This window comes from Achromobacter sp. ACRQX (assembly GCF_022346505.1).
Classification (GTDB): Bacteria; Pseudomonadota; Gammaproteobacteria; order Burkholderiales; family Burkholderiaceae_B; genus Achromobacter; species Achromobacter animicus.
Genome location: NZ_JAKRML010000035.1, coordinates 1 through 57671, shown reverse-complemented (window position 1 = coordinate 57671; position 57671 = coordinate 1). Strand labels below are relative to the sequence as shown.

Annotated in this window: 44 protein-coding genes and 1 pseudogene (1 of these 45 running past the window's edge); 32 read left to right on the top strand and 13 right to left on the bottom strand. The window is 66.5% G+C overall.

The window, feature by feature from the left end:
- Positions 1 to 596: the 3' end of a D-mannonate dehydratase ManD gene (manD, locus tag MHZ91_RS24410; protein WP_239216108.1), read on the top strand. It extends 616 nt beyond the left edge of the window; 596 of the gene's 1212 nt are visible here — the last part of the coding sequence; its start codon lies off the left edge, out of view; the stop codon is at positions 594 to 596.
- Positions 584 to 2134, top strand: a complete 1551-nt coding sequence (locus MHZ91_RS24405) for a mannitol dehydrogenase family protein (RefSeq protein ID WP_239216106.1) — start codon at positions 584 to 586, stop codon at positions 2132 to 2134. The genes manD and MHZ91_RS24405 overlap by 13 nt, the downstream gene beginning before the upstream one ends.
- A 1-nt stretch (position 2135) precedes the next feature.
- On the opposite strand, the gene MHZ91_RS24400 is transcribed toward MHZ91_RS24405, so the two are convergent.
- Positions 2136 to 2906 (bottom strand): class I SAM-dependent methyltransferase, encoded by a 771-nt coding sequence (locus MHZ91_RS24400; RefSeq protein WP_239216104.1) that lies wholly within the window; start codon positions 2904 to 2906, stop codon positions 2136 to 2138.
- Between the two features lie 166 nt (positions 2907 to 3072).
- On the opposite strand from MHZ91_RS24400, the gene MHZ91_RS24395 reads away from it, so the two are divergent.
- A complete protein-coding gene (locus tag MHZ91_RS24395; protein ID WP_239216102.1) occupies positions 3073 to 3897 on the top strand; it encodes a helix-turn-helix transcriptional regulator in 825 nt (274 codons plus the stop codon).
- A gap of 77 nt (positions 3898 to 3974) precedes the next feature.
- On the opposite strand, the gene mutY is transcribed toward MHZ91_RS24395, so the two are convergent.
- The gene (gene mutY, locus MHZ91_RS24390; RefSeq protein ID WP_239216100.1) at positions 3975 to 5057 is read right to left on the bottom strand and encodes an A/G-specific adenine glycosylase; all 1083 of its coding nucleotides are present in this window, start codon (positions 5055 to 5057) and stop codon (positions 3975 to 3977) included.
- Positions 5058 to 5286: 229 nt separating this feature from the next.
- Here mutY and MHZ91_RS24385 point away from each other — a divergent pair, with 229 nt between their 5' ends.
- A complete protein-coding gene (locus MHZ91_RS24385) occupies positions 5287 to 8901 on the top strand; it encodes an indolepyruvate ferredoxin oxidoreductase family protein (protein ID WP_239216099.1) in 3615 nt (1204 codons plus the stop codon).
- 1091 nt (positions 8902 to 9992) lie between these two features.
- Here MHZ91_RS24385 and glpK read toward each other — a convergent pair.
- Positions 9993 to 11519: a glycerol kinase GlpK gene (glpK, locus tag MHZ91_RS24380; RefSeq protein WP_175139037.1), complete on the bottom strand. Its 1527-nt coding sequence runs from the start codon at positions 11517 to 11519 to the stop codon at positions 9993 to 9995.
- Positions 11506 to 12960, bottom strand: coding sequence for a DHA2 family efflux MFS transporter permease subunit (locus MHZ91_RS24375; protein WP_239216098.1), 1455 nt, complete (start codon positions 12958 to 12960; stop codon positions 11506 to 11508). The genes glpK and MHZ91_RS24375 overlap by 14 nt, the downstream gene beginning before the upstream one ends.
- Before the next feature lie 99 nt (positions 12961 to 13059).
- Here MHZ91_RS24375 and MHZ91_RS24370 point away from each other — a divergent pair, with 99 nt between their 5' ends.
- The 4 genes from MHZ91_RS24370 to MHZ91_RS28330 all read left to right on the top strand — a co-directional run bounded on the left by MHZ91_RS24370 (position 13060) and on the right by MHZ91_RS28330 (position 15595).
- Positions 13060 to 13248, top strand: coding sequence for a DUF3460 family protein (locus tag MHZ91_RS24370; RefSeq protein WP_056564661.1), 189 nt, complete (start codon positions 13060 to 13062; stop codon positions 13246 to 13248).
- 17 nt (positions 13249 to 13265) lie between these two features.
- Positions 13266 to 14156 carry a ScpA family protein gene (locus MHZ91_RS24365; RefSeq protein WP_105237199.1) on the top strand — a complete coding sequence of 297 codons (891 nt, stop codon included), beginning with the start codon at positions 13266 to 13268 and terminating at the stop codon, positions 14154 to 14156.
- 35 nt (positions 14157 to 14191) lie between these two features.
- The gene (gene panC, locus MHZ91_RS24360) at positions 14192 to 15046 is read left to right on the top strand and encodes a pantoate--beta-alanine ligase (RefSeq protein WP_175186027.1); all 855 of its coding nucleotides are present in this window, start codon (positions 14192 to 14194) and stop codon (positions 15044 to 15046) included.
- A gap of 183 nt (positions 15047 to 15229) precedes the next feature.
- Positions 15230 to 15595, top strand: a complete 366-nt coding sequence (locus MHZ91_RS28330) for a response regulator transcription factor (RefSeq protein ID WP_304505276.1) — start codon at positions 15230 to 15232, stop codon at positions 15593 to 15595.
- Between the two features lie 246 nt (positions 15596 to 15841).
- Here the strand turns inward: MHZ91_RS28330 and MHZ91_RS24350 are convergent, their stop codons facing one another.
- Positions 15842 to 16630, bottom strand: a complete 789-nt coding sequence (locus MHZ91_RS24350) for a copper resistance protein NlpE N-terminal domain-containing protein (protein WP_175139033.1) — start codon at positions 16628 to 16630, stop codon at positions 15842 to 15844.
- A gap of 202 nt (positions 16631 to 16832) precedes the next feature.
- On the opposite strand from MHZ91_RS24350, the gene MHZ91_RS24345 reads away from it, so the two are divergent.
- From MHZ91_RS24345 to MHZ91_RS24315, 7 genes and pseudogenes are all read left to right on the top strand, one after another.
- Positions 16833 to 17681 carry an A24 family peptidase gene (locus MHZ91_RS24345; protein ID WP_239216097.1) on the top strand — a complete coding sequence of 283 codons (849 nt, stop codon included), beginning with the start codon at positions 16833 to 16835 and terminating at the stop codon, positions 17679 to 17681.
- A gap of 116 nt (positions 17682 to 17797) precedes the next feature.
- A pseudogene (coaE, locus tag MHZ91_RS24340) lies at positions 17798 to 18491 on the top strand (dephospho-CoA kinase).
- Positions 18488 to 19240, top strand: a complete 753-nt coding sequence (gene zapD, locus MHZ91_RS24335) for a cell division protein ZapD (RefSeq protein ID WP_175125956.1) — start codon at positions 18488 to 18490, stop codon at positions 19238 to 19240. Before coaE ends, zapD begins: the two are co-directional and overlap by 4 nt.
- A 133-nt stretch (positions 19241 to 19373) precedes the next feature.
- Positions 19374 to 20639, top strand: coding sequence for an MdtA/MuxA family multidrug efflux RND transporter periplasmic adaptor subunit (locus MHZ91_RS24330; protein ID WP_239216095.1), 1266 nt, complete (start codon positions 19374 to 19376; stop codon positions 20637 to 20639).
- A gap of 12 nt (positions 20640 to 20651) precedes the next feature.
- Entirely contained in the window at positions 20652 to 23750 is a 3099-nt protein-coding gene (locus tag MHZ91_RS24325) for an MdtB/MuxB family multidrug efflux RND transporter permease subunit (RefSeq protein WP_239216094.1), read from the top strand.
- Positions 23747 to 26860 (top strand): multidrug efflux RND transporter permease subunit, encoded by a 3114-nt coding sequence (locus MHZ91_RS24320; protein WP_239216093.1) that lies wholly within the window; start codon positions 23747 to 23749, stop codon positions 26858 to 26860. The genes MHZ91_RS24325 and MHZ91_RS24320 overlap by 4 nt, the downstream gene beginning before the upstream one ends.
- Entirely contained in the window at positions 26857 to 28395 is a 1539-nt protein-coding gene (locus tag MHZ91_RS24315) for an efflux transporter outer membrane subunit (RefSeq protein ID WP_239216092.1), read from the top strand. Before MHZ91_RS24320 ends, MHZ91_RS24315 begins: the two co-directional genes overlap by 4 nt.
- A gap of 39 nt (positions 28396 to 28434) precedes the next feature.
- Here MHZ91_RS24315 and MHZ91_RS24310 read toward each other — a convergent pair whose 3' ends face one another.
- From MHZ91_RS24310 to MHZ91_RS24280, 7 genes are all read right to left on the bottom strand, one after another.
- On the bottom strand, positions 28435 to 29853 hold the full coding sequence (locus MHZ91_RS24310) for an amidase (RefSeq protein ID WP_218342216.1): 1419 nt from the start codon (positions 29851 to 29853) through the stop codon (positions 28435 to 28437).
- Positions 29854 to 30049: 196 nt separating this feature from the next.
- Positions 30050 to 31012, bottom strand: a complete 963-nt coding sequence (locus MHZ91_RS24305) for a Nudix family hydrolase (RefSeq protein ID WP_239216090.1) — start codon at positions 31010 to 31012, stop codon at positions 30050 to 30052.
- Complete coding sequence (locus tag MHZ91_RS24300; RefSeq protein WP_175186021.1) at positions 31005 to 31871, bottom strand: ATP-binding protein; 867 nt, start codon at positions 31869 to 31871, stop codon at positions 31005 to 31007. The genes MHZ91_RS24305 and MHZ91_RS24300 overlap by 8 nt, the downstream gene beginning before the upstream one ends.
- A gap of 6 nt (positions 31872 to 31877) precedes the next feature.
- Entirely contained in the window at positions 31878 to 33104 is a 1227-nt protein-coding gene (gene argJ / locus MHZ91_RS24295; protein ID WP_239216088.1) for a bifunctional glutamate N-acetyltransferase/amino-acid acetyltransferase ArgJ, read from the bottom strand.
- 142 nt (positions 33105 to 33246) lie between these two features.
- Positions 33247 to 34287: a hypothetical protein gene (locus tag MHZ91_RS24290; RefSeq protein ID WP_175125948.1), complete on the bottom strand. Its 1041-nt coding sequence runs from the start codon at positions 34285 to 34287 to the stop codon at positions 33247 to 33249.
- 60 nt (positions 34288 to 34347) lie between these two features.
- Positions 34348 to 34842, bottom strand: a complete 495-nt coding sequence (locus tag MHZ91_RS24285) for a MarR family winged helix-turn-helix transcriptional regulator (protein ID WP_056564603.1) — start codon at positions 34840 to 34842, stop codon at positions 34348 to 34350.
- 11 nt (positions 34843 to 34853) lie between these two features.
- Positions 34854 to 35747, bottom strand: a complete 894-nt coding sequence (locus MHZ91_RS24280) for an alpha/beta hydrolase (protein ID WP_175125946.1) — start codon at positions 35745 to 35747, stop codon at positions 34854 to 34856.
- A gap of 238 nt (positions 35748 to 35985) precedes the next feature.
- On the opposite strand from MHZ91_RS24280, the gene MHZ91_RS24275 reads away from it, so the two are divergent.
- The 17 genes from MHZ91_RS24275 (at position 35986) to MHZ91_RS24195 (ending at position 56456) form a co-directional block, all read left to right on the top strand.
- Positions 35986 to 37149 (top strand): ABC transporter substrate-binding protein, encoded by a 1164-nt coding sequence (locus MHZ91_RS24275; protein WP_175125945.1) that lies wholly within the window; start codon positions 35986 to 35988, stop codon positions 37147 to 37149.
- A 185-nt stretch (positions 37150 to 37334) separates the two neighbouring features.
- Positions 37335 to 38255 carry a branched-chain amino acid ABC transporter permease gene (locus tag MHZ91_RS24270; protein WP_063953921.1) on the top strand — a complete coding sequence of 307 codons (921 nt, stop codon included), beginning with the start codon at positions 37335 to 37337 and terminating at the stop codon, positions 38253 to 38255.
- Between the two features lie 2 nt (positions 38256 to 38257).
- A complete protein-coding gene (locus tag MHZ91_RS24265) occupies positions 38258 to 39220 on the top strand; it encodes a branched-chain amino acid ABC transporter permease (RefSeq protein ID WP_175125944.1) in 963 nt (320 codons plus the stop codon).
- Positions 39221 to 39228: 8 nt separating this feature from the next.
- Entirely contained in the window at positions 39229 to 40059 is an 831-nt protein-coding gene (locus MHZ91_RS24260) for an ABC transporter ATP-binding protein (RefSeq protein ID WP_239216086.1), read from the top strand.
- Positions 40059 to 40763, top strand: coding sequence for an ABC transporter ATP-binding protein (locus MHZ91_RS24255; RefSeq protein ID WP_175139050.1), 705 nt, complete (start codon positions 40059 to 40061; stop codon positions 40761 to 40763). Before MHZ91_RS24260 ends, MHZ91_RS24255 begins: the two co-directional genes overlap by 1 nt.
- 320 nt (positions 40764 to 41083) lie before the next feature.
- Complete coding sequence (gene siaA / locus MHZ91_RS24250) at positions 41084 to 43069, top strand: biofilm regulation protein phosphatase SiaA (RefSeq protein ID WP_239216084.1); 1986 nt, start codon at positions 41084 to 41086, stop codon at positions 43067 to 43069.
- 23 nt (positions 43070 to 43092) lie between these two features.
- Complete coding sequence (gene siaB / locus MHZ91_RS24245) at positions 43093 to 43632, top strand: biofilm regulation protein kinase SiaB (RefSeq protein WP_056564586.1); 540 nt, start codon at positions 43093 to 43095, stop codon at positions 43630 to 43632.
- 37 nt (positions 43633 to 43669) lie between these two features.
- Positions 43670 to 44047 carry a biofilm regulation phosphoprotein SiaC gene (gene siaC / locus MHZ91_RS24240; protein ID WP_175139020.1) on the top strand — a complete coding sequence of 126 codons (378 nt, stop codon included), beginning with the start codon at positions 43670 to 43672 and terminating at the stop codon, positions 44045 to 44047.
- Positions 44044 to 44841 carry a biofilm regulation diguanylate cyclase SiaD gene (siaD, locus tag MHZ91_RS24235; RefSeq protein WP_175125940.1) on the top strand — a complete coding sequence of 266 codons (798 nt, stop codon included), beginning with the start codon at positions 44044 to 44046 and terminating at the stop codon, positions 44839 to 44841. Before siaC ends, siaD begins: the two co-directional genes overlap by 4 nt.
- 39 nt (positions 44842 to 44880) lie before the next feature.
- The gene (locus MHZ91_RS24230) at positions 44881 to 47457 is read left to right on the top strand and encodes an EAL domain-containing protein (protein WP_239216081.1); all 2577 of its coding nucleotides are present in this window, start codon (positions 44881 to 44883) and stop codon (positions 47455 to 47457) included.
- A 1161-nt stretch (positions 47458 to 48618) separates the two neighbouring features.
- Positions 48619 to 50970, top strand: a complete 2352-nt coding sequence (locus tag MHZ91_RS24225; protein ID WP_239216079.1) for a bifunctional salicylyl-CoA 5-hydroxylase/oxidoreductase — start codon at positions 48619 to 48621, stop codon at positions 50968 to 50970.
- Complete coding sequence (locus MHZ91_RS24220; RefSeq protein WP_239216078.1) at positions 50967 to 51758, top strand: SDR family NAD(P)-dependent oxidoreductase; 792 nt, start codon at positions 50967 to 50969, stop codon at positions 51756 to 51758. Before MHZ91_RS24225 ends, MHZ91_RS24220 begins: the two co-directional genes overlap by 4 nt.
- Before the next feature lie 42 nt (positions 51759 to 51800).
- Positions 51801 to 52658, top strand: a complete 858-nt coding sequence (locus tag MHZ91_RS24215) for an enoyl-CoA hydratase family protein (protein ID WP_239216077.1) — start codon at positions 51801 to 51803, stop codon at positions 52656 to 52658.
- A 2-nt stretch (positions 52659 to 52660) separates the two neighbouring features.
- Complete coding sequence (locus tag MHZ91_RS24210) at positions 52661 to 53830, top strand: acyl-CoA dehydrogenase family protein (RefSeq protein ID WP_191578247.1); 1170 nt, start codon at positions 52661 to 52663, stop codon at positions 53828 to 53830.
- 62 nt (positions 53831 to 53892) lie between these two features.
- Positions 53893 to 55533 (top strand): AMP-binding protein, encoded by a 1641-nt coding sequence (locus tag MHZ91_RS24205; protein WP_239216076.1) that lies wholly within the window; start codon positions 53893 to 53895, stop codon positions 55531 to 55533.
- Positions 55534 to 55558: 25 nt separating this feature from the next.
- On the top strand, positions 55559 to 55999 hold the full coding sequence (locus MHZ91_RS24200) for a thioesterase family protein (RefSeq protein WP_191578240.1): 441 nt from the start codon (positions 55559 to 55561) through the stop codon (positions 55997 to 55999).
- 49 nt (positions 56000 to 56048) lie between these two features.
- Positions 56049 to 56456, top strand: coding sequence for a RidA family protein (locus MHZ91_RS24195; RefSeq protein WP_175125933.1), 408 nt, complete (start codon positions 56049 to 56051; stop codon positions 56454 to 56456).
- 674 nt (positions 56457 to 57130) lie between these two features.
- Here the strand turns inward: MHZ91_RS24195 and MHZ91_RS24190 are convergent.
- A partial coding sequence (locus MHZ91_RS24190) for a helix-turn-helix transcriptional regulator (protein WP_239216075.1) occupies positions 57131 to 57671 on the bottom strand: 541 nt, incomplete at its 5' end.

The following is a 57671-nucleotide window of genomic DNA, read 5'->3' as shown; positions in this document are numbered from 1 at the left end:
ATCTGCTGCACGACGTGCATCACCGCCTGACGCCCATCGAGGCCGCGCGGCTGGGCAAGTCGCTGGAGCCGTACAGCCTCTTTTGGATGGAGGACGCCACGCCCGCCGAGAACCAGGAGGCCTTCCGGCTGATCCGCCAGCACACCACCACGCCGCTGGCGGTGGGCGAAATCTTCAACACGATCTGGGACTGCAAGGACCTGGTGCAGAACCAGCTCATCGACTACATCCGCACCACGGTCGTTCACGCGGGCGGCATCACGCATCTGCGGCGCATTGCCGACATGGCGTCGCTCTATCAGGTGCGCACCGGCTGCCATGGCGCCACGGATCTGTCGCCGGTCTGCATGGGGGCGGCGCTGCACTTCGACCTGTGGGTGCCCAATTTCGGCATTCAGGAATACATGCGGCATACCGACGAGACCGATGCCGTGTTTCCCCACTCGTATACGTTCGAACAGGGCATGCTGTATCCGGGCGAGGCGCCGGGCCACGGCGTGGATATCGACGAGAAGCTGGCGGCGCGATATCCGTATCAGCGCGCGTATCTGCCCGTGAACCGGCTGCAGCACGACGGCACGCTATGGAACTGGTAGGCAAAGGCGGCCGGCTGAATGCGGGGGCGCTGGATGGCCTGCCCGCGCATGTCGCGCGGCCGGGATATGACCGGGACGCGCTCGGCATCGGCATCGTGCATCTGGGCCTGGGCGCATTCGCGCGTGCGCATCTGGCAGCGGTCAACGATGCGGCGCTGCGCGCCGGAGCTGGGCCGGACTGGGGCATTTGCGGCGTCTCGCTGCGCCACGCCGACACGCGCGACGCGCTGGCGCCGCAGGACGGCCTGTATGCGCTGGCGTTGCGCGATGCCGACGGCAGCGGCGCGTCGCGGCAGCGTGTGGGTGTCATCGGCTGCCTGCTTGAAACGCTGGTGGCGCCCGAGGACCCGCAGGTCGTGCTGGCGCGCATCGCGGCCGCCGGCACGCGCATCGTCAGCATCACGGTCACCGAGAAGGGCTATTGCCATGATCCCGCCAGCGGCAGGCTGAATCTGGATCATCCCGACGTCGTGCATGACCTCGCGAATCCCGAGTCGCCGTGTGGCGTCATCGGTTTTGTGGTGCACGGCCTGCAACGCCGCCGCGCGATGGGCCTGCCGCCGATCACGGTCATGTCGCTGGACAACCTGCCCGCCAACGGCCACTTGCTGCGGGCGCTGGTGCTGACGTTCGCGGCGCGCGTCGACCCGGCGTTGGCGGACTGGATTGCATCGGCGTGCGCGTTTCCCTGCTCGATGGTCGACCGCATCGTGCCGCGCACGACGGACGCGGATCGGCACGAGATCGCCGCGGCATTGGGCGTGCGCGATGCGTGGCCTGTGGTGGCCGAGCCCTATCTGGAATGGGTTGTCGAAGACCGCTTCGCGGCGGGCCGGCCGGACTGGACCGCGGGCGGTGCGCGTTTCGTGATGGACGCCGCGCCGTTCGAGACGCTGAAACTGCGCATGGTCAACGGCGCGCATTCCGCGCTGGCGTATCTGTCGGTGATGGCGGGGTGGGCCACCGTGGACGAGGCGATGGCGCGGCCCGGCATGCGGCGGTTCCTGGGCGCGCTGATGGGCCAGGAGATCGAACCGACGCTGCCGCCGTTGCCGGGGCTGGATATCGAGAAGTACCGGCAAGGCCTGTTGCAGCGATTCGCCAATCCGGCGCTCAGGCATCAGACGCGGCAGATTGCGATGGACGGCTCACAGAAGTTGCCGCAGCGGCTGCTGGGGACGGTGCGCGACCGGCTGGCGGCGGATGCGCCAATGCCGGGTCTTGCGTTGGCCGTGGCCGGGTGGCTGCTTTTCCTGCGCGGACAGGATGAGGCCGGGCGTGTCTATGAGGTCCAGGACCCGTTGGCCGAAGCGCTGGCGCATCGGTATGAGCAGGCCGAACGGGCGGCGGAGCAGGCGGGCGAGGGGCCCGCGGCGATGCTGGCGTGGGCGGGCGTCATGACGGGGTTTGAGCCGGTGTTCGGTGACCTCGGCCAGGAGCCGCGGTTTGTGCGGGCGGTGGGCGCGGCTGCGCAGTTGCTGCGCAGCCTGGGCGTGGTGGGGGCGCTGGCCGCGATGGAGCCGTCGAGAGTGGACTGATTCAGCCCGGCTTTCTCACCACAATCGTCGCCGTGTCGCTCGTAAAAGACCCGTCCTCGCGCACGTCGAAATGCGCGCGCACGACGTCCGGCGCGATGCCGAACATGTGGCGCAGCGCAGCCACCAGCGTGTCGGGCGTGCGCATGCGCGTGACCCACGACTGAAACTCCAGCGGCAGGCGGCGCGGCGCCAGTTCCTGCAGCGTGAAGCCCGCTTCGGTCAGCATGCGGGTCCATTCGGCCACCGAGTAATCGCGCACGTGCGAGGTGTCGCGCAGCACTTCGATGGTCTGCAGCCAGGTGTCCAGCAGCGGTTCGCCCGGCGACACCACGTCGGCAAAGACGGCAATGCCGCCCGGCTTGAGCACGCGGAAAGCCTCGCGCAGGCCGCGGCCGGCGTCTTGCCAATGGTGCGTGGAATAGCGCGACATCACCAGGTCGAACTCGGCGTCGCCGAACGGCAGGTACTCGGCCTTGCCCTGACAGGTCACCAGATTGGCGAGCCCGCGCTTGGCGGCTTCGGCGGCGACGACGTCCAGCATCTGCTGCGACAGGTCGTAGGCGGTCACATGCGCCACTTTCGGCGCCACGTGAAAACTCACGTGCCCGCCGCCACAGCCCAGGTCCAGCACGCGCGCGTCCGGGTGCTGGCCGGCGACCGCGGCCATTTGCAGCAGGTCTTCGCCCTGGGCGTGGACGGCGCTGGTCAGGTAGGCGGCGGCGCGGGGGCTGAATTGGCGGTCGACGGCGGCGTCGTGCGAGCTGGCGGTCATGAGGGGTCCTCGTGTCGGAAAGGCTGTTGGGGGCGGATTCCTGGCCGGAATGTTGCCCGGAATGCTGTCGAGATCGTTGTCGGAATTTCTTTCGGGATTGCGAAAGGATGCAGGCGCTAAGATAGGCGGGCCCGTATACACGTACAAGCCCATTACTCATCCTGGTATGAACACTTCCCCCCAGCCCGTCACCCCCGGCCACGAAGGCTCGCATCTGCGCCGTCACGCGCTGGGCGAATTTGTGCGCAGCGCGCGGTCGCGCATCACGCCGCAGATGGCGGGTCTGCCCGAGGGGTCGCGCCGCCGCACGCCCGGCCTGCGGCGTGAGGAAGTGGCGCAGCTGTGTGGAATCAGCGTCACCTGGTACACATGGATCGAGCAGGGACGCGAGGTGTCGGTCTCGCCCTCGGTGTGGTCGCGCATCGCGGGCGTGCTGCAGTTGGCGCGGGCCGAGCGTGCGTACCTCTTCGATCTTGCCGATTGCGCCGACCCGCAGCACGCCCGCGACGACGCCGGCGGCGCGCCGGGCCCGCTGCAGGAATGCGTCAACGCGATCAACGCGCCCGCCTATGTGCTGGACCGCGCCTGGAACGTGCTGGCCTGCAACGCGCCGCTGGTCGACCTGTTCGACCACTGGCCCGAGCGCGATCCCGAGCCCAACCTCCTGCGCTACATCTTCCTGGATCCCGCGGCGCGTGAACTGGTGGTCGACTGGGACCAACGCGCCCGCCGCGTGGTGGCTGAATTTCGCGCCGACGCGGGCGCGCATCTGGACGAACCGGCGGTGCTGGCGCTGCTGGACAGCCTGAGCCGGCAAAGCGTGGTTTTCTCGCATTGGTGGACGCGGCACGCCGTGGTGGAACGCGAAGGCGGCCTGCGCGAATTCCAGCATCCGCAGCGCGGCAAGCTGGCGTACCAGCAGATCACGTTCCGGCTGGCGACGCATCCGGATTTGAAGCTGGTGATGCTGCTGAGCGGGGCGGGTGTCTGAAACCTCAATGAGGCGGCGTCGTAGTTTGACCGGTGTCTGACACCGCTCAAGCTCACACCGGTTAACCCGCCGAATCGCTACGCCGCGTTTTCCTCGCCGAACAGGCTGTCCTGCATCCCGGCATCAACCAGCCCCTGCAGCAGTTTCTTGACGGGCGCCGGCAGCGCCATCATCCCCAGCTTGTCTGCAGGCACCCAGCGTTCCGGCAACGCCGGTTCGCGCAGGGCAACCGCGCGCACCGGCACAAGCCAGGGCCGGATGTGCAGGCGGTAATGCGTGAACGTGTGGGCGAAGGCAGCCAGCTCGAAGCGCTGTTCCGGCTCCAGCCCCAGCGCGCGCGACGCGGTGTCGGGATCACCCGCCGCATCAAACTCCGGCAGGCTCCACAGCCCGCCCCAGATGCCGGGTTCGGGACGCTGTTGCAGCAGGAACGCGCCCTGGTGCCGCAGCACCAACATACAGGTCTCGCGTTCGGGGATCGCCTTGCGCACCTTGGGCGTGGGCAGTTCGGCCTGTCGACCTTCGCGGCGGGCAACACAGGTCTCCGCCACCGGACATCTGTCGCAGGCGGGTTTGCCGCGCGTGCAGAGCGTGGCGCCCAGATCCATCAGCCCCTGCGTGTAGGCCGCCATGTCCAGCCCGGGCGCCGCGTCCACCTGCGCATGCGCCAGCGCCCAGAGACGCTGCTCGACTTCGCGCTTGGCCGGGTCGCCCGCGATGCCGAAGTGGCGAGTGAATACGCGCTTGACGTTGCCGTCCAGAATCGGCGAGCGCTCGCCGTTCGAAAACGCCGCAATGGCCGCGGCGGTAGACCGGCCTATGCCCGGCAGCGTAGCGATGGCCTCGGCGGTGGGCGGAAAGCGGCCGTTCCAGTCGCGCACGATCTCCTGCGCGCAGCGATGCAGGTTGCGGGCGCGGGCGTAGTAGCCCAGGCCGGCCCAATAGGGCATCACGTCTTCCTGCGAGGCGGCGGCCAGCGCCGCGACGTCCGGAAAGCGTTGCAGAAAGCGCTCGTAATAGGGAATGACGGTGGCCACCTGCGTCTGCTGCAGCATGATTTCGGAAAGCCAGATCCGGTAGGGATCCCGGGTGTTCTGCCAGGGGAGATCGTGGCGGCCATGCTGGCGCTGCCAGGCGACGATGCGAGGGGCGAAGTCCATGCCGGCAATTATCGCATCGCCCTATTGCCCGCCCGAGGGCCAGGGGTTACAACCGAAAGGACTAACGCCAGCCGGCCCCGTTTTTTCGGAGCGGCGGGTGCGGCAAGCGCGATTCCGCCCGCAGAGGCGCGAACGCATCAGGACTTCACTTTCACGGCCCTTGTTGGCCCGCGTGCGTTCTGGCAAGAGGCGCGCGACGCTGGTGGGGGCATCCGATGTTGGAGTAGACATGAATGCCCCCCTTACGCCCGCCGTCCGCGCGGCGCTTGAATCCGTCCAGCTCGACGACAAATACACCCTGCAATCCGGCCGCGCGTGGATGAGCGGCATCCATGCGCTGGTGCGGCTGCCCATGATGCAGCGCGTGCGCGACGCGCAGGCAGGGCTGAACACGGCGGGCTTCGTATCGGGCTATCGGGGTTCACCGCTGGGCGGCGTCGACCAGAACATGTGGAAGGCCGCCGCCCATCTGAAGGCGCACCACGTCGAGTTCCAACCCGGCATCAACGAAGACCTGGCGGCCACGGCGGTGTGGGGCACGCAGCAGGTGAACCTTTTTCCCGGCGCAAAGTACGACGGCGTATTCGGCATGTGGTACGGCAAGGGTCCCGGCGTGGACCGCTGCGGCGACGTCTTCAAGCATGCGAATGCAGCCGGCACCGCGCGCCACGGCGGGGTGCTGGTGGTGGCGGGCGACGACCACCCCGCCAAGTCCTCGACGCTGCCGCACCAGAGCGATCACATCCTGAAGGCCTGCATGATTCCGGTGCTGTTCCCGTCCAGCGTGCAGGAAGTGCTGGATTACGGCCTGCACGGCTTGGCGATGAGCCGCTACGCGGGCGTGTGGGTGGGCATGAAGTGCATCACCGACATCGTGGAGGTGTCGGCATCGGTCGACGTGGACCCTCACCGCGTGCGCATCGTGCTGCCCGAGGACTTCCAGCTGCCGCCGGACGGCCTGAACATCCGGCTGCCCGACACGCCGTTGCAGCAGGAAGCGCGGCTGCTGGACTACAAGCTGTACGCCGCGCTGGCCTATGCGCGCGCCAACGGGCTGAACCGCGAACTTTGGGAGGTGCCGCAGCGCGATGCGCGGTTCGGCATCATGACGTCCGGCAAGGCCTACCTGGACACGCGCCAGGCGCTCTCGGACCTGGGCCTGTCCGAAGACGTGTGCCGGCGCATCGGCCTGCGCCTTTTCAAGGTGGGCATGGTGTGGCCGCTGGAATCCGCCGGCACGCAGCGGTTCGCCGAAGGGCTGGACGAGATCCTGGTCGTGGAGGAAAAGCGCCAGGTGCTGGAATATCAGCTGAAAGAGGAGCTGTTCAGCTGGATCGGCAGCGGCAAGAAGATTCCGCGAGTGGTGGGCAAGTTCGACGACAAGGATGGCGGCGAGTGGTCCGTGCCGCAGGGCAACTGGCTGCTGCCGGCGCATTACGAATTCTCGCCTGCGATGGTCGCCAAGGCCATCGCGGCGCGCCTGTTGCGGTTCGCGTTGCCGGACGATGTGCGCGCGGGCATCGAGGCTCGCGTGGAGTTCATCCGTGCCCGCGAAGCGGCGCTGGCGCGACCGCGTGTGGTTGAAGAGCGCAAGCCCTGGTTCTGTTCAGGCTGTCCGCACAATACGTCGACACGCCTGCCGGAAGGTTCGCGCGGCATGGCGGGCATCGGCTGCCACTACATGGTGCGATGGATGGACCGCAGCACCGACGTCTTCACGCAGATGGGCGGCGAGGGCGTGCCGTGGCTGGGGCAGGCGCCGTTCACCGAGGAAAAGCACGTGTTCGCGAACCTGGGCGACGGCACCTACTTTCATTCGGGGCTGCTGGCGATTCGGGCAGCGGTGGCGGCCAAGGCGCCGATCACGTACAAGATTCTGTTCAACGACGCGGTGGCGATGACGGGCGGGCAGCCGGTGGACGGCCCGATCAGCGTGCCGATGATCACGCGCCAGGTGGCGGCCGAGGGCATCGAGAAGATCGTGGTGGTGACGGACGATCCCGGCAAGTATGTGGACGTGACCGACCTGGCGCGGGACGTGCCCGTGCGCCATCGCGACGAACTGGACGCGGTGATGCGCGAGCTGCGCGAGCATCCCGGCGTGTCGGTGCTGATCTACGACCAGACCTGCGCAACCGAAAAGCGCCGCCGCCGCAAACGCAACGCCTATCCGGACCCGGCGCGCCGCGTGGTCATCAATGAACGGGTGTGCGAGGGCTGCGGGGATTGCTCGTCGAAGTCGAACTGTCTGTCGGTGGAGCCGCTGGAGACCGAGTTCGGGCGCAAGCGCAAGATCAACCAGTCGAGCTGCAACAAGGATTTCTCCTGTCTGAAGGGCTTTTGCCCGAGCCTGGTGACGGTGGAAGGCGGCAAGCTGAAGAAGCCGCCCGCGTTGGCGCAATCGGGCGACGCGCCGGACGAGGATGTGCCTGCGCCCCGGGTGCGTAGTCTGGACGTGCCTTATGGCGTCTTCATCGCGGGGGTGGGCGGCACGGGCGTGGTGACGATCGGGCAGCTGCTGGGCATGGCGGCGCACCTGGAGGGCAAGGGCTGTTCGGTGCTGGACATGGCGGGACTGGCGCAGAAGGGCGGCGCGGTGTTTTCGCACGTGGTGTTGGCGGGCTCGCCGGACCATCTGCTGAACACGCGCGTGGCGATGGGCGAGGCGGATCTGCTGCTGGCCGGCGACTTGGTGGTGGCGACGAGCGCGGAGGCGATGGCGCGCGTGAGTCCGGGACGCACGCATGTGCTGCTGAACAGCGATACGGCGCCGACGGCGGCATTCGTGTCGAATCCGGGCTGGACAGTGCCGGGGGCGAATCTGACGGCAGATCTGCAGAGCGCCTGCGGCAAGGAGAATCTTGACGCGGTGGATGCCGCAGCCATGGCGGTGGTGCTGCTGGGCGATGCGATCTATTCGAATCCGCTGATGATGGGCTACGCATTCCAGAAGGGCTGGATTCCGCTGTCGCGCGAGGCGCTGCTGCGGGCGATCGAGCTGAACGGCCAACAGGTGGCAAACAATCTTGCGGCCTTTGCGTGGGGACGGCGGGCAGCGCACGAGCCGGCGGCGGTGGCGCGCTTGATGGCCAATGGCGGAGTGCCGGCCGCGCAGCCGGAAGACATCATCGAAATCACGCGGCCGCGGGTGGCGAGTCCGGTGGTGGATCTGAAGAAGCCCGCCGGTGAATTGGCGCAGATGGTGGCGGTGCGCAAGGCGTTCCTGACGCAGTATCAGGACGCGGACTATGCCAAGCAGTACACGGATCTGGTGGACAAGGTGGTGCATGCGGAGCGGGAGGCGACGGGCACGAACCGGCTGGCGGTGGCGGTGGCGCGGTATTACTTCAAGCTGATGGCCTACAAGGACGAATACGAGGTGGCTCGGTTGTATTCGGATGGGGAGTTCTTGAAGCGGGTGGGCGAGCAGTTCGAGGGAGATTGGAAACTGCGCTTTCATCTGGCGCCGCCTTTGTTTGCACGGCGGGACAAGGATGGGCATCTGGTGAAGCGGTCTTATGGGCCGGGGATGCTGAAGGTGTTTCGGGTGCTGGCAAGGATGCGGGTTTTGCGGGGGTCTCGGCTTGATCCGTTCGGGTATACGAAGGAGCGGCGGGCTGAGCGGGAATTGATCAAGGAGTATCGGGAGACTGTGACGGCGATTCTGGGGAAGTTGAATCGCGGGAATCTGGATAAGGCGGTGGCGTTGGCTAGCGTGCCGGAGGAGATCCGCGGGTACGGGCACGTGAAGGAGGCGTCGATGGTGCGGGCCGAGGCGATGCGGGAGGAGTTGTTGAAGGGGTTTACCGCGAGGGTGGTGGCGATTGGGGTTCGGGCGGCTTGATGGTGCTTTATTGGTGTTGCCGGGCAGTGAGTGCTTGGGACGCCTCTCGGTGCCGTGTTATTGCCGGGGTTGAGTTCTTGGGACGCCTCGCGGTGCCGCGTTGTTGCCGAGGGTGGAGTTCTTGAGACGCCTCCCCGGAGCCGTGGTAATGCCGAGGGTGGAGTTCTTGAGACGCCCGGCGCGTCGTCGGCCTGGGGCGCGCGGGGCTACGATTGCGGTCCGGAGCCTTCGCTCCGGACTTCCCCGTCGTCATCGTCGTTGTCGCCTGCGGCGACTGCCTTCCGATTCCCTCGGGCGCATCTACACGCCCCGCGCGCCCCAGGCCGACGCCGCACCGGGCTTTACTGTGGAAGCTTTACGGGCGCTGGGGCGGATTGGGTTCTTGAGGTTCTTGCACGCATTCGTGTGAGATAGAAGCAGCTTGCGGCGCCCGTCACCGTTCGGCCGCGCGGGCGGCCTCCGGTGACTTACGCGGCGTCTTGCGTCGTAGCGATGACGCTTCGCGTGTGGCTGCTTCAGCCCCAGGTGTCTGACACCCAAGTGAGATTAGCGTCATACCAAGAACGTCTCCCGAGGGTGTCAGACACCGGCAGCGGCAGGCGCTCTGGCCGGGTGCAGGCGGAGATGGCAATCACCGTCAGTTGAACCTCCGTGTCCGACGCGCGCCGCCCATCACGGCTCCACCTACCGTGACGGCGGCCATTAGCAAACCAGCCGTCACCAGCGCGCAAGCGAATACCGCCACGACGACCCACCGACCCGATGCCGGGGTGCCGCCGCCCGGGCGGCAGCACTCCGGCGGCCCCGCAGATCTCCTGCCCTGACCACAGGTCTTGTAGCGCCTCATACCAAAGACCCTCGTAGCACGGCGTCGTGGTCACCGGGGAGGCGAGCGCCGTCGATGCGCCCGAGGGAATCTGAAGGGAGCCGAAGGCGGACGAAGATGACGACGGGGCAGTCCGGAGCGAAGGCTCCGGACCGCAATCGTGGGCGATCGCCTCCCCGGTGACCGCGGCGTCGGGCGACCTACGGAGAACCGGCTCCCCGCACAACGATGTTTGACACCAAAGCCAAACCAACGACCGATTGCCTTACTTAACCGCCCCTACCGACCACCCCTTAGACAACTCCACTGCCTGCCGCCACCGCTTCATCCGCGCATCTCTCACGGACTGAGGCCACGCAGGCGTGAACGTGCGTTCAGCCTGCCACTTCGATGCAAATTCATCCGGACCCGACCAGAAGCCTACAGCAAGGCCGGCGAGGCCCGCCGCGCCGAGTGCAGTCGATTCGGGAACCCGGGGGCGGACAACCGGAACGCCCAGAATGTCAGCCTGCATCTGCATCAGCAAGTCATTGCGTGCAGCGCCGCCGTCGACGCGCAATTCCGTCAAAGCGATGCCGCTGTCCGCATTCATGCACGTCAGCAGTTCAGCGCTTTGCAGGGCGATGGATTCCAGCGTGGCACGTGCGATATGGGCGCGTGTGGTGCCGCGAGTCAGGCCAACAAGGGTGCCGCGCGCATAGGGATCCCAGTGCGGAGCGCCCAGACCAGCAAACGCCGGGACCATGAAAACGTCGTCCGTGTCCGAGACGCTGGCGGCCAGGGATTCGATTTCTTCGGAGCGCTGGATGATGCCCAACCCGTCGCGCAGCCATTGAACCGCAGCGCCGGCCACGAAGACGCCGCCTTCCAGCATGTATGCCGGCTTCCATTTGTCCTGCCCCGCTTGAGGCAGGCCCCAGCCGACCGTGGACAGCAGGTTGTTGCGCGATTCGACGGGCTTGTCGCCCACGTTCATCAGCATGAAGCAGCCGGTGCCGTAGGTGTTCTTGGCCATGCCCGGCGTAAAGCAGGCCTGACCGAAGGTCGCGGCCTGCTGGTCACCCGCCACGCCCGCGATGGGCACGGAGCCGCCCAGCCATTCCGGCAGCGCCTCGCCGACGATGGCGCTGCTGGGTGCGATCTGCGGCAGGACGCTGCGCGGGATGTTGAGCAGCGCCAGGATGTCGTCGTTCCAGTCCTGCGTGTGCAGGTCGAACAGCATCGTGCGCGAGGCATTGCTGGGGTCGGTGCTGTGGACCGCGCCGCCCGTCAGTTGCCAGATCAGCCAGGTGTCGATGGTGCCGAAGGCCAGTTCGCCGCGTTCGGCCAGGCGGCGGGCGCCGGGCACGTGGTCCAGCAGCCAGGCCAGTTTGGTGCCGGAAAAGTAGGCGTCGACGACCAGGCCCGTGCGCGCCTGCAGGAAGTCGCCGTGGCCGTCCTGGCGGAGCTGGTCGCACATCGGGGCCGTGCGGCGGTCCTGCCAGACGATGGCGCGGGCCAGCGGGCGGCCGGTGGAGCGTTCCCAGATGAGCGTGGTCTCGCGCTGGTTCGTGATGCCGATGGCGGCGATGTCTGCCGCCGCCGCGCCCGCGTTGCGCAAGGCTTCGCGGGCGACGTCGAGCTGGCTGTGCCAGATCTCGTTGGCGTCGTGCTCGACCCAGCCCGGACGCGGATAGTGCTGGCGGAATTCACGTTGGCCCACGCCGCGGACCACGCCGTCGCGGTCGAACACGATGGCCCGGGAGCTGGTCGTGCCCTGGTCCAGGGCTAGGACAAATTCATTCGTCGTCACTGTTTTTCGCGCCGTTCAGGTGTGCCCCGGCCAGCGGGTCGAGGCGTCTAAAGGAGAAAGTCGATGCCATGCACAGCAGGCCGATGACGATGAAGCCGGCAACCACGTCGCTGATGGCCAGCGTTTCGGCGCCGCGCAGCGACATGCTGATGTTCAACGTGACCGCGGCCACCCCGACGCCCAGCGTGATGCCCAGTTGCTGGGCCATGGCCGAAAAGCTGCTGGCGCGGCTCATCTTGGCGGGCGGGATGTCGGCATAGGTTAGCGTATTTACCCCCGTGAACTGCAACGACCGGAAGAAGCCGCCCACCAGCAGGATGGCGATCATCAGCCATACGGGCGTGGCCGGGTTGAAGGCGCCGCAGACGATGATGAAACCGCCCGTCAGTAGCGCATTCAAGGTCAGCACGCGGCGAAAGCCGAAGCGTTGCACGATGGGCGTGGCCACGAACTTCATCAGCAGCGCGCCGGCGGCGCTGGCGAAAGTGATGAGGCCGGCCGAGAACGGCGAAAGGCCAAAGCCCACCTGCAGCAGCATGGCCAGGAGGAACGGCGTGGCGCCGACCGCGAAGCGGCACAGGTTGCCGCCCAGCGTGGAGATGGCGAACGTGGGAATCCGCATCAGGGACAGATCGATGATGGGATGTTCGGTGCGCCGTGCGTGCACGCCGTACAGCAGTCCGCACACGATGCCCACGGCGATGAGGCCGAGCAGCATGGGCAGCGGCATCACGTCGCGGCCGATGGCCTCGAAGCCGGTGACCAGGGTGGCCAGGCAGCCGGCGCTCAGCAGAAAGCCGATCCAATCGAGCCGCGGCGTGCCGGTTTCGCGGATTTCGGTGACGTACCGCAGCACCAGGAAGATGCCCAGGAACCCGATCGGGATGTTGATCAGGAAGATCCAGTGCCACGACATATACGTGACAATGAAACCGCCCAGCGGCGGTCCGATCACCGGTCCCAGCAGTGCCGGGATCGACAGAAAGGACATGGCCTTGAGCAGATCCTGCTTGGGGACGGTGCGCAGGAGGATGATGCGGCCCACCGGCACCATCATGGCGCCGGCCATGCCCTGGACGATCCGGGCCAATACGAGTTGGGGGAGGTCCTGCGAGATAGCGCAGGCGACGGAACTGAGGGTGAACAGGCCGATCGCGGTAATGAATACGCGCCGGGCGCCGTAGCGGTCCGCCGCCCACCCGCTGATGGGCACGAAGACAGCGACGGCCAACAGGTACGAGGTGATGGCCACATTGAGCCGCACCGGGGTGGATCCCAGGGCCCGTGCCATGGCGGGCAGGGCGGTCGCCACGACCGTCGCGTCCAGCATCTGCATGAACAGCGCGCAGCCGACGATGAAGGGGATCATGCGCGCCGCGCGCACCGCATCCGGGGTTGACGGTGGAGCGGGATTGGCTGCGGCGGCGGATTCTGCGGACATGTCGGGCGGGCTGCGGTGGAAGCCTGACGATTGTAACGCCGGGGATATGGCCGCCGTGAAGTAAACTCGAGACATCTGCAACCTAATGAAATTGGCGTCATGGCGACCAACTACGAATCCGAGATCACCCAGTTCCTCAAGGACTTCAAGAAGTCCCACCCTGGCACCGAAGAGCGCCAGCGCGAGGGACGCGCCCGCCTCTGGGACAAACCGCAGGATCAAGAGCTGCTCGAAGGCTTCCGCGCGGCACGCGTGGCGCAAAGGCCGTACGTGTATCAGGCCGACTGATACCGTTCTCGGCAAACATGGTCCAGAACCCCTCGGTGCCAGGCGATGCCCTGGCCAAGCTAGTGGCACCGTCCGTCGACAGCACGCCCGACACCATCGATAGCGTGGCGTTTGCGCGTCTGTACGGCGAGCCGCTGTTCCAGATGCCGACGGACCTGTACATCCCGCCCGATGCGCTGGAAGTCTTCCTCGAGGCGTTCGAAGGGCCGCTGGACCTGCTGCTTTACCTGATCCGCAAGCAGAACTTCAACGTTCTGGACATCCCCATGGCGGATGTCACGCGGCAGTATCTGTCGTATGTGGATCAGATCCGCATCACCAATCTCGAACTGGCCGCCGAATACCTCCTGATGGCGGCCATGCTCATCGAGATCAAGTCGCGCATGCTGCTGCCGGTCAAGAAGACCGACACCGGCGAAGAGCCCGAAGATCCCCGCGCCGAACTGGTCCGCCGCCTGCTCGAGTACGAGCAGATGAAGCTGGCCGCCCAGAAGCTCGACAAGATGCCGCAACTGGGGCGCGATTTCGTCAGCAGCCAGGCCGTGGCCGACCTCAGCGTCGAGCGCGCGCTGCCCGACGTCAGCGTGGACGACCTGCGCGCGGCCTGGGCCGACATCATGAAGCGGGCCAAGCTCAACCAGCATCACCACATCACGCGCGAGCAGCTGTCCGTGCGCGATCACATGACGCACATCCTGCGCCGCCTGAACGACGTGCGTTTCATGGAATTCGGCGACCTCTTCATGGAGCGCGTCCGCGAGGGCGCACCCGCCGCGGTCGTCGTCGTGCATTTCATCGCCATGCTCGAACTGGCGCGCGAATCGCTGCTGGAAATCACGCAGGCCGAGCCCTATGCGCCCATCTACGTCCGCCTGGCGTACACCAGCGTGGCAGCCGTCGCGGCCTGATCCTGACCGGGCTCCTGCCCACCCCGGAGATTCCCTTGAAAGTCGTACACACCATCCAGGAATTGCGCGATCACCTGCGCGGACAGAACCGCGTTTCGTTCGTGCCCACCATGGGCAACCTGCATGAAGGCCACCTGTCGCTGATGAAGCTGGCGCGCCAGCACGGCGACCCCGTCGTGGCCAGCATCTTCGTGAACCGCCTGCAGTTCGGCCCGAACGAGGACTTCGACCAGTATCCGCGCACCCTGGCCGCTGACATCGAAAAGCTTGAAGCGGCGCGCGACGTCTACGTGCTGTTCGCGCCGAACGAGCGCGAGATGTATCCCGAGCCGCAGAATTTCCGCATCCAGCCGCCCGATGACCTGGGCGACATCCTGGAAGGCGAGTTCCGTCCCGGGTTTTTTGCCGGTGTCAGCACCGTCGTGCTGAAACTGTTTTCCTGCGTGCAGCCGCGCGTGGCGGTGTTCGGGAAGAAGGACTACCAACAGCTCATGGTGGTGCGCAACATGTGCCGCCAGTTCCAGTTGCCCGTCGAGGTGCTGGCGCATGAAACCGTGCGGGCGGACGATGGCCTGGCGCTGTCGTCGCGCAACCGCTACCTGACTGACGGCGAGCGCGCCGAGGCGCCGGCGTTGTACGCCGAGCTTCAGGAGATCGGCCGCCGCCTGGCCCAGGGCGAGCGCGATGCTGCTGCGTTGGAGAACGACGCGGCCCAGCGGCTGACGCAGCGCGGCTGGAAGGTCGACTACGTGGCCCTGCGCCGCCAGCGCGATTTGAAGCGCCCCGAGGCCGCCGACCTGCGGGCGGGCGAACCCGTCGTCGTGCTGGCCGCGGCCAAGCTGGGCGCCACGCGACTGATCGACAATCTGGAATTGGTCTACACGGCCTGAAGCGGCGGGGCGGTGACATCCGGGCGCGCGATGCTGGGCGCTCGGTGCAAGGCGCCTGGTGCAGGCGCTTGATAGGGCAATTGAGGCGAGGCGTTTTCATCAGCCCCTAGCAGAATTGCCAGCTTACGGCGGCCCGGCCGGCGGGGCAGACTGTTTGCAATCCTACATTGCAAACGAGCTTCCATGCCTTTTCCTCACCCCGAACTCGACGCCGCCCTTTCAGCCCTGACCGCCCGCGAACGCCAGATTGTTGACTACGTGGCGGCTGGGCGCGCCAACAAGGTCATCGCCATCGACCTGGGCATTTCCCTGCGCACGGTCGAAGCCCACCGCGCCCGCATCTTCGCCAAACTCGGCGCCCGCAACGCCATGCAACTTGCCTGCCGGCTGTGTGCGCACGGGCAGTCCGGCGCATCGCCCGTTCCGGGCGCGCACTGGCCGTCCCGCACTATGCTGCCTTTCGTCCGCCCTGGCGCGCCGGCCCAGACATTGCACGAGCCCGCCAGCGAATACGGCGACTGCCCGGCAAAACCCGATGTTCCTCCCTGATAGCGATTTGGTGCCGGCGGTCTTGTGCGCACACGTAAGGCAAGCCGTGCTTCGCATCCAAAACCTTCCGCCATAGCGTGCAGCCGTGGGGGCCGCCGTATTCCGCCGCGCGTGCCCTTTCACCGGGCCCAATGGCTGCCGGCCAAAGAATTCGGGCCTGACGAACAAGGTGTTCGTCAGGCCCGGATGGGGTGCTGCGGTGTTCGCCCTGCGGTGCTCACGCGCCGTGGGCGGACACCCCTTCGATCAAGGGCACTTGGGCGCTGCGGCGCTGGCCAGTTCGTCGATCGGGTCCAGATCCGGCTGGCGGGTCAGGTTGTAGTTCAGGTTGGGCGTCTGGCCGCCAATGGAGCGCACGCGCAGCACGTTGTTGGCTGCGACCACGAATTCCACGCGGACATTGCCTTGGCCGTCCATCAGGATGACGCGCGGCGGGCGTTCTTCGGTGGCGTCCCAGCAGCCTTGCTCGGAAACGGGCGGGCCCTTCTTGGGATCGTTGTCGAGGTAGGCGGTGCGGCCGCGCCAGCGGCCATTGGGTGCCAGCGTCAGCGTCACGCGCTGGGCCGTGCACTGCATGGCGGGCGAAAAACACGGCAGCGTGCCCATGTAGGTTTGCGGCTGCGGAACGAGGCTATGGGTGATGCCGTTGGCCGCAGGGGCGGGGGCCACGGGGGCGGGCGCCGAGCCGCCGGCGCCGCCGGAGCCACCGGCACCGCTTTCTGCGCCTTCGGGCACGGACTGGCCGTCTTCGGTGGTCTGGCCGGCAGCAACCGCCTGCTGATTCTGGTTCTGTTGACGGCGCGCGTCGGGCTTGAGCTCGATCTGCACTTGCGACGGGGCGCGAATGACGGTGCGGTAGCCGGCGCCGGAACCTTGGTACTGGGCGTCGGTCACGGTGCTTTCGGCCGGCAGGTCGTAATAGCCTTCAGCTTTCTGCTTGGCGCAGCCGGTTGCGGCGATCACGGTGCCCGCTAGCAGCAGCCCCATGACGCTGAGTTTGCGGGAGCGGGAAACGATTTCTACGCGCGCGGCCATGGCAGCTTATCCGTGAATTGAGTCTGTCTCCGATTTTACGCACTTATGCGAAGATTCGATACGTTCCCCTTAGCCGTTCCCGGGCATCCCGGCACTTTATGCACAAATTACGACACGGCCGCGCGCGGCTCCTCATTCCTTGCGCCATCGCCGTTCTGTCGGATGGGCAGGCGCGTCCGGACCGCAAGGGGCGATGACGCCGATGTGGCACGTCTTTAATCTACCCTTTGGCGTCTTCATCGGCGTGGCGGCGCTGGCGGGCCTGTTCGTGGGCAACTGGCTGACGGTGCTGACCCATCGGCTGCCGCGCATGATGGAGCGCGAATGGCAGGCGCAGTGCCTGGACGCCGCCGGCAAGCCGCGGCCCGCCGGACACTATGGCCTGCTGTCGCCGGCCTCGCAATGCCCGGCCTGCGAGGCGCCCATCGAAAGAATGGCCCGGATTCCCGTGCTCGGCTGGCTGCTGCTGCGCGGCCGGTGCGCGGCGTGCCACGCGCCCATCGGCTGGCGCTATCCCGTCATTGAACTCCTGACCTGCGCGCTGTTCGCCGCCTGCGCGCTGCGCTTTGGCGCGACGCCGATCGCGTTGGCGGCCATGGGCTTGTCGGCCATGCTGGTGGCGCTGGCATGGATCGACTTCGAAACGACGTTGCTGCCCGACGTTCTGACCCAGCCGCTGGTGTGGGCGGGCCTGCTGGTGAACCTGTTTTATGCGTTCACCAGCGTGCAGACGGCGGTGGTCGGCGCGGCAGCCGGGTATCTCTTCCTGTGGGTTATCTTTCATGTGTTCCGCCTGTTGACCGGGCGCGAAGGCATGGGGCAAGGCGACTTCAAGCTGCTGGCCGCGCTGGGCGCGTGGTTTGGTGTCGAGGCCTTGCCGATGTTGCTGCTCAGTGCGTCGCTGGTGGGCGTGCTGATCGGCGGAACGCTGACGCTCACCGGCCGCGCCAGCCGCGGCCAGCCCTTGCCCTTCGGGCCGTATCTGGCGCTGGCCGGCCTGGTCATGCTGCTGCTGGGCGGCGAACAAGGCATGTGGCAGTTCATGAATTAGGGACGGCCGGTCAGGACGACCAGTCAGGACGGCCGGTCAGGACGATCGGCCAGCCGAGGGCCGCCGGTATCGACGGTCATACAGCGGCACCAAGCAAGAGACAAAGGAAAGGCAGCATGTTCAACATTGGTCTGACGGGCGGCATCGGCTCGGGCAAGTCCCGCGTGGCGGACATGCTGGCGGAGTGGGGCGCGGCGTTGGTCGACACCGACGAGATCGCGCGATCGCTCACCGCCGCCGGCGGCGCTGCCATGCCCGCGATCGAACACGAATTCGGACCGCAGGCGCTGACGCCCGACGGCGCGCTGGACCGCGCGTGGATGCGCACGCAGGCGTTCGCCGATCCGCAGGTGCGGCGGCGGCTGGAGGCCGTGCTGCATCCGGCCATCGGCCGCGAAACGCAGCGGCAGGCGGTGGCCGCGCGCGGATCGTATCTGGTCTTTGTGGTGCCGCTATTGGTTGAGTCCCTGGACCGTTGGCGTGACCGCGTGGATCGTATCTGCGTGGTCGATTGCGATCCCGAAACGCAGGTCGCTCGCGTGCAGCAGCGCAGCGGGCTGACGGAGCAGGACATCAGGCGTATCATGGCGGCACAGGCTGCGCGGGCACGCCGGTTGGAGGTCGCGGACGACGTCATACTCAACGACGCAACGACAACACCGGAACAGTTGCGCGCGCGGGCGTTGACCCTGCATGACCGCTGGCTGGCGCTGGCGACCACCACGGGCCGGTAAGCCAGCGGCTGCCGGCACCCCTGAAAATTCTTGGCCCGCCGGCCAACCACTTGATAGGGCCTGTAAAAAAGCGTGATCGTTTACGAATATCCCTTCAACGAGCGCATCCGTGCTTATCTGCGGCTGGAATACCTGTTCGACAGGCTCTTCTTCTTTGCTCGCGAGGGTGACTCACGCCAGCATCAGGTTGCCGTCACCTCCCTTTTCGATCTGCTCGACGCGTGCGAACGCACCGACGTGAAAGGCGCGGTCCTGCAAGACCTTGAACGCCAGCGCTTGGCGCTGGTCGGGCTGCGCGATCATCCCGGCGTGGCGCAGGACGCGCTGGAAGGCATGCTGCGCGAAATGGAAAAGGTGGCCAGTGCCCTGGCTGCCCCTGGCAAGACCGGCCAGTCGCTGCGCGAGAACGAATGGCTGACCAGCCTGCGCGGACGTCTGTCGGTGCCCGGCAGCGCCACGCAGGTCGACATGCCTTCGTACTATGCCTGGCAGAACAAGCCCGAAGCCGCGCGCTGCGCGGACCTGCAGGCGTGGGTGTCCCCCTTCATCCCCCTTTACGATGGCCTGACCCTGGCGCTGCGCCTGTTGCGCGAGTCCGGACGCAAAACCGACATCGTGGCCGAGCAGGGCGCCTACCAGCAGATGCTGGGCGGCAAGCAGTTCCAGCTACTGCGCGTCTGGGTGGACCCCACCCACGGCGTCTTCCCCGAGATCAGCGCCAATAAGTACATGATCTGGATACGTTTTTCCACCCAGGACGGGGAGTTCAAACCCCAGCAGGTGGCCCGTGATGTGTCATTCCAGATGACCCTCTGTAGCTCTTAGGCTGAAGTTACGCAGGGTTTCGCTGCCCGGATTCCTGTTGCGGGTAGTTTCAGCATGACGGTCATCAGGGCCGAAATCGGGACGGTCTAGTAGACAATACGGCTTTCCTTCCGAGTGTGCCGGAACCGTTTCCATGTCCGATAGCCGTCCTGTATCCCCACCCTCCCGCTGGAGCCGTCGCCGCGTGGTCGGCCTGGTCTTGCTGCTCCTCGTTGTGGCGGCGATCGCGTGGTTGGTGCTCCGGCCCTCGGCCAAGCAGGGTGGTCCCGGCGGACGTGCCGGCGGCCGGCCTCCCATGGCGGCCATGGCGAACCTGCCGGTGCCGGTGCGAATCGCCACCGCCGCCCAGCAGGACATCGACATCTTCCTGCGCTCGCTGGGCACCGTCACCGCCTACAACACCGTCACCGTTCGAAGCCGCGTCAGCGGCGAACTCGTCGACGTCGCCTTCCAGGAAGGGCAGCAGGTCAAGGCCGGCGACCTGCTCGCGCAGGTAGACCCGCGTGCGTTCCAGGTGGCCTTGGACCAGGCGCGCGGCACGCAGATGCAGAACCTGGCCCAGCTGGAAAACGCCCGCCGCGACCTGCAGCGCTACCAGGCCCTCTTCAAGCAGGATTCCATTGCCCGCCAACAGGTCGACACGCAGGCCGCGCTGGTGCGCCAGTACGAAGGCACGGTCAAGAGCGATCAGGCCAATGTCGACAACGCCAAGCTGCAACTCGATTACGCGCGCATCACCGCGCCGATCAGCGGCCGTCTGGGTCTGCGCCAGGTGGACCGCGGCAATCTCGTGTCCAGCGCGGACACCAACGGTCTGGTCGTCATCACCCAGACTCAGCCGATTTCCGTCGTCTTCACCCTGCCTGAAACGCAGTTGCCCGAAGTGCGCGCGGAACTCGCCGCCGGCAAGACGTTGACGGTCGACGCCTACGACCGCGCCGACACCCGCCGCATCGCGACCGGCATGCTCGAAACGCTGGACAACCAGATCGACGTGACCACCGGCACGCTCAAGCTCAAGGCCCGCTTCGACAACGCCGACGATGCGCTTTTCCCCAACCAGTTCGTCAACGTGCGCCTGCACGTCCTGACCCGCAAGGACGTGACCGCCATTCCGACGGCGGCGGTCCAGCAGGGCTCGGCCGGCGCGTTCGTCTTCCTGGTGCAGGACGACAACACGATCGCGGTGCGCCAGGTGAAGCTGGGCGCCATCAATAGCGGCATGGTCGCGGTCAACGAAGGCTTGAAGCCGGGTGACCGCGTCGTCACGGAAGGCACCGACCGCCTGCGCGCTGGCGCCAAGGTGGAAATCCTGGGCGGCGCCGAAGTCATTCCCGCCACCCGCGACAAGACGCTGGGCGCGGGGGCGCCGGCCGGCACCACGCCCGCGTCCAAGTAAGCCGAGAACGCCGTGAGCCCGTCGCGCCTTTTCATTCTGCGCCCCGTGGCCACCACCCTGTCGATGGTGGCCATCCTGATCGCGGGCCTCATCGCCTACCGTTTCCTGCCCGTTTCGGCGCTGCCCGAAGTCGACTATCCAACGATTCAGGTCGTGACGCTGTATCCCGGCGCCAGTCCCGACGTCATGACGTCGCTGGTCACGTCACCATTGGAGCGGCAATTCGGCCAGATGCCCGGCCTGAACCAGATGTCGTCCACCAGTTCGGGCGGCGCCTCGGTCATCACCCTGCAATTCAACCTGACGCTGCCGCTGGACGTGGCCGAACAGCAGGTGCAGGCGGCCATCAACGCCGCGTCGAACCTGCTGCCGTCCGACCTGCCGGTGCCGCCCACTTACAACAAGGTCAATCCGGCCGACGCGGCGGTGTTGACGCTGGCGATCACGTCGCCCACCATGCCGCTGCCGCAGGTGCGCGACCTGGTCGACACGCGCGTGGCGCAGCGGCTGTCGCAGATTCCGGGCGTGGGTCTGGTCAGCGTGGCGGGCGGGCAGCGGCCCGCGGTGCGGGTGCAGGTGAATCCGCAGGCGCTGGCAGCGAATGGCCTGTCGCTGGCCGACCTGCGCACCGCCATCGTCGGCGCCAACGTCAACCAGCCCAAGGGCAACCTGGACGGTCCGCAGCGCTCCACCACCATCAACGCCAATGACCAGCTCAAGTCGCCCACCGACTACAACAGCCTGATCATCGCGTACAAGAACGGTGCGCCGCTGCGGCTGGCCGACGTGGCGCGCGCGGTTGAAGGCGCCGAAGACACCCGCCAGGCCGCGTGGGCCGGGGACAAACCCGCCATCCTGCTGAACATCCAGCGCCAGCCCGGCGCCAACGTAATCGACGTGGTCGACCGTATCCAGGCTCTGATGCCGCAGTTGCGCGCCGCGCTGCCCGCCACGCTGGACGTGACGGTGGTGTCGGACCGCACGCAGACCATCCGCGACTCGGTCGCCGACGTGCAGTTTGAAATGCTGCTGGCCGTCGGGCTGGTGGTCATGGTCACGTTCATCTTCCTGCGCAGCCTGACGGCCACGCTGATTCCCAGCGTCGTCGTGCCGCTGTCGCTGGTAGGCACGTTCGGGATCATGTATTTGTCCGGGTTCTCGATCAACAACCTGACGCTGATGGCGCTGACCATCGCGACCGGCTTCGTGGTGGACGACGCCATCGTCATGATCGAGAACATCGCCCGCCACATCGAAGAAGGCGAAAAGCCGATGCAGGCCGCGCTGAAAGGCGCGTCGCAGATCGGCTTCACGCTGATCTCGCTGACCCTCTCGCTGATCGCCGTGCTGATTCCGCTGCTGTTCATGACGGAGGTCGTGGGCCGGCTGTTCCGCGAATTTGCGATCACGCTGGCGGTGGCCATCCTGATTTCGCTAGTGGTGTCGCTGACGCTGACCCCCATGATGTGCGCGCGCCTGCTGCGCGCCGAATCCGAAACGAAGCACGGGCGTTTTCATCAGGCCACGGGCGCCTTCATCGACCGCATCATCGCCGGCTATGACCGCATGCTGCAGGTCGTGCTGCGCCATCAGACGCTGACGCTGATCGTTGCGGTGGCCACCTTTGCGCTGACCGTGCTGCTTTACCTGGTGGTGCCCAAAGGCTTCTTCCCGCAGCAGGACACCGGCCTCATCCAGGCCATCACGCAGGCGCCGCAGTCCATTTCGTTTACCGCCATGTCCCAGCGCCAGCAGGCGGCGGCCCGCTTGGTGCTGGAAGATCCGGACGTACAGGCCGTGTCGTCCTTCATCGGGGTGGACGGCAGCAACTCCACGCTCAGCGCCGGCCGCATGCAGATTTCGCTCAAGCCCCAGGCCGAGCGCAACGGCGATCTGCGCACCGTCATGGCCCGCCTGCAGGAAAGCCTGAACAAGCAGGACGGCCTGACCGTCTACATGCAGCCGGTGCAGGACCTGACCATCGAAGACCGCGTCAGCCGCACGCAGTACCAGATGACGCTGTCCAACCCTGACCTGAAGGTGCTGAGCGAATGGACGCCCAAGCTGGTCGAGCGTCTGCGCGCCGTGCCGGGCCTGATGGACGTGGCCGACGACCTGCAGGACGACGGGCTGCAAACGTGGGTGGAGATCGATCGCGATGCGGCCTCGCGGCTGGGCATCACCGCCGCCGTCATCGACGAGACGCTGTACAACGCCTTCGGCCAGCGGCTGATCTCCACGATCTTCACGCAGTCCAACCAGTACCGCGTGGTGCTCGAAGTCCTGCCGCAATTCCAGATGTCGCCCAGCGCGCTGGGGCAGATCCACGTGCCCACGTCCACGGGCGCGCAGGTGCCGCTGTCGTCGGTCGCGCACATCAGCGAAGGCCGGACGGTGCTGGCCGTGAACCGGCTCGATCAGTTCCCCATGGTGACCGTGTCGTTCAACCTGGCGCCCGGCGCCTCGTTGTCCGACGCTGTGGAAAACATCAAGGCGGCCGAAGCCGAAATCGGCATGCCGTCCAGTGTCGAAACGCGCTTCCAGGGCGCGGCGCTGGCGTTCCAGAATTCGCTGTCCAGCACGCTTTGGCTGATTCTGGCGGCCGTGGTCACGATGTACATCGTGCTGGGCGTGCTCTATGAAAGCTACATCCACCCCATCACCATCCTGTCCACGCTGCCGTCCGCGGGCGTGGGGGCGTTGCTGGCGCTGCTGATCAGCGGCACGGAACTGGACATGATCGGCATCATCGGGATCATCCTGCTGATCGGCATCGTCAAGAAGAACGCGATCATGATGATCGACTTCGCGCTGGACGCCGAACGCAAGCGGGGACTCGCGCCGCGCGAGGCCATCCACGAGGCCGCGCTGCTGCGCTTCCGGCCCATCCTGATGACCACGCTGGCCGCGCTGTTCGGCGCCTTGCCGCTGATGCTGTCCACCGGCACGGGCGCTGAACTGCGCCAGCCGCTGGGCCTGGTGATGGTCGGCGGCCTGCTGCTGTCGCAGGTGCTAACGCTGTTCACCACGCCGGTCATCTACCTGATGTTCGATCGTATGTCCCGCCGTTGGCGCGGCGCGGGTGCGCCGTCCGCCGGAGACGCGCGATGATTCTGTCGGCCCCCTTCATCGTCCGGCCGGTGGCGACCACGCTGCTGAGCCTGGCGGTCGTAATGGCCGGCATGCTTGCGTTCTTTCTGTTGCCCGTGGCCCCGCTGCCGCAGGTGGACATCCCCACTATTTCCGTGTCGGCCAGCCTGCCGGGCGCCAGTCCCGAGACCATGGCCTCCAGCGTCGCCACGCCGCTGGAACGCTCGCTGGGCAGCATTGCGGGCGTCACGGAAATGACCTCGCGCAGCTCGCAGGGCTCCACGCGCATCACGCTGCAGTTCGACCTGTCGCGCGACATAAATGGCGCGGCGCGCGACGTGCAGGCCGCGATCAACGCGGCGCGTTCGCTATTGCCGACCGGCCTGCGCAGCAATCCCACCTATAACAAGTCCAATCCGTCGGACGCGCCGATCCTGACGCTGGCGCTGACGTCCGACACGCTCAGCCAGGGCCAGCTGTACGACCTGGCCTCCACCATCGTGGCGCAGAAGCTGTCGCAGGTGGACGGGGTGGGCGAGGTCACGGTGGGCGGCAGCTCGCTGCCGGCGGTGCGCGTCACGGTGCTGCCCGGGGCGCTGGCGAACCAGGGCGTGTCGCTGGATGAACTGCGCGCCACGCTGGCCAACGCCAATGCCAACCGCCCCAAGGGCGTACTGGAAAACGACCGCTACCACTGGCAGATCATGGTCAGCGACCAGCTCAGCCGGGCCGAGGAATACCGGCCGCTGATCGTCGCCTGGCGCGACGGCCGGCCGGTGCGCGTGTCCGATGTCGCCAAGGTGGAAGACTCGGTCGAAGACCTGTATCAGACCGGCTTTTTCAACGACCGCAACGCGATCCTGATGGTCGTGCGGCGGCAGGCCGACGCCAACATCATCGAAGCCGTGGACGCCGTGCGCGCGCAGTTGCCCGTGCTGCAGGCGCTGATGCCCGCCGACGTCAACATGACGGTCGCGCAGGACCGCACACCCAGCATCCGCGCGTCGCTGCACGAGGCCGAGCTGACGCTCATCATCGCTGTCGGGCTGGTGGTGCTGGTGGTGCTGCTGTTCCTGCGGCGCTGGCGCGCGGCCATCATTCCCAGCGTCGCGGTGCCGGTGTCGCTGATCGGCACGTTCTGCATCATGTACCTGTGCGGCTACACGCTGAACACCATCTCGCTGATGGCGCTGATCGTCGCCACGGGTTTCGTGGTGGACGACGCGATCGTGGTGCTGGAAAACATCATGCGCCATGTCGAGAACGGCATGTCGCCGATGCGCGCCGCCTTGCGCGGCTCGCGCGAGGTCGGTTTCACGGTGCTGTCGATGAGCCTGTCGCTGGTGGCGGTGTTCATCCCCATCCTGCTGATGGGCGGGGTGGTGGGGCGTCTGTTCCGCGAGTTTGCCGTCACCTTGTCCGCCGCCATCCTGGTGTCGCTGGTGGTGTCGCTGACGCTCACGCCCATGATGTGCGCGCGCCTGCTGCGGCCCGAACCCAAGGACCCCAAGCCGCCGGGCCGGCTGGCGCGCTGGACCGAGCGCGGCTTTCAGTCCATGCAGGATGGCTACCGCCGCTCGCTGCGCTGGGCGCTGGCGCACGGCCGCCTGATGATGCTGACGCTGGCGATCGCCGTGGGCCTGAATGTCTATCTGTACACCGTGGTGCCCAAGGGCTTTTTTCCGCAGCAGGACACGGGTCAGCTGCTGGGCTTTTTCCGTGTCGACCAGGGCACGTCGTTCCAGGCCACGCTGCCCAAGCTTGAAGCGCTGCGCAAGGTGGTGCTGGACGACCCGGCCGTGCAAAGCATGACCGGATACGCGGGCGGGCGCGGCGGCAGCAACAGCAGCTTCATGCAGATCCAGCTCAAGCCGCTGGGCGAGCGCCAGGTTTCGGCCGACGTCGTCATCAATCGCCTGCGCGCCAAGCTGCAGAACATGCCCGGCGCGCGCCTGTTCCTCGTGTCGCAGCAGGACATCCGCATCGGCGGCCGCCAAAGCCAGGGCTCGTACGACTACACCCTGATGTCCGGCGACCTGCAACTGCTGCGCACCTGGATGCCCAAGGTGCAGCAGGCGATGGCCAAGATTCCGGAGATCACCGACGTGGACGCCGACGTCGAGGACCGCGGCCGCGAGATCAACCTGGTCATCGACCGCGAAGCCGCGACGCGGCTGGGCATCAGCATGGCCACCATTTCCACGGTGCTGAACAACTCGTTCAGCCAGCGCCAGGTGTCGGTCATGTACGGGCCGCTCAACCAGTATCACGTGGTGCTGGGCGTGGACCCGAAGTTCGCGCAGGACATCGAATCGCTGCGCCAGGTCGAGGTCATCACCGCGGACGGCGCCCGCGTGCCGCTGTCGGCGTTCACCAAGCTTGAAAACGCGAACGCGCCGCTCAGCGTGAGTCACCAGGGCCTGTTCGTGGCCGACACCATCTCGTTCAGCCTGGCGCCCGGCGTGTCGCTGGGGCAGGCGACCACCGCGATCGACAATGCCGTGGCGCGCCTGGGCTTGCCATCTGACCAGATCCAGGCGGGCTTTCAGGGCACCGCCGCCGCGTTGCAGCAGACGCTGGCGCAGCAACCCTGGCTGATCCTGGCCGCGCTGGTCACCATGTACATCGTGCTGGGCATTCTGTACGAAAGCTTCATCCACCCGCTCACCATCCTGTCCACGCTGCCGTCGGCGGGGCTGGGCGCGCTGCTTGCGTTGCTGCTGGTGCGATACGACTTCACGCTGATTGCGCTGATCGGGGTGTTCCTGTTGATCGGCATCGTCAAGAAGAACGCGATCATGATGGTGGATTTTGCGCTGGACGCCCAACGCCACCACGGCATGACGCCGCGAGACGCCATCTTCCAGGCGTGCCTGACGCGGTTCCGTCCGATCATGATGACGACGATGGCGGCCATCTTCGGCGCGCTGCCGCTGGTGCTGGCCACCGGCGCCGGCGTCGAGATGCGCCAGCCGCTTGGCATTACCATCGTGGGCGGCCTGGTGCTGAGCCAGATCCTCACGCTGTACACCACGCCCGTGGTCTATCTTTACCTGGACCGCTTCCGCCTGTGGGCCGCGCGCCGGCGCGCCTCGCGGGGCGGAAGTTCCGCTTCCATAGAACACACATGATCCGTACCAAGCCGTATTCCTCCGCCACTCTCGCCCGCGCCGCGGCCACGCTCGCGCTTTGCGCGCTGCTGGGCGCCTGCGCGGTCGGGCCCGACTATCAGCGCCCGGCGCTGGACGTGGGCGCGGCCTACAAGGAAGGCCAGGTCGAGGTGCCCGGCTGGAAGCCGGCCCAGCCGCGCGACGACGCCGACCGCGGCGCGTGGTGGAAGGTCTATGACGACCCCACGCTCAATGGCTTGGTGGACCGGCTGAACACGTCCAACCAGACCATCGCGCAGGCCGAGGCGAATTATCGTCAGGCGCTCGGTCTGGTGCGCGGCGCGCGTTCGGGCTTCTACCCCACCGTGGGCGCGGGGGCGGGCATGACCCGAGGCGGCAACGGCGGGCAGAGCGGTTCGTCGACGGGTTCCGGCAGCAACGTGTCCAACCAGTATTCGCTGACGGGCAGCGTCAGCTGGGAACTGGACGTCTGGGGCCGGGTGCGCCGCAGCGTCGAGTCCTCTGAAGCCAGCGCCGCCGCCAGCCTGGCCGACCTGGGCGCGACCCGCCTGAGCGCGCAGGCCGCGCTGGTGCAAACCTATCTGCAACTGCGCGTGCTGGACGAACAGAAGCGCCTGCTTGACGCCACCGTGGCCGCGTACGAAAAGTCATTGCAGCTCACGCAGAACCGCTACGAAGTCGGCGTGGCGGGACAGGCCGACGTGGCCGTCGCGCGCACGCAGCTTGAAAGCACCCGCGCGCAGTCCATCGACCTGGATTGGCAGCGCGGCCAGTACGAGCACGCGATCGCGGTGCTGATGGGCCAGGCGCCTTCGCAGTTCAGCCTGCCGCCCGCGGTGTTCACGTTGCGGCTTCCGCAGATTCCGGTGGGCCTGCCGTCCGAGCTGCTTGAACGCCGTCCCGACGTGGCCGCCGCCGAACGCCGCGCCGCGGCCGCCAACGCGCAGATCGGCGTGGCGCAGGCCGCGTGGTTTCCCAGCCTGACGCTGTCGGCCGACGGCGGTTTTCGCAATGGCGAATTCGCTGAGCTGCTGACGGCGCCCGCGCGCTTCTGGTCCTTGGGGCCGGCCCTGGCGCTGACGATCTTCGACGGCGGCGCGCGCGAGGCCCAGGTCGAGCAGGCCCGCGCTTCGTATGACTCGCAGGCCGCGGCTTATCGCCAGGCGGCGTTGACCGGTCTGCGCGAGGTCGAGGACTACCTGATCCAGCTGCGCGTGATGGAGCAGGAGCAGATCGTGCAGCGCCGCGCGCTGGAATCGGCGCGCGAATCGTTGCGCCTGATCCAGAACCAGTACAAGGCGGGCTTGGTCGACTACCTGAGCGTGGCCGTGGTGGACGCCACCGCGCTCAGCAGCGAGCGCAATGCGCTGAGCCTGCTGGGCAACCGGCTGGTGGCCAGCGTCAATCTGATCGTTGCGCTGGGTGGCGGTTGGGAAGGACTGCCGGTCGAGACGGCGCGTGCTGACGGCGCCGGGCCGGCCGTGACGCAGACGTCCGCCGCGCAAACACCTGCCGCGCAAACGCCGGCGCCGTAACCGCGCGCGGGGCCCGCGCCCCTGCGCCAGGCCGTGGCCTTACAAGCCAACCGCCTTCAGATCCGGCCGCTGGCGGTGCCATTCCGTGACCGCCTGGAATGCGATGCCGATCTTGCCCAGCACGCCTTCCGCGTTGGGCTTGCCGAGCAACTGCACGCCTAGCGGCAAGCCGTCGCTGGTGAAGCCCGCGGGCAGCGCCAACCCGGCTGCATTCATGTAATTGCCCGGGCGGGTGAACGCCGCAAGCGGAGTGGCCGCTTCGTCCACCTCGGTCAGCGGACGCGCGCCGAACGGGGCGGCTGGCGTGAGCACGGCGTCGAACTCCTGCATCCAGTCCAGCCAGTCGCGGCGCGCCTGCGCGTGCGCCTGCAACGCCGCGATGTAGTCGGCGGCCGAGATCCCCTTGCCCGACAGCACGCGCGCGCGCACATACTGCCCGATGGGCTTGGCAGGGTCCTCGATGTAGCCGCGATGCAGCGCGTAGGCTTCGGCCGAGATGATCTGGCCGTTGCGCTGCATCATCTCGCGAAAGTCGAAGGGCAGGGGCGTCTCGGCCACATCCGCACCCAGCGCGGCCAGCACGCGGCGCGCGTCGTCCAGTGCCGACAGCGCGTCGGCGTCCACGGCGATGGGATGCTGTGCCGTCGGCATCACCGCGATGCGCACGCCGCGCAGAGGCTGCGCGCCGCCGGCCGGCTCCCGGTAGTCGAACGCGGGGATGCCGAACGTCAACGGGTCTTGGGTATCATGGCCGGCCATCAGTGCGGTCAGCAGCATCGCGTCGCGGGCGTCGCGGGTCAGCGGGCCCAAGGTGTCCAGCGTGGTCGACAGCGCTACCGCGCCGTGCAGGCTGATGAGACCGCGCGTGGTCTTCAGGCCCGTGATGCCGTTCAGGGCGGCCGGGATCCGGACCGAACCACCGGTGTCCGATCCCAGGGCGGCAGGCGTCAGGCCGGCCGCCACGGCGACGCCGGATCCGCTGGATGAGCCGCCGGGCACGCGCGCACGCTCCAGGTCCCAGGGGTTGCGCGGCGTGCCCATGACGGGATTCGTGCCCCAGCCGCCGAAGGCGAATTCCACCATATGGGTCTTGCCCAGCATCACCATCCCCGCGTCCAGCAGCCGCGTGACTGCGGTGGCGGTGACGCCGCTGCGGCGTTCGCGCCAGGCCTCGGACCCCGCCGTGGTGATGTGGCCCTGGATGTCGCACAAATCCTTGACCGCCACCGGCACGCCGTCCAGCGGGCTGAGCAGCCCGTAGCCCGCGCGCCGCCGCGCGTCGGCGGCTTCGGCCAAGCGCAGCGCGCCCGCGTTGTCCACGCTGATGAAAGCGCCCAGCGTGGGATTTGCCCGGTCGATGCGGTCCAGGAAGTGGCGCGTCAATTCCACCGAGCTGTAGCGGCCCTGCGCCAGGCCATCCGCCAGATCGGCCAGGGTGGCAAATGCGATGTCAGACATGGATTCCCTCGATGCGATGCCATGCGTCTGTCTGCCAGGCGCATGCAACCCCGTCCGCGTGATGGCGGCCGGTCTCGGCATGTAGGGTGCATCGGCGCGGGGGTTTGGTCTATGCGCGCTTTCCCGCGCGGGTCAAAAACAAAACGGCCCATGCGGGGCATGGGCCGTCGGACGGCCAGGCGAAGTGCGATGCGCGTCAGAGCACGCCGCGGATCCCGGCGATGCCGTGCGCGCCGTGGCGCAAGGCTTGCGAGACGGTCTGGGTGGATTGACCTCCCAGCGCGAACACCGGTATGCCGGCATCCCGGTTGCCTTCCACAAACCCTTCCCAGCCCAGCGTCGGCGCGCCGGGATGGCTGGGCGTTTCCAGCACGGGGCCCAGCACGGCGAAGTCCGCGCCCAGTTCGCGGGCGTGGACGACCTGGGCGTTGTCATGCGCGGAGACGCCGACCAGCGCGTTGCGGGGCAATTCCGGACGGGCGGTCAGGCGCAGCGCGTCTGCCGTGCGCAGGTGCACGCCGTCGGCTTCTTTCCACCATGCAACGGGATGGATGCTGTTGACCAGCACGCGCGCGCCGGCGGCGCGGCAGCGCTTGATGAGCTGTTGCAGCACTTCGTGCAGCGAACTGGCGCCCACGCCGTCCGGCCATTGTGGTTCACGGAACTGCACCAGCTTCACGCCGCGCGCCAGCGCGGCGTCCAGGCGGCCGAGGAACGGCGCGATGCCCGCGCGCGAGCCGATGGCGCTGATGCCGTAGGTGGTGGGCAATTGCAGCCAGCGCAGCGGAGGCAGGGTGGCGGGCAGCAGGTCGCCCACCGAGGCCGCATTGGCCGGATCCACCCATTCGAGCCGCTGATTTTCCAGGCTTTGGGGCTCGCCTTCCCAGCCGGTGACGTGGCAGAAGGCCAGGCGCACCGTGGTGTGCGGGTAGGCATGCACGTACGTGACCCACGGGCGCGACTGCGTGACGCGGATGCCGATTTCTTCTTGAAGCTCGCGGGCCAGCGCCTGCAGCACGGTCTCGCCGGGTTCGAGCTTGCCGCCCGGCAGTTCCCACCAGCCGGACCACGGCTTGCCTTCGGGCCGCTGGCCCAGCAGAAGCTTGCCGTCCGGGCGCAGGATCAGGCCGGCGGCGACGTCGACGATCTTTTCAGACATGGCGGGCCGCCCAGTCGCGTGCGAACTGATACGCCACGCGGCCCGAACGCGAGCCGCGTTCGATGGTCCATTGCAGCGCCTCGGTGCGCGAGGGTTCGATGTGCTGCTCAGGGCAGCCCAGCTCGCGCAGCCAGTGATACACGATGTCCAGGTAGTCGTCCTGCTTGAACGGGTAGAACGACAGCCACAGACCGAAGCGCTCGGACAGCGAGATCTTTTCCTCGACGGTTTCGCCGGGGTGGATTTCGCCGTCGGGCTGGTGCTTGGCCTGCAGGTTTTCGCTCATGTATTCCGGCATCAGGTGGCGCCGGTTGGACGTGGCGTAGATGAGGACGTTGTCGCCCGAGGCCGACACGGATCCGTCCAGCACCGATTTGAGCGCCTTGTAGCCGGCCTCGCCTTCTTCAAAGGACAGGTCGTCGCAGAACACGATGAAGCGTTCGGGCCGCGCCGCCACCAGTTCGACGATGTCGGCCAGGTCGCCGAGGTCGGACTTGTCGACTTCGATGAGGCGCAGGCCGCGGTCGCCGTAGGCGGCCAGCATGGCTTTGACCAGCGAGCTCTTGCCGGTGCCGCGGGCGCCGGTCATGAGCACGTTGTTGGCAGGCTTCTTTTCAAGGAACTGCAGCGTGTTGCGGTCGATGGTGGCCTTCTGGCGCTCGATGTGCTGCAGGTCCTGCATGTCGATGCGCGCCACGTGACGCACGGCGTCCAGCCAGCCGCGCGCGCCGCGCTTGCGCCAGCGGAACGCGTGGGCGGTCCAGTCGATATCGGGCGGGGCGGGAGGCAGGAAGGCCTCCAGCTGCGCCAGCACGCGTTCGGCGCGCTGGATCAGCGTGGTGAACTCGGTAGCCGTCATGGTCGATCAGGAACGGTAGTCGGCGTTGATCGACACGTACTCGTGCGAGAAGTCGCAGGTGTAGACCGTGTCGCTGACCTGGCCGCGGCCCAGCGCGATGCGCACCGAGATCTCGGCCTGCTTCATCACGCGCTGGCCGTCGGCTTCCTGGTAGTCGGGGTTGCGGCCGCCGTTCTTGGCAACCAGCACGTCGTCCAGCCACAGGCGGATGTTGGACACGTCCAGGTCCTCGATGCCGGCGTAGCCGACCGCGGCCAGGATGCGGCCCAGGTTGGGGTCGGATGCGAAGAACGCGGTCTTGACCAGCGGCGAGTGCGCCACGGCATACGCGACCTTCAGGGCTTCCTCGGTGCTGCCGGCTTCTTCGACGCGGATCGTCATGAACTTGGTGGCGCCTTCGGCGTCGCGCACGATTTTGGTGGCCAGCTCCAGCGCGGCGGCGGTCAGGGCCTCGCGCACGGCGGCGTAGGCGGCGTCGGATTCGCTGTTGACGTTGACGCCCGACTTGCCGGTGGCGGCGATGATGAAAGAGTCATTGGTGGAGGTGTCGCCGTCGACCGTGATGCGGTTGAACGAGGCATCGGCGATTTCCACGGCCAGCTTGCGCAGGAGCGGCTGGGCAATGCCGGCATCGGTGGCCAGGAAGCTGAGCATGGTGGCCATGTTGGGACGGATCATGCCCGCGCCCTTGCTGATGCCGGTGAAGGTGACCGTCTTGCCGTCGATTTGCACCTTGGCGGACGAAATCTTGGGCAGCGTGTCGGTGGTCATGATGCCGTGGGCGGCGCTGGACCAGTGGTCGGCGGCCAGGTCGGCGATGGCGGCGGGCAGGCCGGCGACCAGGCGGTCGAGCGGCAGGGGTTCCAGGATGACGCCGGTGGAGAACGGCAGGATCTGCGCGGCGGGCACGCCCAGCAGCTTGCCCAGCGCGTCGCACGTGTCCTTGGCTTTCTTCAGGCCTTCTTCGCCGGTGCCGGCGTTGGCGTTGCCCGTGTTGATGACCAGCGCGCTGATCGGGCCGCCGGCGGCCAGGTGGGCCTGGCAGACCTGCACCGGGGCGGCGCAGAAGCGGTTACGCGTGAAGACGCCCGCCACGCTGGTGCCTTCGGCCAGGCGGAACACCGTCAGGTCGCGCCGGTTGGCCTTGCGGATGCCGGCCTCGGTGACGCCGATTTCTACGCCGGCAACAGGAAAAATTTCGGACTCGGAGGGGATCTGCAGATTAACGGCCATGACTTCGTCTCTTGGTGTGAGCGGGACGGAACCGCCGCCAGGCACGGCGGCGCGCGGGAAAGGTTCGTATTATCCCACCGGATCCGGCGGGGGGGGCCGGTCCCCTCGGCAACCCGAGGGGAGGCGGCCCCAGGCGCCGGCCTCAGGGAGCCATGCGCATGGCGGCCACGTCCAGCACGCCGGCTTCGCGGTTGCTCAGCACGCTGCGCACCGTGCCGTCGGGCGCCTGCAGCACCGACTTGCCGGCCGGAACGTCTTCGCCGCCGGCCCGGCGCGCCGAGCGCCCGCGGGACGGCGAGAACAGCAGATCGCCAGGCTGCGCGCCCTGCAGGCGCGGGTTGGCGGCCAGTACGCGCGTGCCCGGCGGGTAGGTCATTTCGCCCAGGACGGTGTCGCGCGCCGCCAGACCCTCGAAGCCCAGCATCCGGCGCTGCGCGTCCAGTTGCAGGTCGACCTTCAGCAAGGGGATCCCGGCGACGGTCAGGGCGTCGCTGCCTTCGGTGCGCAGCAGCCAGCGGGGCGCCGTGCCGGTCTTGTCCAGCGGCGTGCCGCGGGCGGCGGGGTCGACCTTCAACCAGGCGCCCGCGGGCACCGGTTGCTGGTCCAGCGTATTGCCGATGGCAAGGTGGCAGCTGGAAAACTGCGGATGCCCGCCTTGCACCACGAATTCGATGCGATGGCCGTGCGCGCAGAGCCAGCCTTCCAGCGCCTGGTCCCGCGCGATCTCGGCGGACAGGGTTTCGGGCTGCTTGGGCGTGGCGGGGTAACGGAACAGGCGCGTCGCGGCGACGCCGTTAATGTCTGCCGGGTGGGATTCGGGAAAGATGGCCCGGTCGAACGATGCCAGTTCACCGGGCGTGGCAAGCCGAAGCGTGGTGCCGGTGGGCATCTGGACGCCGGCCAGTTGCGTGGGTTGTGACAGCACCGTCTTGCGCGCATCGTCGGCCTGCGCTTCGCGCTGGACCGAGAACCACTGGCTGAACTGCTGATACGGGAAGATGGCGCCGATGACGGCCAGCACGGCCATCAGGACGGTGCCGGCGCGCCGGTGGCCGGACAGCCAGTCTCGCGCGCCGGGCGAGGTGGCCAGGGCGGCCAGCCAGGTGAACAGCGTGGCGAGGCAGGCGAGCGAAGCCGCCATCAGCACATAGAAATTACCGCCAGGAAGAGAAACCGGAATCATGGCGGCAATTATGCGCCAATCCGGCAGGCCGGACCGTCGCGAAAAAGTCCTGGTCCGCCCTCAGTCGCGGGCCGCCGCCGAGCGCGTGGCCACCACCTGCAGCTTCAGTTCGCCCAGCGCCTGGAACAGGGCGTTGCGGCTGGCCTCGGGCAGTTCGGCAAACATGGATTTGACCCAGTTCTCGTGGGCGCGGGCCATGCGCGCAAAGCTCTTCTTGCCTTGCGGCGTCAGCTTGATGAGCGAGCTGCGGCGGTCGGACTCGACCTTGGTCCGCACCACCAGGCCTTCTTTTTCGAGCTGGTCGGTGATCCCGGTGATATTGCCGTTGGTGACCATCATGTGGCGCGACAGCTCGCCCATCTTCATGCCCTTGGGGGCGCGCTGCAACTGCGCCATCAGGTCGAAACGCGGCAGGGTGGTGTCGAAGTCGTTGCGCAGGCGGCTGCGGATCTCGCCTTCGATGAGGTTGGCGCAGGTCAGCATGCGCAGCCACAGGCGCAGCGCGTGATGGTCGTCGGGCGCGGCGCGGGATTCCAGGTCGGGGGTATCGGTCATGGCTCGGAAGATTACCGGGAATGCGGGGGTGAAGAGGGCGCCAGACCCATCTGTTCGAAGATGGCTTGGGTCAGCGGGCTGTTCGGATCGTTGAGCGTCAGGACAATATCAAAATGATTGGTGCCTGGCATTGGTACATACCTACCGGGAAAACCGCGCGCCCGCCATGCGGCCAGATAATCATCGCTCTGGCGCTTGAATTCGTCGGTTTCGGATTCTCCGTAGCTGACCACCAGCGGGCAGCCCGCCTGCGGCAAATGCAAGGCGGGGCTGTTGCGGATGGCATCGGCTTCGCTCATGCGCATCCATTCGTTGATGTGGGTGTGCACCAGCGGGCGCAGGTCGAACAGGCCCGACAGGGGCGCGGCGCCCCTGACGACGCCGGGCGGCACATCGTAGCTGGCATGCCAGCCGCCGGCGAGCAGGGCGCCGACCAGATGACCGCCCGCCGAGCTGCCGCAGATGTGGATGCGCGACGGGTCGCCGCCGTACTCGGCGATGTGGTGGTGAATCCAGGCAAGCGCGCGCCGGTTCTGATCCACGATGCGGTCCAGCGTGACGGCCGGGGCCAGCGAATAATTCACCGACACCACCACCGCGCCGGCCTGCGTGAACGCGGGCGCCATGTTGCTGGATTCGTTTTTGGACAAGAGTCGCCAGTAGCCGCCGTGGATGAACACGAAGACGGGCGCGCCGGACTTGCCGGCCGCGGCTGGAAATATGTCCAGCAGTTCATCCGGATGATCGCCAAAAGGCACGTCCAGCGCGCATTCCAGCGTGCTGCGGGCCGTGGCGCTGTCCTCGGCGTATTTCTTGAGTATCGGTTGGATGTCGGGTACTGTCGCGCGAGCGTTGTACTGGACGTCCAGTTCGGCGCGATCGTAGTTGCGGTAGAGGGTGACCATGGCGGCAGGTGGTAAAAACCCTAGACTTGTTTTGCCGATTACTTTAAACCTAAACTATGAACCACGCCAGTTTTCCCTGTGCTGCATAAGGGGATTGGGGCGTTGCAGAGCATACGTTCTGCAGGCACCGGCCTGACGGCGGCGACCATCGCGCCAGCGGGCCGGGCATAGAAGTCTTTCGCATCGCACTTTCAAAAAGAACACCCTCTGCGCGGGCTCGCGCACGGAGCACACCACCATGCGTTTGATCACTTCCTTCCTGGCTGCCGCCGCCCTGATTCCGGCCCTGGCACAGGCCGACACCGTCAAGGTCGGCATCGCCAACGACATCTCGGGCCCGTTCTCGGCGCTGGGCGCCGAAGCCCGCGACGGCTTCAACCTGGCCATCAAGCAACTGGGCAGCAAGCTGGGCGGCCAGCCCGCGGAATTCCTGCAAACCGACATGGGCGGCAATCCGGACCAGGCCCGCCAGCTCGTCACGCGCTACATTCAGCGCGAAAAGGTCGACTTCTTCACGGGTCCCATCGGCTCGAACGTCGCGCTGGCCGTCGGCCCCGCGCTGTTCGCCGCGAAGGTGCCCTACCTGTCCAACAACCCCGGTCCCAGCCAGTTCGCCGGCGCCCAGTGCAACAACTATTGGTTCGGCACGTCGTACCAGAACGATGCCTTCCACGAAGCGGCCGGCAAGGTCGCGGCCGATCGCGGCTTCAAGAAGATGTTCATCATGGCCCCGGACTACCCGGCCGGCAAGGATGCGCTGACCGGCTTCAAGCGCGGCTACAAGACCGCTCCGGGCGACGAGGTCTACACCAAGCTCGGCCAGATCGACTACGCCGCAGAGATCGCGCAGATCCGCGCCGCCAAGCCGGACGCCGTCTACATCTTCCTGCCGGGCGGCATGGGCATCAACTTCGTCAAGCAGTTCGTGTCCGCCGGCCTGTCGCAGAACGTCAAGCTGATCGGCCCGGGCTTCTCGGCCGACGAGGACGTGATCCAGGCCGTGGGCGACCCCATGCTGGGCATGTACAACACGGCGCAATGGGCGCATGACCTGGACGTGCCGCAGAACAAGGCCTTCGTCGAGGCCTTCCGCAAGGAATACAACGGCCGTTACCCGTCGGTGTACGCCGCCCAGGCGTACGACGTGATCATGGCCATGGACGCCGCCGTCAAGCAGGCCGGCGGCAAGGCCACCGACCGTGATGCCATCGTGAAGGCGCTGGAAAAGGCCGACTACCCCTCGGTGCGCGGCAGCTTCACCTACGGCAAGAACCACTACCCGATCCAGGCTTACTACCTGCGCGTCGTCGAGAAAGACGGCAGCGGCCGCATCACCAATAAGCTGGTGGGCAAGGTCTTCGACAAGTACCAGGACGTGTACGTAGGCGACTGCAAGCTCTGATCCCCCCGAAGCGCTGCGCGCTTCCCCCCAGGAAGCGTCGCAGCGGACCGGCGAAGCCGGATCCGCGCGACCCCGCTTGGGGGCGGCGGCTTGGGCGCGGGGATGCGTCGCTGATGCAGGTGGGATAGCTTTGGTGAATTGATCGCGGGGGCCCTTCGGCGGCGCGCGGCAAGGGGGAAGTTTTCATGACGTTTACGCTGATCGTCGAGCAATTGCTGAACGGTCTGCAGTTTGGGTTGATGTTGTTTCTGATTGCGGCCGGGCTGACCCTGGTGTTCGGGATCATGGACATCATGAATCTGGCTCACGGCTCGCTCTATATGGCTGGCGCCTATGTCGCCGCCGAAACCATGCAACGCACCGGCTCGTTCACCGCCGCGGTTCTTGTGGCGGCGGTTGCCACGGGCATCGTCGGCATCGTGCTGGAGCTCTCGCTCATCCGCCGCCTGGCGCTGCGCGACCACCTGGCCCAGGTGCTGGGCACCTACGCCGTCATCCTCATCGCCAATGACCTGGTCAAGATGATCTGGGGTCCGGCGCCGGTCATGCTGAACATGCCCGCGATGCTGTCCGGTCCCGTGCGCCTGTTGCCCGACCTGATGTATCCCGCCTACCGCCTGATGATCATCGTCTTCGGCGTGGCCGCGGCCGCGGGCCTGTACTGGTTCGTGACGCGGACCCGTGCCGGCGTGCTGGTGCGGGCCGGGGCGTCGAACCGCCAAATGGCCACGCTGATGGGCGTGCGCGTGCCGCTGCTGTTCCTGGGCGTGTTCGTGCTGGGCGCGATGCTGGCCGCGGTGGCGGGTGCGCTGCTGGGGCCGATCACCTCGGTGCAGGTGGGCATGGGCGAAGAAATCCTGATCCTGGTGCTGGTGTGCATCGTCATCGGCGGCATCGGCTCGATCCGGGGCGCCTTCGTGGGCGCGCTGCTGGTCGGCATGGTCGACACCGCCGGCCGGGCGTTCCTGCCGATGCTGCTGCGCCAGGTGTTTTCGCCGGCCGTGGCCTCCAGCGTCGGTCCGACGCTCGCGGCCATCGCCATCTACGTGTTGATGGCGGCAGTGCTGGTGTTCCGGCCCTCTGGCCTCTTTCCGGCGCGGGGCTGACCATGAAAACCAAGATCTGGACCGTGGTCCTGCTGGCCGCGCTGGCGGTGTTCCCGCTGGTCGCGCCCATGCTGGGCCTGGACTTCTACATTTCCTTCGTGCGGCGCGTGCTGATCTACGCGCTGGCGGCAACCAGCCTGAACCTCATCCTGGGGTATGGCGGCATGGTGGCCTTGGGTCATGCGGCGTTCTTCGGCGCGGGCGCCTATGCGGTGGGCATCCTGTCCATGTCGGGCGTCACGTCCGCGCTGGTGTCCTGGCCGGTGGCCATGCTGCTGGCGGGCGTGCTGGCCTGCATCACGGGCGCGATCTCGCTGCGCACACGAGGCGTGTACTTCATCATGATCACGCTGGCGTTCGCGCAGATGCTGTTCTACATCTTCATCTCGCTGCGCCAGTACGGCGGTGAGGATGGCCTGAACCTGCCGGGATATTCCACGCTGCCGGGCATCGACCTTGCCCACGATGTCAGCTTCTATTACCTCGTGCTGGCCCTGTTCGCGCTGCTGATGTGGGCCTTCGGTCACGTCGTCGCCTCGCGCTTCGGCATGGCGCTGCAGGGCATCCGCGAGAACGAATCGCGCATGGAGTCCATGGGCTATCCCGTGTACCGCATCAAGCTGATGGCGTTCACGCTGAGCGGTGCGGCAGCGGGGCTGGCCGGCGCGCTGCTGGCCAACCACAACCTCTTCATATCGCCCAGCCTGATGCATTGGACCCAGTCGGCCAACCTGCTGATCATGGTGCTGGTGGGCGGCATCGGCCTGCGCTATGGCGGCGTGGCCGGTGCGGTCGTGATGCTGACGCTGGAAGAAGTGCTGCGCCTGTGGACCGAATACTGGCACCTGCCCCTGGGCGTGCTGCTGCTCTGCGTGGTGTTTGGCGCGCCGCGCGGCCTGGTCGGCCTGTTCGGGCCGCTGTTCAGCGGGCGCGCTGCGCCGCAATCCGGCAAGGTGGGCTCATGAGCAATCCGATGAATGCCACGACTGGCGCAGCCGCGAATTGGACGCAACCCGCGGGGACGCACCGCTTGGGGACACCCGCCCCGGGAACGCACGCCCTGCAGGCGCGCGGTCTGGTCCGGCGCTTTGGCGCGTTGGTGGCCACCGACAACGTATCGCTGTCGCTGGCGCCGGGCGAGATCCATGCCCTGATCGGCCCCAACGGCGCGGGCAAGTCCACGCTGATCCACCTGCTGTCGGGCACGCTGTCCGCCGACGCCGGCACGCTGGAAGTCGACGGCCGCGACGTCACCGCAATGAACGCGCACCAGCGCGTGGCGGCGGGCCTGTCGCGGTCCTACCAGATTACCAACATCTTCAAGCAGTCCAGCGTGCTGGATAACCTGGTGCTGGCCGTGCAGGCCCACGCCGGCAGCAGCTTCCGCTTCTGGAGGCCGCGCGCCGCGGAATCGGCGCTGTACGAACAGGCGCGCGAGCTGGCCCGCGAATGCGCCATCGACGCCAGCCTGCTCGACCGCGCCGCGGGCACGTTGCCGCACGGCGAACAGCGCAAGGTGGAATTCGCGCTGGCGCTTGCCGCCCGGCCCAAGGTGCTGCTGCTGGACGAACCCATGGCAGGCATGGGGCCCGACGAAACCGTCCGCCTGACCGAATTGATCGAATCCTTGCGGGGACGCGCCGCCATGCTGCTGGTTGAACACGACATGCAGGCGGTGTTCCGTCTGGCCGACCGCCTGTCCGTGCTGGTGTACGGGCGGGTGATTGCCTCGGGCACGCCGGACGAGATCCGCGCCAACCCCGAAGTGCGCCAGGCCTACCTGGGCGACGAGGAGACCGCATGATGCTGACCATCGAATCAGCCAAGAGCGGCTACGGCGCCAGCCAGGTGCTGTTTGGCGTGGACCTGGAGATCGGCGCGGGGCAGGTCGTGACGCTGCTGGGCCGCAACGGCATGGGCAAGACGACGCTGCTGCGCACGCTGTTCGGCCAGTTGCCGCTGCGCGGCGGCAAGATCCATTTTGCAGGGCAGGACATCAGCGGATGGAGTCCGGACCGCATCGCGCGGGCCGGCGTCGCCATCGTCCCGGAAGGGCGCCAGTGCTTTCCCAATCTGACGGTGCGCGAACACCTGACGGCCTTCGTGGCCGGGCGCAACCCGGAGATCGGCGAACCGTGGACGCCCGATCGCGTCTTTGAACTCTTCCCCCGGCTGGCTGAACGCGCCCGAAACATGGGCAACCAGTTGTCGGGCGGTGAGCAACAGATGCTGGCCATCGGCCGCGCGCTGGTGACCAACCCCCGGCTGCTGATTCTGGACGAAGCCACCGAAGGGCTGGCCCCGAAAATCCGGGAAGAGATCTGGAACTGCCTGGCGCGTCTGCGTCAGGCCGGCCAGACGATCCTGGTGATCGATAAATATGTCGAAAGGTTACTCAGCCTGGCCGATCGCCATGTCATCCTGGAACGCGGCAAAGTCGTGTGGACCGGCAACTCGCAAGCCCTGGACGCCGACCGCAGCCTCTGGGAACGCTATCTGGGCGTCTAGCCAACGTGTAGTAATAAAGCTGCAAATCGGACCTGCCAGACGTAACAGCGTCTGATATAAAACGCAATAAATCACGATATATATTGCTGCGGTGAAACTTAAGGTGTCTCGAACGCATCCAGACGTTTGCACCTGTATCAATAAACCCCCCTGGCATCTACACTAGCCGCGCCGGTTGCCCGCATGGGGCGCCGGCGTTCAGGCTCATGGCTCAAAAGGCGGGGCGAAGCACGGGTACGGCGCCTCGTAAGGTCAGCGCGTCCTATCTGCGTCCCCTTTTTCGCGCGTGGCGTCGCATCAAGTTGTCAGGAAGACTTTGCATGGCGAAATGGGGATTGCGCAGGAAATCACTGATGGCGCTGCTGTTGGCGTGCCTGGTCGCCTTGGCGCCGGCCGCGCTGATTGGCTGGCAGGTGCTGGACGGCGTCCGCGAGCACTTTGGCCGCGCCTTTTCCGACAACTTCACGCAACTGAACCGCCAGCGCATCCTGGCGCCGGTGTCGCGCGAACTGGCGCTGTCGCAGCGCCTGGCCGACAGCGAGGTCACGCGCCGCTGGCTCCGCAATGAAAACGATCCCGCCGCGCGCGAGCTGTTCTTCCGCGAGGCCGACGGCTACCGGCGCGATCTGCTCGGCGGCGCGTACTTCATCGCCAGCGCCAGTTCCGGCAACTACTACTTCAACGACGACAAGCCGCTGTCGGAGACGCCGCGCTACACGCTCAGCCCCAGCGCGGCCGACGACGGCTGGTTCTACGCCACGATCAAGTCGCCCGCCCGCTACAACATCAACGTCAACCCGGACCTGAAGCTCAAGACCACAAAGGTCTGGATCAACGTACAGATCCGCGACGGCGAGACGGTCATGGGCCTGACGGGCGCCGGTCTGGACGTGGGCGGGTTCCTGAAGGAATTCGTGAACAGCGGCCAGCCCGGCGTGACGCCCATCATCGTGGACGAGGAAGGCGCGATCCAGGCGCACATGAACCCCGCGCTGATCGCCTACAACTCGGGCGCGGGCGGGGCGGGCGGCAAGGGCATGGTCTTCAGCCTGCTGGATCAGGGCGAAGGCCGCGCCGAGCTGCTGTCGGCCATGCATGCCGCGCAGGCGGATCCGCAGTCCGTGCAATCGGCCTGGGTCAAGGTGGACGGCGTGCGCCAGCTCGTTTCGGTGGCGTACATGCCGGAGCTGCACTGGCACGTCCTGACCGTGGTCGACCTGGGCGCGGCCCGGGTGCTGGACACCGGCTGGCTGTGGCCGGCGGCCATCGGCCTGGTGCTGCTGTTTGCCGCGATGCTGCTGTGCTTCGGCTACGCCATCGAGCGCCTGATGCTGCGCCCCTTGCGCCGCCTGCAGCAGTCCGCGCGGGCAATCGCCGACGGCAGCTACGACGTGCGCCTGCCGCCGGGCGGGCAGGACGAGATCGGCGACCTGAGCCGCGCGTTCGGCGTGATGGCCGACAAGGTCCGCAAGCACACGGCCGAGCTGGAAACCAAGGTGCGCGAACGCACCTCGGAACTGGAAGACGCCAACCGCGCCATGGCCGCGGCGCACAAGAAGATCGGCGACTCCATCGACTACGCCAGCCTGATCCAGCGCGCGATCCTGCCGGACCGCCAACTGACGCAGTCGCTGGGCGCCCACCATTTCGTGCTGTGGAAGCCGCGCGACGTGGTTGGCGGCGATTTCTACGTGTTCCGTGAGGACGGCGCCAACTGCCTGCTGGGCATCATGGACTGCGCGGGCCACGGCGTGCCCGGCGCGCTGATGACGATGCTGGCGCGTGCGGCGATCGATCTGGCGATCACCGAGGTTGGACCCGGCGATCCCGCGGGCATTCTGACGCGTACCGACAACGCCATCAGGGCCATGCTGGCCGACGCGCAGCTGCCCCGCGCCTTGGCGACCAATACCGATGCGGGGCTGGTATATATTGACCGGCAAGCCGGCAGGCTGCTGTACGCAGGCGCGAAGATCAGCCTGTACGCAAGTGACGGCGAAAACCTGCATGAGGTGCCCGGCGGCCGGCGTGCGCTGGGCGACAAGCGTATGGGGGTTTACGAGAACAACGCGTTGCAGATGGAGCCGGGCTGGACGTATTACCTGGCGACCGACGGTTTTCTGGATCAGGCGGGCGGCGAGCACGGGTTCGGCTTTGGCAATACGCGCTTTGCGGACATGCTCAAGACACACGCGCGCCGGCCGTTAACCGAACAGGCGGCCGCGTTCAGCCAGGCGCTCGCCGAGTACCAAGGTGGCCGACCCCAGCGCGACGACATCACCTTGCTGTCTTTCCGTTTCGAATAATCGTTATCAAGGCGGTACCCTCCATGAATGCCTCCGATCTTTACGCGTTGGGCGCGCGATTCGACCAGAACCGCACGTTGCTGTGTTTCAACGGGCCGATCTCGCGCAGCCTGATCGAGGAAATCGGCAATGCGCTGAAGAACTACCTGAACGCCGAGCACGTCCGGCCCGCTGAAGCCATGGACGTGTTCTCGGTCTACATCGAGATGATCCAGAACATCCGCCAGTACGCCGCGCAGAACGGCGACGCGGACGCCTCCGCCACGGTGGTGATCGGCCGCCGCGATGAAAGCCGCTACGTGGTGTCGGCGGGCAATCTGGTCAGCGCGGAAGACGGCCACAGCCTGGTCGCCCGCATCCAGGAACTGGCCGCGCTGGACAAGCCGGCCCTGAAAGCCGAATACAAGGCCCAACTGCACAAGCCGCGTACGCAGGGCGTCGCGTCGGGCGCGGGCCTGGGCCTCATTGACATCGCGCGCCGCGCCGGCGCGCCGCTGGAAGCCAGCCTGACTCCCGCTGCACAGCCGGGCAAGGCCTTCTTCAGCCTGAGCGTGGTGGTCTGAGGACGCGCGCTCAACAGGATTATTTTCGGAGTATTTGATGAAAGACCTGAACATTCCCGGGACCCAGTCCACGCCCGCCATCACCGCCGACGCTGCCGCCGGCGTGCTGGCGATGCGCGGCGACTCCTACCCCGAGAATTCCTTCGAGCTGTTCGGCCCGGTCATTGAATGGGTCGAGACGTACCTGCAGGATCGCGACACGCCGCTGAAGCTGGAGCTGGAACTCCTGTACCTGAACACCAGCAGCATCAAGTCCGTCATGGACATCTTCGATGTGCTCGAAGCCGCGCACCGCAAGGGCCGCGAGGTCGGCGTCACCTGGTTCTACGACATGCGCAACGAGCGCGTGGGCGAACTGGCTGAAGAGTTCAAGGAAGACTGCACGTTCCCGTTCTCGGTGGTTGGCCGCCAATGAAACCGGGCGCCGCCGAACTGGATCAGCGTATCGCCGAGCTGCTGGCGGATCCGGCGCATGCCGGCCATCCGCTGCGCGACGCGCTGGAAGCGCTCTGGCGGCACACCGAGGAACAGATGGCGCGCATTCAGCGCGTCACGCAGCTTTCGGACGCCTATCAAAGCATGGCGCACGAACGTGAACTGGGCCTGTGCGACCAGTTCGACCGCCAGCTGCGCCGCCTGACCCGCATCGCGCGGATCTCGGATCACTATCAGAACATGATGCGCGACCTGAACCGCGCGCTCGAGGAAACGTCCAGCCGCGACCCCCTGACGGGCCTGTTGAACCGGCGCGCGCTGATGGAAATGATCAAGCAGGAAGTCCAGCGCGCTGCGCGCAGCGGCGACAGCTTTGTCGTCGCGATGCTGGACGTGGATCACTTCAAGGCCGTGAACGACCGTTTCGGCCACGAGACGGGCGACCGCGCGCTGGTCGAACTGGCCGGCGTGCTGGGCGAAAGCCTGCGCGAATACGATCTGTGCGGCCGCTGGGGCGGCGAGGAATTCCTCGTGCTGCTGCCCCATACGGACCCGGACGCGGCGCAGGCGGTCATGGACCGCCTGGTGAGCGACGTGCGGGGGCTGGCGATGCCGGCCGGCGACGAAGTCCTGCGGCTGACGGTCAGTATCGGCATGGCGTATCACCAGTTGGGCGAAACGTTTTCGGAGACGCTCAGCCGGGCGGATCAGGCGTTGTATCTGGCCAAGCAGGACGGACGCGATCGCGTCGCCCTTGGTTTTCCGAGGCGCTGAATGAAACCGGAACAGCTGTTATCCGGGTTGGAGCCCCTTATGCTTGATTCTCATCTTGGCGGGTCGCAGTCGAACCCCCAAGGCGCCGCGTGGCATGTGGGCAATTATCTGACGTCGATGGACCGCGCTTTGCTGCTGTTCGATTTCGACGCAGCCGGCTCCTTGTTGAACGGCAATACCAATTTCCTGGCCGCGGTGGGTTACACCCGCGAAGAGGCGCTGACCCTGCGCCACGAGCTGCTGTGCGACAGCATGGACGAAGGCAAGGGTACGCGCAGCGGCGAACAGGTTTGGGACCGGCTGCGCCGCGGCCAGCACTTTTCGGGCACCTGCCGCTACCGCAAGAAGGATGGCAGCTCGCTGTGGATCGAGGCGACCTACCTGCCGCTGCTGAACGACGCGGGCGAGGTGGGCCGCGTGACGGTGATTTCGCGCAAGTCGATCGCGGACGCGGAGCGCCAGGAAGAAATCCGCCTGCTGATGCTGGGCATCAACGAAACGGGCAACGCGGTGGCGGTGTCGGGCTCCGATGGCCGCATCGTCTACGTGAACGACGGCTTTCAGCGGATGCTCGGCTTTTCCCGTAGCGATGCGCTGGACCAGGATCTGGGCGAACTGCTCTCCGGCGGCCGCGCGGACGGCGGCACGCGCGAGGAACTGCACCGCCGCGTGGCCTGTCGCGAGGGCTACCACAAGGACGTGCTGGTCTATGACCGCGGCGGCAAGCCGCTGTGGGTGTCGGTGATGGCCAACTCGGTGTTCGACGAGCGCGGGACGCTGGTCAATATCGTGGACGTGCTGACGGACATTACGCCGACGAAGGTGCACGAGGTGCTGCAGCGCCGGGTGCTGCAGGCGATGGTGAACGAGGCCTCGGTGGTCGAGGTCATGAACATGGTGTGCCGCGAGGTGGAGCGCCTGGCGCCGGAAGTGGCGGCGTCGGTGGTTCGCGTGGACGATGCGGGCCTGTTGCGCCCGCTGGCGGCGCCGAGCCTGCCGCAGGGCTATTCGGACGCGCTGGAAGGCGTGCCGATCGGCCCGCAGGTGGGCGCCTGCGGCACGGCGGCGTTTCTGGGCCGTCCGGTGATCGTGCCGGACATTGCAACAGACCCGCTGTGGGACGATTACCGCCATCTGCCGCTGCCGGAAGAATACAAGGCGTGCTGGTCGTCGCCGATCAAGTCGAGCGATGGCCGGGTGATCGGGACGTTCGGTTTCTATTTCCGGGAACGCCGGCTGCCTGATGATTTCCATCACCGTCTGGTGGACGTGTGCGTATACCTGTGCGCGCTGGCGCTGGAACGCGAGGAAGCGCGCGCGCGCATCCGGCAATTGGCGTTCTATGACGAACTGACGGGACTGCCGAACCGCAATCTGTTGCTGGCGCAGGCGGAACAGGCGATCGCGCGGGCGGAGCCGGAGCGCAAGCGGGTGGCGGTGTTGTTCCTGGATCTGGACCGCTTCAAGCAGGTGAACGATACGCTGGGCCATCCGATCGGGGACGCGCTGCTGCGGGATGTGGCGCAGCGTCTGCGCCGGCTGGCGCGGGCGACGGATATCGTGGGCCGGCTTTCCGGCGACGAGTTCGTGATGTTGATGCCGGAGTTCGAACATGGCCGCCTGACCGCGGCGGCGGAACATATCCTGGTGGCGCTGGCGCAGCCGTTCTCGGTGGGGGGCATTACGCTGAATCCGTCGGTGAGCATCGGCATCAGCGTGTTCCCGGAGAACGGCCGGGACATGGATACGCTGCTGCGCCATGCGGACATGGCGATGTACCAGGCGAAGACGGCGGGGCGCAATCGCATTTCGTTCTTCAGCGCGGAGATGAATCGTCAGGCGCAGGAACGGTTGGCGCTGGAAGCGGCGCTGCGGGATGCGTTGGAAGCGAAGGCGTTGCGTTTGCATTACCAGCCGCAGGTTGGCTTGAAGAACGGCAGCCTGTATGGGGTGGAGGCGCTTGCACGTTGGCGCCATCCGACGTTGGGGGATATTTCGCCGGCGCGGTTTGTACCGCTGGCGGAAGAGTGTGGGCTGATCGGAGATCTAGGCGACTGGGCGTTGCGCGAGGCCTGCTCGCAATTGGCGATCTGGCGCAATAACGGTCTGCGAGTGCCTTCGGTGTCGGTGAACCTGTCGGCGACGAATTTCCACAATCTGAACCTGCCGCGGATGATTGCGGCGACGTTGGCTGAGTTCGGGTTGGCGCCTGCGGATTTGATGCTGGAGATTACCGAGGGCGTGGTTCTGGATGCCACGGCTGGGACGTTGCGCACGATTGCTGAACTGCATCGGTTGGGCGTACGGCTGTCGATGGATGACTTCGGGACTGGATATTCCAGCCTGGGGCATTTGCGGCGCCTGATCGTTGACGAACTGAAGCTGGATCGCAGTTTCGTGCAAGGGTTGGAGAGCGATGATGCGGCTCGGGCGTTGACTAGCGCTGTGATTCGGATCGGGGAAAGCTTGAGTCTGCCGGTTGTGGCTGAAGGCGTTGAGAACGAAGAGCAGCGGCGGTTTCTGATCGAGCAAGGGTGTGCTGCGGGGCAGGGGTTTCTGTTTTCGCCGCCGTTGCCTGCTGGGGATCTTGAGGAGTGGTTGCGGGCTCGGGGGTGATTGGTTCTCTTCCTTTGCCGGGTTGAGTTCTTGAGGCGTCCGGCACGGTGGCGTCCCGGGGCGCGCGGGGCCACGATTGCGGTCCGGAGCCTTCGCTCCGGACTGCCCCGTCGTCATCTTCGTCCGCCTTCGGCTCCCTTCAGATTCCCTCGGGCTTATCGACGCCCCGCGCACCCCGGGACGCCACCGCACCGGACTCTGGCAATTCGAGTTTTCAGGCAGCGGGGGCGGTCGGCGTGCTTGGCATTTTTGCGCAGTTCCTTTCGGGCTCGGAGCATCTTGCGGTGCCCGTCTCCGTTCGGCCGCGCGGGCGGCCTCCGGAGACTTACGCGGCGTCTTGCGGCGTGGTGATGACGCTTCGCGAGTAGGTAGCGTTTGGGTGTCAGACACCAGTGGACTCGTAAGACTAAATCGGGTGTCAGACACCATGAAGCACTCCGGCCGCCATTCATCGTCACTTGAACTCACGTGCCCGATGGGCGGCGCGAACCGGTCGGCAGGCTGTGGCGAACCGTCGCCGCGCCGCCCATCACGGCTCTCCCCACGGTGATGCTGGAGCTTTAGAACCCCACTCCCCGCAAGCGCGCAAGCGTCTACCTCCACGACGACCCACAACGCGTATGCCGATCGTGGCCGCCCGCGCGGCCGCGACTCGGCGGGCCCCGCAAGACTCGTCCCTGACCACTGCTCTAGCAGCGCCCCGAATCATGCACACCGCAGCTCCTCGGTGCGGGCGACAGGGGGCCGAGCGCCGTCGATGCGCCCGAGGGAATCTGAAGGGAGCCGAAGGCGGACGAAGATGACGACGGGGCAGTCCGGAGCGGAGGCTCCGGACCGCAATCGTGGGCGCTCGGCCCCCTGTTGCCCGTGCCGAGGGGCGGGAGAAGAACGCAGCAACCGCCAACCCAGAACCAACGGTCAAAGCGGCCTCAACGACACCCCGTACGCTCTTCTGCACCCACACCTATACCCCGCCTCTACACCCGACCTCCAATCGTCCCCATTTCCCCTCCCCCTCCAGCATCACTAAATACTTTCCCTCATTTGCACACCCACCACTTCCGATATATATTTCAAGCCTAAACTATCCAGACCTAAATATCTGCGGCTTCCGCTCCAGCACCATAGAGCGACTGTCGCGTACTTGGAGCGTATACGGCAATGAAGATAGTCTGCATCGGCGGCGGTCCCGCCGGCCTGTATTTCGGTCTGCTCATGAAACTGCAGAACCCCGCCAACGAAGTCACCGTCATCGAACGCAACCGTCCGTATGACACTTTTGGCTGGGGCGTGGTCTTCTCCGACGCCACCATGCAGAATTTGCGTGAGGCCGATCCCGTATCGGCGCAAACCATTGGCGATGCGTTCAACCATTGGGATGACATCGACATCCATTTCAAGGGACGCAGCATCCGCAGCAGCGGCCACGGCTTCATCGGCATTGGTCGCAAGAAGCTTCTGAACATCCTGCAGGCGCGTTGCGAAGACGTGGGCGTGAAGCTCGTGTTCGAGAACTTCGTCCAGGACGACCAGGCCATCGCCCGCGAGTACGACGCCGATCTGGTCATTGCCTCGGACGGCATCAACAGCCAGATTCGCACCCGGTACGCCGAAACGTTTCATCCCGACATTGACCAGCGCCGCTGCCGCTTCGTGTGGCTGGGCACCAAGAAGGTCTTCGATGCCTTCACCTTTGCCTTCGTGCAGACCGAGCACGGCTGGTTCCAGGCGCATGCTTACCGGTACGAGGACGGCATGTCGACGTTTATCGTCGAGACGCCGGAGGAAACCTGGCAGGCTGCGGGCATCGAGCAGATGAGCCAGGAAGAGGGTATCGCCTATTGCGAGAAGTTGTTTGCGCCCTGGCTGGACGGCAATCCGCTGATCAGCAATGCGTCGCACCTGCGTGGTTCGGCGATCTGGATCCGTTTCCCGCGCGTCATCTGCAATACGTGGGTCCACTGGAACAAGCTGGACACCGCCCGTGGCGAGCGCCGCGTGCCGGTCGTGCTGATGGGCGATGCCGCGCACACCGCGCACTTTTCCATCGGGTCGGGCACGAAGCTGGCGCTGGAAGACGCGATCGAGCTGGCGCGTTGCCTGAGCGGCGCGGAAGGCAGCGTCGAAGCCGGACTGCGTCATTACGAAGAAGTGCGCAGCGTCGAGGTGCTGAAGATCCAGAACGCCGCCCGCAACTCCACCGAATGGTTTGAGAACGTCGAGCGCTACGCCGACCTGGAGCCCGAGCAGTTCGCGTATTCGTTGCTGACCCGTTCGCAGCGCATTTCGCACGAGAACCTGCGCCTGCGCGATCCGGCCTGGCTGGAAGGCTTTGAGCGCTGGATCGCGGAACGCGCCGGCGCGGCCACGCCGGAGGGCCGGCGCCCGGCGATTCCGATGCTGACGCCTTATCAGGTGCGCGGCGTGCGGCTGAAGAATCGCATCCTGGTGTCGCCGATGGCCATGTATTCGTGCACGGACGGCGTGCCGGGGGATTTCCATCTGGTTCACCTGGGCGCGCGCGCCATGGGTGGCGCCGGGTTGGTGATGGTGGAAATGACCTGCGTGTCGCCGGATGGCCGCATCACGCCGGGGTGCCCGGGGCTGTGGAACGACGAGCAGCAGCAGGCGTTTGCCCGCATCGTGAACTTTGTGCACGGCAACAGCGATGCGCGCATTGGCATGCAGTTGGGTCATGCGGGCCGCAAGGGGTCGACGCAGCTCGGCTGGCAGAAGATCGATCATCCGCTGGCAGAGGGCAATTGGCCGCTGGTGTCGGCATCGGCCCTGCCGTACATCGAAGGCGTGTCGCAGACGCCGCGCGCGATGACGCGCGCGGATATGGATGAAGTGCGCGACAACTTTGTGGCGGCGGCACGCCGCGCGGCGGCTGCGGGCTTCGACTGGCTGGAGCTGCACTGCGCGCACGGCTATCTGTTGTCCAGCTTTATTTCGCCGCTGACCAATCGGCGTGAGGATGAATACGGCGGCAGTCTGGAGAACCGGCTGCGCTTTCCGCTGGAGGTGTTCCATGCGGTGCGGGCGGTGTGGCCCGAGGACAAGCCGATGTCGGTGCGGATCTCGGCCAGCGATTGGGTGGAAGGCGGCATCACCGCGGACGATGCGGTCGAGATCGCGCGTCACTTCAAGGCGGCGGGCGCCGACATGATCGATTGCTCGTCCGGTCAGGTCAGCAAGGAAGAAAAGCCGGTGTACGGCCGCATGTTCCAGACGCCGTTTGCCGACCGCGTCCGCAACGAAGCCGGCATCCCGACGATTGCGGTGGGCGCCATCTTCGAGGCGGATCACGCCAACGGCATCATCGCGTCGGGCCGTGCAGACCTCTGCGCGCTGGCACGTCCCCATTTGGCTGACGCCTCCTGGACGCTGCGCGAAGCGGCGCGCGTGGGCTATGTTGATGTGTCGTGGCCGAGCCAGTATTTCGCCGGCAAGCGCCAGCTTGAGACCAACTTCGAACGCGCCGCCGCGATGGCGCAACTGGATATCAAATGAACGCACAATCGCTGCCGCTCGCCGGGCGTCACGCCCTGGTGACGGGGGGCGCGCGCGGCATCGGCCTGGCAGCCGCCCGGGCGCTGCTCCAGCGCGGCGCCCGCGTCACGCTGCTGGGCCGCGATGGCGGCGCGCTGGACGCGGCCGCCGACGACCTGGCCCGATTGGGTCAGGTGCAGGCCGTCAGCGCGGACATTGCCGACGAAGCCTCGGTGCGCGCGGCCTTCGCGCAGGCCGAAGCGGAGTTTGGCCCGGTGCTGATCCTGGTGAACAACGCGGGGCAGGCGGTCAGCCAGCGTTTTGACCGCACGGACGCCGCGCTGTGGAACCAGATGCTGGCCGTCAATCTGACGGGCACCTTCCACTGCATCCAGGCCGCATTGCCCGGCATGCTGCAGGAAAAGTGGGGCCGTGTGATCAACGTGGCCAGCACCGCAGGGCTGATCGGTTATGGGTATGTAAGCGCCTACTGCGCTGCAAAGCACGGCGTGATAGGGCTGACCCGGTCGCTGGCGCTGGAAACGGCGCAGAAGGGCGTGACGGTCAACGCAGTCTGCCCGGGCTATACCGAGACCGACATCGTGCGCGGCGCCGTCGCCAACATTGTCGAGAAGACCGGCATGACGCCGGAAGCCGCCCGCCTGAAACTGGCGGAGCGCAACCCGCAGGGCCGCCTGGTGCAGCCCGAGGAAGTGGCCGAGACGGTCGCGTGGCTGGCGCTGCCGGCCTCCGCTTCGATCAACGGCCAGGCGATTGCCGTCGACGGCGGCGAAGTGATGACCGGCTGAGGCCGGCGTTCCATCCACCCAGCATTCATGAACGGAGACACCATGAGCACCCAGCCCGAAGAGCACACCATGAAGCATCACAAGCGTCCCATCGCCGGCTACCAGGCGAAGACGTTCCTGTGGCAGGTGTCGGACGACGGCAAGGTCGGCACCATTACGCTGAACCGTCCCGAGCGCAAGAATCCGCTGACGTTTGATTCGTACGCGGAACTGCGCGATTTCTTCCGGTCGCTGGTGTATGCCACCGACATCAAGGTGGTGGTGGTGACGGGCGCGGGCGGCAATTTCTGCTCGGGCGGCGACGTGCACGAGATCATCGGCCCGCTCACGAAGATGAGCATGCCGGAACTGCTGGATTTCACGCGCATGACGGGTGATCTGGTCAAGGCCATGCGCGCTTGCCCGCAACCCATCGTGGCGGCCGTGGACGGCGTGTGCGCGGGCGCGGGGGCGATGGTGGCGCTGGCGTCGGATATGCGCTTGGGCACGCCGGCCGCGCGGACCGCGTTCCTCTTTACCCGCGTGGGGCTGGCGGGGGCCGACATGGGCGCATGCACGCTGCTGCCGCGCGCGATCGGTCAGGGCCGTGCTTCCGAGCTGCTCTACACCGGCCGCGCGATGACGGCCGACGAGGGCGCGAGCTGGGGGTTTTTCAATGCGCTGCACGAGTCCGGCAAGCTGCTGGGAGCGGCGCAGACGCTGGCGGCGCAACTGGCCGCAGGTCCGACCTTCGCACACGGCGTGACCAAGAAGCTGCTGCACCAGGAATGGAACATGGGCGTGGACGAAGCCATCGAGGCCGAAGCCGAGGCCCAGGCCATCTGCATGCAGACGCGCGATTTCCATCGCGCCTACGAGGCCTTCGTGGCCAAGCAGAAGCCCGTCTTTGAGGGGAACTGATGATGCGCGACGCAAGCTGGCTGGACTGGCCCTTTTTCGACGACGCGCATCGCAAGCTGGCGCATGACGTGGACGCCTGGTGCGAGCAGTCGCTGGGCGACGTGGACCATCACGACGCAGATGCGGCATGCAAGAAGCTGGTCAAGGCCATGGGCCAGGCCGGGTGGCTGCGTTACGCGGTGGCAGGCGGCCCGGGCGGGGCTTGGGGCGGCGCGCTGCCGGAGGTGGACTCCCGCGCGGTATGCATCCTGCGCGAGACGTTTGCCCGGCATGAAGGATTGGCGGACTTTGCGTTTGCGATGCAGGGCCTGGGCAGCGGCGCGATTTCGCTGATGGGCTCGGATGCGCTGCGCCAGCATTACCTGCCGCGCGTGGCGCGCGGCGAGGCGATTGCGGCCTTTGCGCTGTCGGAGCCCGATGCGGGCTCGGACGTGGCGGCGCTGGCCTGCGAGGCGAAGCTGGATGGCGATCACTATGTGCTGAATGGCGCCAAGACGTGGATTTCGAACGGCGGCATCGCCGACTTCTATGTGGTGTTCGCGCGCACAGGCGAAGCGCCGGGCGCGCGGGGCATCAGCGCGTTCGTGGTGGATGCGGACACGCCGGGGTTCGAGGTGGCCGAGCGCATCGACCTGATCGCGCCGCATCCGCTGGCGACCATTACGTTCGACAACTGCCGCATCCCGGTGACGCACCGGTTGGGCGACGCGGGGCAAGGTTTCAAGCTGGCCATGATGACGCTGGACATCTTCCGCGCGTCGGTGGCGGCGGCGGCGCTGGGGTTTGCGCGCCGGGCGCTGGATGAAGGATTGGCGCGCGCCAAGTCGCGCCGCATGTTCGGCCAGACGCTGGCCGACCTACAACTGACGCAAGCCGCGTTGGGCGACATGGCAACCGCCATCGACGCCTCGGCGCTGCTGACGTACCGCGCCGCGTGGATGCGCGACGTGCAGAAGCTACGCACCACGCGCGAAGCGGCGATGGCCAAGATGACGGCGACGGAGTCGGCGCAGACGGTGATCGACCGGGCGTTGCAGATGTTCGGCGGCGCTGGCGTGGTGTCGGGGATGCCGGTGGAGAAGCTTTACAGGGAAATCAGAGCGCTGCGTATCTACGAAGGCGCCACGGAAGTGCAGAAGTTGATCATCGCCCGTGAATTGCTAAAGGCATAAAGGGCCATCGAGCGCCTGCTTTTTGCAACGTAAACCGCATCGCACAGCCAAGGGGAATTTTCATGGAAGTATCCGCCCACATCGACACCTTTGCCCGGGACAACCTGCCCCCGGGCGAACAATGGCCTGAGTTCCTGCTGGACGGCCCCGACGTGGCCTATCCAAAGCGTTTCAATTGCGCGGTGGAATTGGTTGACGCGATGGTCGGCCGAGGCCACGGCGATCGCGTGGCGCTGCGCTGGCGACAGGACGGCAAGCCGGCGACGATGACCTACGGCGAACTGGCCGCGCTGACGAACCGCATCGCGCGCGTGCTGACCGAGGACATGAAGCTGGTGCCGGGTAACCGCCTGCTGCTGCGCGGCCCGAACAATCCGATGATGGCGGCCTCGTGGCTGGCGGCGATCAAGGCGGGCCTGGTGACGGTGCCGACGATGCCGCTGCTGCGTTCGAAGGAACTGAAGCAGATTATCGAGAAGGCGCAGATCCAGGCGGTGCTGTGCGACGTGCGCCTGAAGGACGAGGCGCAGTTCTGCGCGCAGCCGGATCACGAGAACCACTGCCCGGGTCTGGCGCAGGTGATGTACTTCAACGATACGGCGGCCGATGCCCTGGACGCGCTGGCGGCCGGCAAGCCTGACACGTTCGAGGCGTGCGATACGGCGGCGGACGATGTGTGCCTGATCGCATTCACCAGCGGCACGACGGGCTCGCCGAAGGGCTGCATGCACTTTCATCGCGATGTGCTGGCGATGTGCGACCTTTTCCCGAAGCATGTGATCAAGCCGGGGCCGGACGACATTTTCTGCGGCACGCCGCCGCTGGCGTTCACGTTCGGGCTGGGCGGGTTGTTGTGCTTTCCGCTGCGAGTGGGCGCGAGCACGGTGCTGGCCGAGAAGCTGTCGCCCGAAAGCCTCTTGGAACTGATCCAGGAGTTCCGTGCGACGATCGTGTTCACGGCCCCGACCTTCTACCGCCAGATGGCGGCGCTGGTGGGCAAGTTCGATCTGTCGTCGCTGAAGAAGAGCGTGTCGGCGGGCGAAGCGCTGCCGGATGCGACGCGTCAGCTCTGGAAGGACGCAACGGGGATCGAGATGATCGACGGCATCGGCGGCACGGAGATGATCCACGTGTTCGTGTCGAGCCCGCCGGAGTCGGTGCGCCGTGGTGCGATCGGCCGCGTGGTGCCGGGGTACGTGGCGCAGATCGTTGACGATGAGATGAAGCCGGTGCCGAACGGGACGGTGGGCCGGTTGGCGATCAAGGGGCCTACGGGCTGCCGCTATCTGGCGGATGAGCGCCAGCGCCGGTTCGTGCAAGACGGCTGGAATCTGCCGGGCGATACGTTCGTGCAAGATGACGACGGCTATCTGTTCTACCAAGCGCGCAACGACGACATGATCGTGTCGGCGGGCTACAACATCGCGGGTCCGGAAGTCGAGGACGCGCTGCTGCGCCATGAGGCGGTGGCGGAGTGCGGGGTGGTGGGCGCGATGGACGACGAGCGCGGTCAGGTGGTGAAGGCGTTTGTGGTGCTGAAGCCGGGGTTTGCGCCAAGCGCAGAGCTGGTGACGGCGATGCAGACGTTCGTGAAGGCGAATATTGCGCCCTACAAGTATCCGCGCGCGATCGAGTTCGTGGATGCGTTGCCGCGGACGGAGACGGGAAAGTTGCAGCGGTTTGCGCTGCGCAAGATGGCATAGGCATCGCAAGCATCAAGGAAACATCATGGCAGCACCCATCACGACGGCTCCTTTCGTGAGCCAGGTAGAAGTCCGATTCCGCCATTGCGATCCGGCGGGGATCGTGTTCTATCCGCGCTATTTCGAGATGATCAATGATTTCGTCGAGGAGTGGTTCGACAAGGGAATGGGGTTACCGTTTCATGCGCTGCATGTGGAGCGGCACATCGGTACGCCGATGGCGTCGGTGACGTGCGATTTCAGCGCGCCGAGCCGGTGGCACGAGAAACTGCGGCAGACGCTGTCGGTGCAGCGCATTGGCGGTGCATCGTTCAAGGCGCTGGTGCGGTTTGAAGGGCCGGACGGGCAGTTGCGGTTGTCGGCGACGCTGACGATCGTGACGGTGGATCTGCGGACGATGAAGTCGATGCCGCTGCCTGCGGATCTGCGGGAACGCATGCAGCATTTTCTGGCAACCGCGGCATAAGCGGGCGCCACCCTGTGGTTTGTTTATTTGATCAATAGGATGAGACGTTATGAAGATTCTGCAACCGCCGGATTGGATGGCGCCCCGGGGCTATTCGAATGGTGTGCTGACCGAGATGCAGGTGGGCAGCAAGATCGTGTTTGTGGGCGGACAGGTGGGATGGAACGGGCAGCAGCAGTTCGAGTCCGATGACTTCGCGGACCAGGTGCGTCAGGCGCTGCTGAACATCGTGCAGATTCTTGCCGAGGGTGGGGCGAAGCCTGAGCATATCGTGCGGATGACTTGGTATGTGACGGACAGGAAGGAGTACGTTGCGGCGTATCCGGGCATTGGCAAACACTACCGGGAGTTGATCGGTCGGCATTTTCCGGCGATGACGGCGGTGGAGGTTGCCGCTCTGGTGGAGGATCGCGCGAAGGTTGAAATTGAAGTGACTGCGGTGGTGCCTGCGCAGTAGGGGTTTATTTGGTTTGACGGTGTATCGAAGGTTCGCCGCGTTTGCTTCCCGGCCGGCACCGGGGGGCGAGGGCGGCGGGCCTTCGGTGCTTGTGGGGCGGATTTTCTTGTGAGCATGCCGCTGAAGTCAGGTGTCTGACACCCTGCGCAGTGCATAGGTCCGTTTTCTAGATGTCTGGCCGTCGTCGATGATTCGCCGGTCGCGGTTCTTAAGACGCCCGGCGCGTCGTCGGTCTGGGGCGCGCGGGGCTACGATTGCGGTCCGGAGCCTTCGCTCCGGACTGCCCCTTCGTCATCTTCGTTGTCGCCTTCGGCGACTGCCTTCAGATTCCCTCGGGCGCATCTACACGCCCCGCGCGCCCCAGACCGCCGCCACGCCGGGCTCCGGTTTTTGCTCTTGGCGGTCGCTGGGGTGTACGGGGTTCTTTAGGTTCTTGTCCACGTGCTCGCGGGCATGAAACATCTTGCGGGGCCCGCCCCACGTCGGCCGCGCGGGCGGCCTGGTGGGGCTTACGCAGCGTCTCGCGTCCACGGGCCTGCGCTGCGCGCTTGCGGCGCGCCTAGGGCTGATTCCGGTGTCGGACGCCTATCGCAGGCACGTAGGACAGATTCCGGTGTCAGACACCACCATAAGCGCTTAAGACAGATTCCGGTGTCATACACCGCAGTCCGGGATCAGCTGCCCGCGCGTCGCGTCTCTTTCGGCAGTTCCCCGAACCGTTCCCGGTAATACTCCGAGAACCTCCCCAGATGCCCAAACCCCACGCTTAGCGCCACCTCCGTGACGCTCGCATCCGGCTGCGTCTTCAGCCGGCTCCTCGCCGCGTCCAGCCTGAATGCGCGTAGCGCATTCATCGGCGTCGTATTCCGGTGTTCCTGAAAAAGCCTAGTGAGGGCGGTGGCACTCGCCCCAGCGTGGCGCGCGATGGTGTTCAGCGTCAGCGGGGCGCCGAGGCGTTCTCGCATGAAGGCCTCGGCGACGCTCAGGCGGCGCGGGACCGTGTTGGGTTGGCCCGCGTGGTTTTGCCAAGTATTGGGCTGGTTGTAGAGCAAATGCAAAACCAGCGTGTCTTCCAGGTGCTCCAGCCACGCCGCGGGCGGGCGGCGGGCGCCGTCGTCCAAGGTGGGCAGCAAGTGGATCAGGCTGCCCATCATGCTGCGCCAGGCGGCGCCGATGGGCGTGTCCAGGCGCAGGGCGGGGCTGAAGTCCAGGGGG

Excerpts from the sequence above, each read along its gene's own strand:
- MHZ91_RS24405 (WP_239216106.1), top strand. The coding sequence starts at position 584 with ATGGAACTGGTAGGCAAAGGCGGCCGGCTGAATGCGGGGGCGCTGGAT.
- MHZ91_RS24400 (WP_239216104.1), bottom strand. The coding sequence starts at position 2,906 with ATGACCGCCAGCTCGCACGACGCCGCCGTCGACCGCCAATTCAGCCCC.
- MHZ91_RS24395 (WP_239216102.1), top strand. The coding sequence starts at position 3,073 with ATGAACACTTCCCCCCAGCCCGTCACCCCCGGCCACGAAGGCTCGCAT.
- mutY (WP_239216100.1), bottom strand. The coding sequence starts at position 5,057 with ATGGACTTCGCCCCTCGCATCGTCGCCTGGCAGCGCCAGCATGGCCGC.
- MHZ91_RS24385 (WP_239216099.1), top strand. The coding sequence starts at position 5,287 with ATGAATGCCCCCCTTACGCCCGCCGTCCGCGCGGCGCTTGAATCCGTC.
- MHZ91_RS24375 (WP_239216098.1), bottom strand. The coding sequence starts at position 12,960 with ATGTCCGCAGAATCCGCCGCCGCAGCCAATCCCGCTCCACCGTCAACC.
- MHZ91_RS24370 (WP_056564661.1), top strand. The coding sequence starts at position 13,060 with ATGGCGACCAACTACGAATCCGAGATCACCCAGTTCCTCAAGGACTTC.
- MHZ91_RS24365 (WP_105237199.1), top strand. The coding sequence starts at position 13,266 with ATGGTCCAGAACCCCTCGGTGCCAGGCGATGCCCTGGCCAAGCTAGTG.
- MHZ91_RS28330 (WP_304505276.1), top strand. The coding sequence starts at position 15,230 with ATGCCTTTTCCTCACCCCGAACTCGACGCCGCCCTTTCAGCCCTGACC.
- MHZ91_RS24350 (WP_175139033.1), bottom strand. The coding sequence starts at position 16,630 with ATGGCCGCGCGCGTAGAAATCGTTTCCCGCTCCCGCAAACTCAGCGTC.
- MHZ91_RS24345 (WP_239216097.1), top strand. The coding sequence starts at position 16,833 with ATGTGGCACGTCTTTAATCTACCCTTTGGCGTCTTCATCGGCGTGGCG.
- MHZ91_RS24330 (WP_239216095.1), top strand. The coding sequence starts at position 19,374 with ATGTCCGATAGCCGTCCTGTATCCCCACCCTCCCGCTGGAGCCGTCGC.
- MHZ91_RS24320 (WP_239216093.1), top strand. The coding sequence starts at position 23,747 with ATGATTCTGTCGGCCCCCTTCATCGTCCGGCCGGTGGCGACCACGCTG.
- MHZ91_RS24315 (WP_239216092.1), top strand. The coding sequence starts at position 26,857 with ATGATCCGTACCAAGCCGTATTCCTCCGCCACTCTCGCCCGCGCCGCG.
- MHZ91_RS24310 (WP_218342216.1), bottom strand. The coding sequence starts at position 29,853 with ATGTCTGACATCGCATTTGCCACCCTGGCCGATCTGGCGGATGGCCTG.
- MHZ91_RS24305 (WP_239216090.1), bottom strand. The coding sequence starts at position 31,012 with ATGTCTGAAAAGATCGTCGACGTCGCCGCCGGCCTGATCCTGCGCCCG.
- MHZ91_RS24300 (WP_175186021.1), bottom strand. The coding sequence starts at position 31,871 with ATGACGGCTACCGAGTTCACCACGCTGATCCAGCGCGCCGAACGCGTG.
- argJ (WP_239216088.1), bottom strand. The coding sequence starts at position 33,104 with ATGGCCGTTAATCTGCAGATCCCCTCCGAGTCCGAAATTTTTCCTGTT.
- MHZ91_RS24290 (WP_175125948.1), bottom strand. The coding sequence starts at position 34,287 with ATGATTCCGGTTTCTCTTCCTGGCGGTAATTTCTATGTGCTGATGGCG.
- MHZ91_RS24285 (WP_056564603.1), bottom strand. The coding sequence starts at position 34,842 with ATGACCGATACCCCCGACCTGGAATCCCGCGCCGCGCCCGACGACCAT.
- MHZ91_RS24280 (WP_175125946.1), bottom strand. The coding sequence starts at position 35,747 with ATGGTCACCCTCTACCGCAACTACGATCGCGCCGAACTGGACGTCCAG.
- MHZ91_RS24275 (WP_175125945.1), top strand. The coding sequence starts at position 35,986 with ATGCGTTTGATCACTTCCTTCCTGGCTGCCGCCGCCCTGATTCCGGCC.
- MHZ91_RS24270 (WP_063953921.1), top strand. The coding sequence starts at position 37,335 with ATGACGTTTACGCTGATCGTCGAGCAATTGCTGAACGGTCTGCAGTTT.
- MHZ91_RS24265 (WP_175125944.1), top strand. The coding sequence starts at position 38,258 with ATGAAAACCAAGATCTGGACCGTGGTCCTGCTGGCCGCGCTGGCGGTG.
- MHZ91_RS24260 (WP_239216086.1), top strand. The coding sequence starts at position 39,229 with ATGAATGCCACGACTGGCGCAGCCGCGAATTGGACGCAACCCGCGGGG.
- MHZ91_RS24255 (WP_175139050.1), top strand. The coding sequence starts at position 40,059 with ATGCTGACCATCGAATCAGCCAAGAGCGGCTACGGCGCCAGCCAGGTG.
- siaA (WP_239216084.1), top strand. The coding sequence starts at position 41,084 with ATGGCGAAATGGGGATTGCGCAGGAAATCACTGATGGCGCTGCTGTTG.
- siaB (WP_056564586.1), top strand. The coding sequence starts at position 43,093 with ATGAATGCCTCCGATCTTTACGCGTTGGGCGCGCGATTCGACCAGAAC.
- siaC (WP_175139020.1), top strand. The coding sequence starts at position 43,670 with ATGAAAGACCTGAACATTCCCGGGACCCAGTCCACGCCCGCCATCACC.
- siaD (WP_175125940.1), top strand. The coding sequence starts at position 44,044 with ATGAAACCGGGCGCCGCCGAACTGGATCAGCGTATCGCCGAGCTGCTG.
- MHZ91_RS24230 (WP_239216081.1), top strand. The coding sequence starts at position 44,881 with ATGCTTGATTCTCATCTTGGCGGGTCGCAGTCGAACCCCCAAGGCGCC.
- MHZ91_RS24225 (WP_239216079.1), top strand. The coding sequence starts at position 48,619 with ATGAAGATAGTCTGCATCGGCGGCGGTCCCGCCGGCCTGTATTTCGGT.
- MHZ91_RS24220 (WP_239216078.1), top strand. The coding sequence starts at position 50,967 with ATGAACGCACAATCGCTGCCGCTCGCCGGGCGTCACGCCCTGGTGACG.
- MHZ91_RS24215 (WP_239216077.1), top strand. The coding sequence starts at position 51,801 with ATGAGCACCCAGCCCGAAGAGCACACCATGAAGCATCACAAGCGTCCC.
- MHZ91_RS24210 (WP_191578247.1), top strand. The coding sequence starts at position 52,661 with ATGCGCGACGCAAGCTGGCTGGACTGGCCCTTTTTCGACGACGCGCAT.
- MHZ91_RS24205 (WP_239216076.1), top strand. The coding sequence starts at position 53,893 with ATGGAAGTATCCGCCCACATCGACACCTTTGCCCGGGACAACCTGCCC.
- MHZ91_RS24200 (WP_191578240.1), top strand. The coding sequence starts at position 55,559 with ATGGCAGCACCCATCACGACGGCTCCTTTCGTGAGCCAGGTAGAAGTC.
- MHZ91_RS24195 (WP_175125933.1), top strand. The coding sequence starts at position 56,049 with ATGAAGATTCTGCAACCGCCGGATTGGATGGCGCCCCGGGGCTATTCG.